This window comes from Psychroserpens damuponensis, assembly GCF_000826655.1.
Classification (GTDB): Bacteria; Bacteroidota; Bacteroidia; order Flavobacteriales; family Flavobacteriaceae; genus Psychroserpens; species Psychroserpens damuponensis.
This window is the reverse complement of record NZ_JXJO01000022.1, coordinates 115,343-173,013: the sequence shown is the minus strand read 5'-3', so window position 1 is coordinate 173,013 and position 57,671 is coordinate 115,343. Positions and strand designations below refer to the sequence as shown.

General features: G+C 33.0%; 49 protein-coding genes, 2 tRNA genes and 1 riboswitch (1 of these 52 cut by a window edge). Of the genes, 26 read left to right on the top strand and 25 right to left on the bottom strand.

All coding sequences use genetic code 11. The features are described 5' to 3' along the window. Together TD29_RS13510 and TD29_RS13505 are read right to left on the bottom strand one after the other, a co-directional pair. A protein-coding gene (locus TD29_RS13510) for an AsmA family protein (RefSeq protein WP_040281275.1) crosses the window boundary here: on the bottom strand, window positions 1-1,061 show its 5' portion. 1,585 nt of this gene lie to the left of the window's left edge; 1,061 of the gene's 2,646 nt are visible here — the first part of the coding sequence; the start codon lies at window positions 1,059-1,061; its stop codon lies beyond the left edge, outside the window. Window positions 1,062-1,236: 175 nt separating this feature from the next. Next, entirely contained in the window at window positions 1,237-1,941 is a 705-nt protein-coding gene (locus tag TD29_RS13505) for a queuosine precursor transporter (RefSeq protein WP_040281274.1), read from the bottom strand. A 71-nt stretch (window positions 1,942-2,012) separates the two neighbouring features. Here TD29_RS13505 and folK point away from each other — a divergent pair, with 71 nt between their 5' ends. Next, window positions 2,013-3,149, top strand: coding sequence for a 2-amino-4-hydroxy-6-hydroxymethyldihydropteridine diphosphokinase (gene folK, locus TD29_RS13500; RefSeq protein ID WP_040281273.1), 1,137 nt, complete (start codon window positions 2,013-2,015; stop codon window positions 3,147-3,149). Between the two features lie 110 nt (window positions 3,150-3,259). Here the strand turns inward: folK and TD29_RS13495 are convergent, their stop codons facing one another. Further along, complete coding sequence (locus TD29_RS13495) at window positions 3,260-3,790, bottom strand: RNA methyltransferase (RefSeq protein ID WP_040281272.1); 531 nt, start codon at window positions 3,788-3,790, stop codon at window positions 3,260-3,262. Between the two features lie 214 nt (window positions 3,791-4,004). Here TD29_RS13495 and mutS point away from each other — a divergent pair, with 214 nt between their 5' ends. The 5 genes from mutS to TD29_RS13470 all read left to right on the top strand — a co-directional run bounded on the left by mutS (window position 4,005) and on the right by TD29_RS13470 (window position 9,906). After that, complete coding sequence (gene mutS / locus TD29_RS13490; protein WP_040281271.1) at window positions 4,005-6,653, top strand: DNA mismatch repair protein MutS; 2,649 nt, start codon at window positions 4,005-4,007, stop codon at window positions 6,651-6,653. 102 nt (window positions 6,654-6,755) lie between these two features. Beyond that, window positions 6,756-6,827: transfer RNA gene (locus TD29_RS13485), tRNA-Gly, on the top strand. Between the two features lie 47 nt (window positions 6,828-6,874). After that, window positions 6,875-6,958, top strand: a tRNA-Leu gene (locus TD29_RS13480). A gap of 330 nt (window positions 6,959-7,288) precedes the next feature. Further along, window positions 7,289-8,611, top strand: coding sequence for a M20/M25/M40 family metallo-hydrolase (locus TD29_RS13475; RefSeq protein ID WP_241485279.1), 1,323 nt, complete (start codon window positions 7,289-7,291; stop codon window positions 8,609-8,611). 14 nt (window positions 8,612-8,625) lie between these two features. Then, entirely contained in the window at window positions 8,626-9,906 is a 1,281-nt protein-coding gene (locus tag TD29_RS13470) for a T9SS type A sorting domain-containing protein (protein ID WP_040281269.1), read from the top strand. Between the two features lie 101 nt (window positions 9,907-10,007). Here the strand turns inward: TD29_RS13470 and TD29_RS18280 are convergent, their stop codons facing one another. Both TD29_RS18280 and TD29_RS13460 read right to left on the bottom strand, forming a co-directional pair. Next, window positions 10,008-10,442 (bottom strand): hypothetical protein, encoded by a 435-nt coding sequence (locus tag TD29_RS18280; protein WP_040281268.1) that lies wholly within the window; start codon window positions 10,440-10,442, stop codon window positions 10,008-10,010. A gap of 102 nt (window positions 10,443-10,544) precedes the next feature. Further along, window positions 10,545-11,771, bottom strand: coding sequence for a 3-deoxy-D-manno-octulosonic acid transferase (locus tag TD29_RS13460; RefSeq protein WP_052467116.1), 1,227 nt, complete (start codon window positions 11,769-11,771; stop codon window positions 10,545-10,547). Window positions 11,772-11,859: 88 nt separating this feature from the next. Here TD29_RS13460 and TD29_RS13455 point away from each other — a divergent pair, with 88 nt between their 5' ends. From TD29_RS13455 to TD29_RS13445, 3 genes are all read left to right on the top strand, one after another. Continuing rightward, window positions 11,860-13,014: a DegT/DnrJ/EryC1/StrS family aminotransferase gene (locus tag TD29_RS13455; protein WP_040281316.1), complete on the top strand. Its 1,155-nt coding sequence runs from the start codon at window positions 11,860-11,862 to the stop codon at window positions 13,012-13,014. Window position 13,015: 1 nt separating this feature from the next. Then, a complete protein-coding gene (gene galE, locus TD29_RS13450) occupies window positions 13,016-14,038 on the top strand; it encodes a UDP-glucose 4-epimerase GalE (RefSeq protein ID WP_040281267.1) in 1,023 nt (340 codons plus the stop codon). Between the two features lie 232 nt (window positions 14,039-14,270). Beyond that, window positions 14,271-14,462 (top strand): hypothetical protein, encoded by a 192-nt coding sequence (locus TD29_RS13445; RefSeq protein WP_040281266.1) that lies wholly within the window; start codon window positions 14,271-14,273, stop codon window positions 14,460-14,462. A 37-nt stretch (window positions 14,463-14,499) separates the two neighbouring features. Here the strand turns inward: TD29_RS13445 and lspA are convergent, their stop codons facing one another. The 4 genes from lspA to TD29_RS13425 all read right to left on the bottom strand — a co-directional run bounded on the left by lspA (window position 14,500) and on the right by TD29_RS13425 (window position 18,525). Then, the gene (gene lspA, locus TD29_RS13440) at window positions 14,500-14,997 is read right to left on the bottom strand and encodes a signal peptidase II (RefSeq protein ID WP_040281265.1); all 498 of its coding nucleotides are present in this window, start codon (window positions 14,995-14,997) and stop codon (window positions 14,500-14,502) included. Window positions 14,998-15,002: 5 nt separating this feature from the next. Then, complete coding sequence (gene fabD / locus TD29_RS13435) at window positions 15,003-15,896, bottom strand: ACP S-malonyltransferase (RefSeq protein ID WP_040281264.1); 894 nt, start codon at window positions 15,894-15,896, stop codon at window positions 15,003-15,005. Between the two features lie 92 nt (window positions 15,897-15,988). Next, window positions 15,989-17,542: an NAD(P)/FAD-dependent oxidoreductase gene (locus TD29_RS13430; RefSeq protein ID WP_040281263.1), complete on the bottom strand. Its 1,554-nt coding sequence runs from the start codon at window positions 17,540-17,542 to the stop codon at window positions 15,989-15,991. A gap of 47 nt (window positions 17,543-17,589) precedes the next feature. Further along, window positions 17,590-18,525: a dihydrofolate reductase gene (locus TD29_RS13425; RefSeq protein WP_040281262.1), complete on the bottom strand. Its 936-nt coding sequence runs from the start codon at window positions 18,523-18,525 to the stop codon at window positions 17,590-17,592. Between the two features lie 298 nt (window positions 18,526-18,823). Here TD29_RS13425 and TD29_RS13420 point away from each other — a divergent pair, with 298 nt between their 5' ends. After that, window positions 18,824-19,123, top strand: coding sequence for an isoamylase early set domain-containing protein (locus TD29_RS13420; RefSeq protein ID WP_040281261.1), 300 nt, complete (start codon window positions 18,824-18,826; stop codon window positions 19,121-19,123). Between the two features lie 96 nt (window positions 19,124-19,219). Here TD29_RS13420 and TD29_RS13415 read toward each other — a convergent pair whose 3' ends face one another. The 6 genes from TD29_RS13415 to TD29_RS13390 all read right to left on the bottom strand — a co-directional run bounded on the left by TD29_RS13415 (window position 19,220) and on the right by TD29_RS13390 (window position 24,941). After that, on the bottom strand, window positions 19,220-20,044 hold the full coding sequence (locus TD29_RS13415; RefSeq protein WP_040281260.1) for a thymidylate synthase: 825 nt from the start codon (window positions 20,042-20,044) through the stop codon (window positions 19,220-19,222). Between the two features lie 138 nt (window positions 20,045-20,182). Further along, window positions 20,183-20,692, bottom strand: coding sequence for a DUF7738 domain-containing protein (locus TD29_RS13410; protein WP_040281259.1), 510 nt, complete (start codon window positions 20,690-20,692; stop codon window positions 20,183-20,185). A gap of 15 nt (window positions 20,693-20,707) precedes the next feature. Then, a complete protein-coding gene (locus tag TD29_RS13405) occupies window positions 20,708-22,465 on the bottom strand; it encodes a nucleoside transporter C-terminal domain-containing protein (RefSeq protein ID WP_040281258.1) in 1,758 nt (585 codons plus the stop codon). Between the two features lie 12 nt (window positions 22,466-22,477). After that, on the bottom strand, window positions 22,478-23,092 hold the full coding sequence (locus TD29_RS13400; protein ID WP_040281257.1) for a bifunctional nuclease family protein: 615 nt from the start codon (window positions 23,090-23,092) through the stop codon (window positions 22,478-22,480). A 118-nt stretch (window positions 23,093-23,210) separates the two neighbouring features. Further along, a complete protein-coding gene (locus TD29_RS13395; protein WP_040281256.1) occupies window positions 23,211-24,173 on the bottom strand; it encodes an electron transfer flavoprotein subunit alpha/FixB family protein in 963 nt (320 codons plus the stop codon). A gap of 21 nt (window positions 24,174-24,194) precedes the next feature. After that, window positions 24,195-24,941, bottom strand: coding sequence for an electron transfer flavoprotein subunit beta/FixA family protein (locus tag TD29_RS13390; RefSeq protein WP_040281255.1), 747 nt, complete (start codon window positions 24,939-24,941; stop codon window positions 24,195-24,197). A 327-nt stretch (window positions 24,942-25,268) separates the two neighbouring features. Between TD29_RS13390 and TD29_RS13385 the strand changes: the two genes are divergently transcribed. Beyond that, the gene (locus TD29_RS13385) at window positions 25,269-26,246 is read left to right on the top strand and encodes a pyruvate dehydrogenase complex E1 component subunit beta (protein WP_040281315.1); all 978 of its coding nucleotides are present in this window, start codon (window positions 25,269-25,271) and stop codon (window positions 26,244-26,246) included. Between the two features lie 141 nt (window positions 26,247-26,387). Next, window positions 26,388-28,898 carry a DUF5686 and carboxypeptidase-like regulatory domain-containing protein gene (locus TD29_RS13380; RefSeq protein ID WP_040281254.1) on the top strand — a complete coding sequence of 837 codons (2,511 nt, stop codon included), beginning with the start codon at window positions 26,388-26,390 and terminating at the stop codon, window positions 28,896-28,898. A 28-nt stretch (window positions 28,899-28,926) separates the two neighbouring features. On the opposite strand, the gene TD29_RS13375 is transcribed toward TD29_RS13380, so the two are convergent. Continuing rightward, a complete protein-coding gene (locus tag TD29_RS13375; protein WP_040281253.1) occupies window positions 28,927-29,274 on the bottom strand; it encodes a hypothetical protein in 348 nt (115 codons plus the stop codon). Between the two features lie 551 nt (window positions 29,275-29,825). Between TD29_RS13375 and TD29_RS13370 the strand changes: the two genes are divergently transcribed. The 4 genes from TD29_RS13370 to TD29_RS13355 all read left to right on the top strand — a co-directional run bounded on the left by TD29_RS13370 (window position 29,826) and on the right by TD29_RS13355 (window position 34,599). Continuing rightward, window positions 29,826-30,353, top strand: a complete 528-nt coding sequence (locus TD29_RS13370) for an inorganic diphosphatase (RefSeq protein WP_040281252.1) — start codon at window positions 29,826-29,828, stop codon at window positions 30,351-30,353. A gap of 131 nt (window positions 30,354-30,484) precedes the next feature. Continuing rightward, a complete protein-coding gene (locus tag TD29_RS13365) occupies window positions 30,485-32,902 on the top strand; it encodes a sodium-translocating pyrophosphatase (protein WP_040281251.1) in 2,418 nt (805 codons plus the stop codon). 128 nt (window positions 32,903-33,030) lie between these two features. Then, a complete protein-coding gene (locus TD29_RS13360) occupies window positions 33,031-33,552 on the top strand; it encodes a hypothetical protein (protein ID WP_040281250.1) in 522 nt (173 codons plus the stop codon). Between the two features lie 51 nt (window positions 33,553-33,603). After that, window positions 33,604-34,599, top strand: coding sequence for an App1 family protein (locus TD29_RS13355; RefSeq protein ID WP_241485278.1), 996 nt, complete (start codon window positions 33,604-33,606; stop codon window positions 34,597-34,599). Window positions 34,600-34,627: 28 nt separating this feature from the next. Here TD29_RS13355 and TD29_RS13350 read toward each other — a convergent pair whose 3' ends face one another. The 4 genes from TD29_RS13350 to TD29_RS13335 form a co-directional block, all read right to left on the bottom strand. Further along, entirely contained in the window at window positions 34,628-35,242 is a 615-nt protein-coding gene (locus TD29_RS13350) for a deoxynucleoside kinase (RefSeq protein WP_040281248.1), read from the bottom strand. 2 nt (window positions 35,243-35,244) lie between these two features. Next, entirely contained in the window at window positions 35,245-36,027 is a 783-nt protein-coding gene (locus tag TD29_RS13345; RefSeq protein ID WP_040281247.1) for a hypothetical protein, read from the bottom strand. 84 nt (window positions 36,028-36,111) lie between these two features. Then, complete coding sequence (locus TD29_RS13340) at window positions 36,112-36,789, bottom strand: response regulator transcription factor (protein ID WP_040281246.1); 678 nt, start codon at window positions 36,787-36,789, stop codon at window positions 36,112-36,114. After that, a complete protein-coding gene (locus TD29_RS13335; RefSeq protein WP_040281245.1) occupies window positions 36,782-38,344 on the bottom strand; it encodes a sensor histidine kinase in 1,563 nt (520 codons plus the stop codon). The genes TD29_RS13340 and TD29_RS13335 overlap by 8 nt, the downstream gene beginning before the upstream one ends. A gap of 125 nt (window positions 38,345-38,469) precedes the next feature. Between TD29_RS13335 and TD29_RS13330 the strand changes: the two genes are divergently transcribed. From TD29_RS13330 to TD29_RS13310, 5 genes are all read left to right on the top strand, one after another. Continuing rightward, entirely contained in the window at window positions 38,470-38,841 is a 372-nt protein-coding gene (locus TD29_RS13330) for a hypothetical protein (protein ID WP_040281244.1), read from the top strand. Between the two features lie 28 nt (window positions 38,842-38,869). Further along, window positions 38,870-39,718 (top strand): GLPGLI family protein, encoded by an 849-nt coding sequence (locus TD29_RS13325; RefSeq protein WP_040281243.1) that lies wholly within the window; start codon window positions 38,870-38,872, stop codon window positions 39,716-39,718. Window positions 39,719-39,832: 114 nt separating this feature from the next. Further along, window positions 39,833-40,738: a GLPGLI family protein gene (locus TD29_RS13320; protein ID WP_040281242.1), complete on the top strand. Its 906-nt coding sequence runs from the start codon at window positions 39,833-39,835 to the stop codon at window positions 40,736-40,738. Window positions 40,739-40,817: 79 nt separating this feature from the next. Next, window positions 40,818-43,562: a TonB-dependent receptor gene (locus TD29_RS13315; protein ID WP_040281241.1), complete on the top strand. Its 2,745-nt coding sequence runs from the start codon at window positions 40,818-40,820 to the stop codon at window positions 43,560-43,562. Between the two features lie 250 nt (window positions 43,563-43,812). Beyond that, the gene (locus tag TD29_RS13310; RefSeq protein WP_040281240.1) at window positions 43,813-44,664 is read left to right on the top strand and encodes a GLPGLI family protein; all 852 of its coding nucleotides are present in this window, start codon (window positions 43,813-43,815) and stop codon (window positions 44,662-44,664) included. 78 nt (window positions 44,665-44,742) lie between these two features. Here TD29_RS13310 and TD29_RS13305 read toward each other — a convergent pair whose 3' ends face one another. From TD29_RS13305 to metK, 5 genes are all read right to left on the bottom strand, one after another. After that, window positions 44,743-46,554: a carboxypeptidase-like regulatory domain-containing protein gene (locus tag TD29_RS13305; RefSeq protein ID WP_040281239.1), complete on the bottom strand. Its 1,812-nt coding sequence runs from the start codon at window positions 46,552-46,554 to the stop codon at window positions 44,743-44,745. Window positions 46,555-46,636: 82 nt separating this feature from the next. Further along, on the bottom strand, window positions 46,637-47,431 hold the full coding sequence (locus TD29_RS13300) for a hypothetical protein (RefSeq protein ID WP_040281238.1): 795 nt from the start codon (window positions 47,429-47,431) through the stop codon (window positions 46,637-46,639). A gap of 94 nt (window positions 47,432-47,525) precedes the next feature. Next, window positions 47,526-48,128, bottom strand: coding sequence for a DUF6705 family protein (locus TD29_RS13295; protein ID WP_040281237.1), 603 nt, complete (start codon window positions 48,126-48,128; stop codon window positions 47,526-47,528). Window positions 48,129-48,147: 19 nt separating this feature from the next. Then, complete coding sequence (locus TD29_RS13290) at window positions 48,148-49,785, bottom strand: hypothetical protein (protein WP_040281236.1); 1,638 nt, start codon at window positions 49,783-49,785, stop codon at window positions 48,148-48,150. Between the two features lie 271 nt (window positions 49,786-50,056). After that, window positions 50,057-51,310: a methionine adenosyltransferase gene (metK, locus tag TD29_RS13285; protein WP_040281235.1), complete on the bottom strand. Its 1,254-nt coding sequence runs from the start codon at window positions 51,308-51,310 to the stop codon at window positions 50,057-50,059. 305 nt (window positions 51,311-51,615) lie between these two features. Between metK and TD29_RS13280 the strand changes: the two genes are divergently transcribed. The 5 genes from TD29_RS13280 to TD29_RS13260 all read left to right on the top strand — a co-directional run bounded on the left by TD29_RS13280 (window position 51,616) and on the right by TD29_RS13260 (window position 57,603). After that, a complete protein-coding gene (locus TD29_RS13280) occupies window positions 51,616-53,079 on the top strand; it encodes a T9SS type A sorting domain-containing protein (RefSeq protein WP_152611520.1) in 1,464 nt (487 codons plus the stop codon). Between the two features lie 266 nt (window positions 53,080-53,345). After that, a riboswitch (SAM riboswitch) is annotated at window positions 53,346-53,469 on the top strand. Window positions 53,470-53,587: 118 nt separating this feature from the next. Continuing rightward, window positions 53,588-54,880 carry an O-acetylhomoserine aminocarboxypropyltransferase/cysteine synthase family protein gene (locus TD29_RS13275; RefSeq protein ID WP_040281233.1) on the top strand — a complete coding sequence of 431 codons (1,293 nt, stop codon included), beginning with the start codon at window positions 53,588-53,590 and terminating at the stop codon, window positions 54,878-54,880. Between the two features lie 67 nt (window positions 54,881-54,947). After that, entirely contained in the window at window positions 54,948-55,970 is a 1,023-nt protein-coding gene (locus TD29_RS13270; protein WP_040281232.1) for an alpha/beta fold hydrolase, read from the top strand. A gap of 29 nt (window positions 55,971-55,999) precedes the next feature. Then, window positions 56,000-57,166 (top strand): trans-sulfuration enzyme family protein, encoded by a 1,167-nt coding sequence (locus TD29_RS13265; RefSeq protein WP_040281231.1) that lies wholly within the window; start codon window positions 56,000-56,002, stop codon window positions 57,164-57,166. Window positions 57,167-57,192: 26 nt separating this feature from the next. After that, entirely contained in the window at window positions 57,193-57,603 is a 411-nt protein-coding gene (locus tag TD29_RS13260) for an RrF2 family transcriptional regulator (protein ID WP_040281230.1), read from the top strand. Window positions 57,604-57,671: the final 68 nt, after the last annotated feature.

Genomic DNA, 57,671 nt, shown 5'->3' with positions numbered 1-57,671 from the left:
GTATCATCAACGTTTCCAGTTGTATTTTTAATAGCAGTATCTATATTAATATTACTAACGCTTTTTGGTAAATCTGGATATTTAAATGAAGCATTTGTAGATGAAATATTAATATCTAATGTTGGGATTGTTTCTTCGGAAATTTTACCTTTAACAATACCGTTAACTTTAAAATCACCTGTAGTTTCTACGTTTTCTATGTTTTTAGAATATACTTCGGGTATTACAGCTAGAAAATCTTTAAATGACGATCCAGGATTTTCAAACGTAATATCTATATCTTGACCATCTTCTAAAATTTGAACATAACCATCAAAAACAAGAGGTAATTGGTTAATAAGCCCTTTGTTTTCCATAAATGTGTATTTCTGCTCATTAAGATTCATCCCAATAAGGGCCTCTAATTTTATTTTATTTTGATTGAGATACTGCACACTATCCATGCTCATACTTACATTAGCATCAGTTGTGGTGTCGAGTTGCGATGTATCATCAGAAAATGTTCCATTCCCAGAGTGATTGAGCTCTGTGACATAGATTTTAGTTTTTGATATCTCATCTATATAAGTTAATGCACTTTTGCTAATGCTATAATCTTTAATGTCAAAAGCAAATCCAGACGAAGAGTCTGTTGCGGTAGTTTGTGCATGTTCTTGCTCTTTAGTAATGTCGTAATTGTTGTTTCCTAAGGCATCGGTTTTTAAAGTGACTAATGCTTCGTCTACCGAAATAGAATTCACAACAATAGGATCGTCACTAGCTGTTTTAAATACCTCTTTTATTGACATGTCAAATGCAATATTTTTGGCAGACACAAAGGTTTCGCCTTCAAAAGGTTTGAAATTTGTAATTACTAAATCTTCAACTGTAACATGTGCTTGCGGGAAACTGCGTATAAAACTTAAACTTACATCACTAAACTCGACATTAGCATTTAGGTTTTCATTCATAAGGTTTTTTACCATGTCCTTTATTTTGCCTTGAAAAGCAAAAGGAATGGCGACCAATAAGGCGAGAATTATTAAAAATGTTATTCCAATTATTTTAAATGCTTTTTTCATGTGTTAGTTTAATTATTTTAAAGGTCTGCAGTTACAGTAAAATGTTGTTGTTTTGGTTACATTTCCGAAGAAAACCAAAGTATTAGTTCTATATATACGGCGAGATTATAGTTTAAGACGAATTAAAACAAAAGTTTAATAAAACTTTAACCCATTTCAAATGATTATTAATGTGTTAGATTAAGTCAATCTCTTCGTTGACATTTAAATTAAAACGCTTTCTAAATAAGTATACACCTAAATATAAAAACGGTGTATCAAAAAAGGCGACCAGTACTTTAAATAAAAAGCCGCTTATTAATAGGCCTTTAAAGCTGTCCCAAGGGAGAATTTTAAAAGCACACAATAAAAAAACAACAGAAAAGGTGTCTATAAATTGTGAAAACCAGGTTGAGAAATTATTTCTAAGCCACAAGTGTTTTCCTTTAGTGAGTTTTTTCCAAAAATGAAATACTTGTATGTCTATAAACTGAGCAAATAAATACGCAGTCATGCTCGCAAAAACAGCAATCGCAGAGTTGCCAAACACATTTGAGAATAAGGTGTCATTCACAGGAGAGTTTGGTATGGCAGGAACACTATGTGCAGCCCAAATAATTAATAATGAAAATACCGACGCAAAAATACCTGCAATCACCACTTGGTTAGCACGTTTTTTACCATAAATTTCGCTTATCAAATCGGTAATTAAAAATGTAATAGGATAGGGGAGAATTCCAACCGAAATTTCAAATAACTTAAAACCAAAAATTTCGATATCAAAAGGATACCAATAAAAAAACTTTTGAAAAATTAAATTAGAAACCACCAAAGACGTGATAAACAGTGCGGCCAGAAATAAATAGATTTTTTGTGCAGCAAGTTTGTCTTTTATGGTCATAAATTGTGAATAAATACTTGGTGCAAATATACGCTAATCCCATTTTGTTTTCATTAATTTGATGATTCAATATGAATTCTACCCATCACGTTTACATCGCTCTTGGAAGCAATAAAGGCGACAGATTAAAATATCTGCAAGACGCTATAGATGCTATTTTTACGCAAATAGGCACTGTAAATACGATTGCAAAAGTCTATAATACACCAGCTTTTGGTTTTGAAGGTGATGATTTTTTAAACACCTGTATTGGCATTGAGACTGTTTTTAATGTAGAAACTGTTTTAGAAAAACTCCAAACTATTGAAATAAAATTAGGTAGAGAGCGTAATAAAACTGAAGGTTATGAGTCGAGAACTATAGATTTAGATATCTTGTTTTATGATGAGGTAATGATCTCTTCGGAAACTTTAACTGTACCACACCCTCAACTACAAAAACGAAAATTTGTACTTAAACCATTACGGGATATTGGATCAAAACTGAAACATCCGCAATTGGAGAAAACCGTTGCAGAGCTTTTTAAAACATGCGAAGATCAAAGCGATGTACAAGCTATAAACATTTGGTTGAAAAATCCAGCAAAACAATTTGATTTTTCAAAATACAATTACATTGCCATAGAAGGAAATATTGGTGCAGGTAAAACAAGTTTGTCTCATCAAATCTCAAATGATTTTAATGCAAAACTTATTTTAGAGCGTTTTGCAGATAATGCCTTTTTGCCAAAATTTTACGACGAGCCAAAACGCTATGCCTTTACTTTAGAAATGTCCTTTCTAGCAGACCGTTATCAGCAAATAAGTGATGATTTATCACAATTAGATTTATTTAAAGATTTCATAGTGAGTGATTATGATATTTATAAATCACTAATATTCTCAAAAATCACATTGCCAGAAGATGAGTATAAACTCTATCGTAAACTCTTCTATTTAATGTATAAAGACATTGCAAAGCCAGAATTGTATGTTTATCTATATCAAAATACAAAACGACTTCAAGAAAATATTAAAAAACGCGGACGCGATTACGAGCAAAATATCGACGACGAATATCTCGAAAAAATCAACTCAGGCTATTTAGATTTCTTAAAAAACCAGAGTGAACTCAATGTGAAAATTATTGATATTTCAGATCGGGATTTTGTGAATAATCGTGCAGATTATTTGTGGGTTTTGGGTGAGATTTGTGGTGAGGAAAATTAAAGGACAAAAGTTACTGGTTATGTCATTCAGAGCGCAGCGAAGAATCTCTTGTTTTACTACATTAAAAAGATTCTTCAGTCGTGCCTCCATCTGAATGACATCGATAATTTTTATAAAGTTATTTTTGAAAACAAATCCCAAACCACAACACCACAACTCACAGATATATTCAAAGAATGCTTAGTCCCAAACTGAGGGATTTCAATAACCACATCACTTGCGTCAACCACATTTTGAGCAACACCTTTTACTTCATTGCCAAAAACTAACGCATATTTTTGTTGAGTTATTGGTTGAAATGTGTTGAGCATGGTTGCACGTTCTGCTTGCTCAATAGAAATGACTTTTACGTTTTTTGATTTTAGTTTATTGATAACATCTATTGTGTTTTCAGCATATTCCCAATCTACGGTTTGGGTGCTTCCTAAAGCTGTTTTTCTAATGTCGTTGTGTGGAGGAGTTGCAGTAATTCCACAGAGATAAATTTTCTCTACCAAAAAGGCATCACTTGTTCTAAATACAGAGCCTATATTATTTAAGCTTCTAATATTATCAAGTATAATAATGATAGGTGTTTTTGTAGCTTGTTTAAATTCATCCACATTTAATCTATCGAGCTCGCTGTTTTTTAGTTTTCTCATCTTTAGTTTCCGCGAAGGCGGTAATCTTTTTTAATTTGTAGTTTCCGTGAAAACGGGAATCTTATAATCGTAGCATTATTTGTTGAAATCTACTAACAATTGTAGATAACTTCTAGGTGTCACATTTTAGAAAACATCAAAATATAAGTAATTTAGCAATCTTACGGTTTTGAGAATTTCCGAAGTAAACATACAAATTTTAAAGCGACTTCCATTGGCAAAAAAAGTAAAAAAAGTAACACCGTTAATGAAACAATATAATGCCATCAAGGTAAAATATCCTGATGCATTGTTATTATTTAGAGTGGGAGATTTTTACGAGACATTTGGTCAAGATGCCGTAAAAGCGTCTAAAATATTAGACATTATTTTAACCAAAAGAGGAGCCGGAAGTGAGAGTGAAATTGAGTTGGCTGGGTTTCCGCATCACTCGTTAAATACGTATTTGCCAAAGTTGGTAAAAGCAGGTGAGCGTGTTGCAATTTGTGATCAATTAGAAGATCCAAAGCAAACCAAAACCATTGTGAAACGTGGTGTGACAGAGTTAGTAACACCAGGAGTTGCGCTCAACGATGATATTTTGCATTCTAAGTCAAATAATTTTTTGGCAGCTGTTTATTTTCCGTCAACAAGTTCTGCATCGCAATCAAATGGTGCCGTTTTTAACAGTGTTGGAGTGTCATTTTTAGACGTGTCAACAGGAGAATTTTTTATCTCTCAAGGCAATAGCGAATATGTCGATAAACTCCTTCAAAACTTTAGACCAAGTGAGGTTTTAGTTTCAAAACCTAATCGTAAAAAATTTAATGAAGCTTTTGGTAACGATTTTCATGCCTTTTATTTAGAAGATTGGGTGTTTCAAGATGATTATGCTAATGAAACACTATTAAAGCAGTTCAATACAAAATCGCTTAAAGGTTTTGGAATTGATGATTTATATGAAGGTATTGTCGCCTCTGGAGCCATTTTACATTATTTAGGAGAAACACAGCATCATAAATTACAACATATTACGTCTATTCAACGCTTAACAAAAGGAGAGCATGTGTGGATGGATCGTTTTACAATAAAAAATCTAGAGCTGTATCAATCTACAAATCAAAATGCAGTAACGCTTGTTGATGTGATTGATAAAACAATTTCACCAATGGGTGGACGATTACTAAAACGTTGGCTAGCATTGCCATTGGTAAATCTGTCACAAATAAATCAACGTCATGACGTGGTTGATTATGTCAAAAGCGATACTGTGATGTTGGGCAAATTTCAGCAGCAATTAAAGCAAATAGGAGATATTGAACGCTTGATTTCAAAGGTAGCGACAGTTAAAATTTCGCCAAGAGAAGTCATTCAACTTAAAAATGCTTTAGAAGCTATTGTGCCAATAAAAGCATTAGCACTCCATACAAAAAATAAAGCGTTACAGCATTTAGGTGATCAATTAGACGCTTGTGAAGAATTGCGTACAAGAATTAAAGCCACTTTAAACGAAGAGGCTCCTGTAAATATTTTAAAAGGGAATACCATTTCATCAGATTTTTCTTCGGAATTAAAAGAGCTTCGCGATTTGTCAGCTTCCGGAAAAGACTATCTCGATAAAATGTTAGAGCGTGAAAGTGAACGCACAGGTATTACATCACTAAAAATAGCTTCTAATAACGTTTTTGGTTATTATATTGAAGTACGTCACACACATAAAGATAAAGTTCCAGAAGATTGGATTAGAAAACAGACTCTTGTTAGTGCAGAACGCTATATTACTGAAGAACTTAAAGAATACGAAACTAAAATTCTAGGAGCAGAAGAGCGTATCTTAATAATTGAGCAACAGCTCTTTGGTGAATTAGTAAATTGGATTATTAATTTTATACAGCCTGTTCAAAAAAATTCAGCATTAATAGCTCAATTAGATTGTTTAACTGGTTTTGCACAATTAGCAATTGAGAATAATTATACAAGACCAGTCTTGACCGAAGGTTATGAACTCGATATCAAAAATGGTCGTCATCCCGTTATAGAAAAGCAGCTGCCTCATGGCGAACCTTATATAGCTAATGATGTATATTTAGATAGAGTAGAGCAACAAATTATCATGATTACAGGTCCAAATATGTCTGGTAAATCGGCAATTTTGCGTCAAACAGCATTAATTGTATTATTAGCACAAATGGGAAGTTTTGTTCCTGCGGAAATAGCAACTATAGGACTAACCGATAAAATTTTTACAAGAGTAGGCGCTAGTGACAATATCTCTATGGGAGAATCGACCTTTATGGTAGAAATGAATGAAACCGCTTCTATTTTGAACAATATTTCAGATCGCAGTTTAGTGCTTTTAGATGAAATTGGGCGAGGCACTAGTACTTACGATGGGATTTCAATAGCTTGGGCCATTAGTGAGTATTTACACGAACATCCTAGTAAAGCAAAAACATTATTTGCAACGCATTATCATGAGCTTAATGAAATGTCTGAAACCTTTGAGCGTATTAAAAATTTCAATGTTTCGGTAAAAGAATTAAAGGATAATGTATTATTTCTTCGGAAATTGGTTGCAGGAGGAAGTAATCATTCTTTTGGAATTCACGTTGCAAAAATGGCAGGAATGCCTCAACAAGTGATTCATAGAGCAAATAAAATTTTAGGGCAATTAGAAAAATCACATTCTACCGAAGAGTTAACAGATAAAGTGAAAAACTTAAATGATGAGATGCAGTTAAGTTTCTTTAATTTAGACGATCCGTTGTTAGAACAGATCAAAGAAGAGATCGTTAACATTGATATTAATACGTTAACACCAGTAGAGGCGCTTATGAAACTCAATGAAATTAAACGTATGTTGCTGAAAAAGAAGCGTGCATAAAAAAAGTTGAATTTTTTTATTAAAAGGCTTTGCTTTTCTAGGAAATGTTTTAAATTTGCACTCGCAATTACTACAAACGTTCATTTAAATAATTGCTATAATGCGAAAGTAGCTCAGGGGTAGAGCATCACCTTGCCAAGGTGGAGGTCGCGGGTTCAAATCCCGTCTTTCGCTCTATACCTAGTAAAAATATACCAATTTTTTAGTCATCCGACTAAAATGCTGAAGTGGTGGAATTGGTAGACACGTTGGACTTAAAATCCAATGTCCCTTGGGACGTACGGGTTCAAGTCCCGTCTTCAGTACAGATGAAAAGTCGAAACGAAAGTTTCGACTTTTTTGTTTTAAAAATATACTGAAAGCTCGCTTTCAAGGATACTTTAAAAAAAAACCGATTCATTTTTATAGATTGACTTTTCTCTAGATGTTGATATGTGACTCGAGGTAGTCAATTCCTCTTCCACTTGTTTATTTCTTCAAATCTCAAAATAAATTTAATTAGTTAATTGTCTTTGCACACAAAGTCGATTCTAACGTAAATAATTGGTCGTCATAAGGTTCATGGTTAAAAATAACTATTAAAAATAAAAATATTGAATTTATATTTGTTAGATTGACAATTACAATAAGTTATTATGATGATTTTAAAATTTAATTCTAAACGGTTAGTACTTTTAGTGTTTTTCTGTTTTTCGCTTCTAGGTTTTTCACAGAACAATACAAAAGAAAAAAAGATTGTAAGAGCTGTAGATAACCATACTGAAAACTCAATTACATTATTAAAAAAAGCTATCAGTATTAATAGTGGCACCATGAATTTTGAAGGTGTTAGAGCGGTAGGTAGTTTGTTTCAAAAAGAACTCGATAAATTGGGTTTTAAAACAAAACTTACCAATGGCGAGGCGTATGGTCGAGCAGGACATCTCATTGCAACTAAAACAGGGAAAAAAGGGCCTAAATTCCTTCTAATTGGTCATTTAGATACTGTTTTTGAATTAGAAAGTCCGTTGCAAGACTACACTATGCTTAATGATTCTATAATGAAAGGTCCTGGTGTCGCCGATATGAAAGGTGGAGATGTCATTATTATTCTAGCAATGCAAGCGCTCAAAGATGCAGGTGTTTTAGATGATATGTCTGTAGAAATTGTAATGACTGGTGATGAAGAAAAAAGTGGAGATCCATTAGAGTTGTCTAAAAAAGATTTGATAGATGCAGCAAAACGCGCAGATATTGCCTTAGGATTTGAAAATGGAGATAATAATCCAAAAACAATAGTCGTATCTCGAAGAGGTTCTGCAGATTGGGAACTAAAAGTTACAGGGAATCCAGCACATTCCTCTCAAATTTTCACCAATAATATTGGTGCCGGAGCAATATATGAAACCTCAAGAATTTTAAATGAATTTTATCTTCAGCTCGCTAAAGAGAAAGACCTTACGTTTAACCCAGGATTTATTATAGGTGGCACAACATTACAGCCAGATGATAACAAAACAGGAGGTCATGCCTTCGGAAAAACAAATGTAGTATCTCAAGAAACTATTGTTCGTGGTGATTTGAGAGCAGTATCTTTAGATCAATTAGTTAAAGCTAAAGAAACAATGAAAAAAATTGTTTCACAAAACTATCCTCAAACTAAGGCTAAACTTATATTTAAAAATGGCGCATATCCACCATTAACATTAACCGAAGGGAATTCTCAACTTTTAGCGTATTTTAATACGGTTAGTCAAGACTTAGATTTTGGATCCGTTTCTGCAGTAAATCCTAGAAATGCAGGAGCGGCAGATATTTCATTTACTTCAAAGTATGTAGATATGGCAATTGATGGTCTTGGGCTTACAGGTGGAGGTGGAGACCATACCATAAACGAAACTGGAAATTTAAATACCATAGCTACTCAAGCAAAAATAACAGCAGTATTAATGTACAGATTAGTGCATTCTAAACTATAATAAATTAGTAACTAATGAGAATATATATACTATTAATGGTGCTTAGTATTCAGTTTGCTAACGCTCAAAATTTTACTGAGTATCATACGGGAAGCACAATAGATGTGACCACCAATCACCAACCTGGAGCGTGTTTGATGGGTGGAGCTACTGAGCATGATAACGCCATGATTTGGTTTTTAAATAAAGCGGACGAAGGCGATATTGTAGTGCTAAGAGCCTCTGGCGGTAATGGCTATAATGATTATTTTTATTCCCAATTAGGAGTTACAGTGAATTCTGTAACCACATTTGTAATACACAATGAAACTGGAGCAATAGATCCTTATGTACTGCAAAGAGTAGCTAATGCCGAAGCAGTTTGGTTCGCTGGAGGTGATCAATACAATTATGTGAGCTATTTTAAAGACAATGCTATGGAAGAAGTGCTCAATACTTTTGTAAATGTAAAACAAGGTGTTATTGGTGGTACAAGTGCAGGATTAGCAATTTTAGGAGGTTCTTATTTTTCTGCGGAAAATGGCACGCTAACAAATGCTCAGGCTCTAAGTAATCCGTATCACGATAGAGCTACTATTGGTTATAACGATTTTTTAAATCTCCCTTATTTAAATAATTTAATTACCGATTCGCATTACGATGATCCAGATAGAAGAGCTCGCCATAGCGTTATGTTAGCTCGAATAGCAACCGATAATGCTACACATTCCTTCGGAATAGGATGTAATGAATATACCGCAGTTTGTATAGAACCAAATGGGAAAGGTTATGTTTATGGAGATTATCCAGCATATGAGGAGTTTGCCTATTTTTTACAAGCCAATTGTGTTACAGATTTTGAGCCCGAAACATGTGTTTCAGGACTACCTTTAACATGGGATAGAAACAACGAAGCCATAAAAGTTTATAAAGTGCCTGGTACGAATACAGGTGTCAATTATTTTGATCTATCAAATTGGGAAACTGGAAGTGGTGGCCAATGGGAAAATTGGTCTGTTGATAATGGTGTTTTTAATACAGACAATGGAACTAACCCTATGTGTGGTGCTTTATCGGTAGAAGATTTTGAACTAACAGCTATTAAAGTGTTTCCTAATCCTTTTCAAAATACCATTCAAATTATGTCAGATAAAGACCTAAAAGAAGTCCAAATCATTGATGTTTTAGGAAATATTAGTGTTGTAAATTTAAATACTGATAATACAATTGATACATCAACCTTAACTTCAGGAATGTATTTTTTGAAACTAAAAACAGATACAGTAGTTCAAACTTTAAAAATTGTAAAAAGGTAATTATTTAAAGGTTGATGAGTCTATCAAATTAAAATGTATTTCAATATAAAAAAGGTCTGATTTTCATCAGACCTTTTTTGTACTAAAGATTAGTTTTAATCTTAGTTATCTTTCAATTTGTCTGCAGCATTATTTAATGCATTAGCACCTTTTTCTTTAGCATCATCAGCAGTTTTGTTAGCAGCATCTTTAGCGTCATTAGCTAAATCTTTAGCGCCTTCTTTAACAGAGTTTGCACCATCTTTAATTGCATTTCCTGCAGAGTCAACAGCATTACCTGTAGCTTCTTTTGCATCTTTAGCGCCTTCTTTTACAGAATCAATACCATCTTCAATAGCATCTCCAGTTGCATCAGCAGCATCTTCTATAGCTTCACCAGTTGCTTCAGCAGCATCTTCAATAGCATCTCCTGTCTCTTCAGCAGCGTTTTCTATTGCGTCAGCAGCATTTTCAGCTCCTTCTTTAGTTTCTCTACATGATGTTACAGACACAACAAGTGCCAATGCTAATGCGATGTTTAAAATCAATTTTTTCATTGTAATAGTTTTAGTGTTAATTATTGTTCAAAATTAATATTTAAATTGAATAAATCGTTAAAATTTTAACATTTCTAAAAATCAGGATCTTCAATCAATGCACTATATACGTATATAGTTCATAATTTGGACTACAGCACCTTTACTTTCTTTAATGAAATTAAGATTTTTTTGACCCAATAGTTCACGATGTTGCGTTGAATGTATTAACCTGCTAAAAGCATCATGCAATTGTTTCTCATCTTTTATCGTTACAACTCCTGCACTTTTAATCATCGCAAATGCTTCTGGGAATTTCTTGTAATTTTTTCCAATAATCACAGGTACACCAAATGTTGCTGGTTCTAAAATATTATGAAGACCTGTAGTTCCCATGGCTCCACCAACATAGGCTATAGTTGCATAACTGTAAATTTTTGATAACAAGCCAATGGTGTCAATAACAAAAACAGAATAGTCTTCAAGTTTTTTGTCGTCTTTTTCTGAAAATAAAACGGTAGAAACCTTTAGCTTAGATGTAATGGAGTTTATATGACTAGAATTAATTTCATGCGGAGCTATTATGAATTTTAATGTTTCCGAAGCATTATCATTGATATATGGTATAAGTAGTGCTTCATCTTCTTCCCATGAACTTCCAATGACGATGCAAGTGCTATTTTCTTTAAATGCTGAAATAAATTCTAAAGTGTTATTTTGATTTAATTGATTCGAAACACGATCATATCTCGTGTCTCCAGAAACTGTAACAGTATTATAATTAATGCTTTCTAGAAGCGTTTTAGAATGTTGGTCCTGAACAAAAATATGTTCAAATGCAAATAATGCGTTGCGTAGCCTATTTCCGTAGAATTTAAAATAAGATTGATTTTTTCTGAAATGTGCCGAAATTAATATCGCTCTTCTCTTTTGGCGTTTCAACTCAAGCAGTAAGTTGGGCCAAATATCATACTTTACAAATACAGTAAACTCTGGACGTGTAAGTTGTATAAAACGTTGGGCATTCGCTTTGGTGTCTAGAGGTAAATAAATAACCACATCTGCTATTGTCGTATTTTTTCTAATTTCATATCCAGAAGGTGAGAAAAAACTGAGTATAATTTTATGTTGAGGATAGTTTTGTCTCAATTGTTCAAAAACAGGAAGACCTTGCTCATATTCACCTAAAGATGAACAGTGAAACCAAATTGTTTTATCGGTTGTATTTATGTTATGTTTAAGTATATCAAAGGTTTGCTGTCGACCTTTTACACCTAATTTAATTTTGGAATTAAATAGGGCGAGTAACTTTAGTAAAAAGGAAACAATATAGATGCCTAGGTTGTACAATGCTTAAATTCTAATATTCATGCTAAAATACTGTTCTTTGAAATAATTTCGTTGCTTAATGCTAATGAATTTTGTAATTTCGTTAGATATGAAAAAAATACAAATGGTTGACCTTAAAGGTCAATATAGCAAAATAAAAGACCAAGTAGATAGCTCTGTATTGGAGGTTTTAGATTCTACAGCATACATCAATGGACCTAAAGTTCATGAGTTTCAAAAAAATTTAGAATCCTATTTAGGTGTTAAACACGTCATCCCTTGTGCTAATGGTACAGATGCGTTACAAATTGCCATGATGGGTTTAGGATTAAAACCTGGTGACGAAGTGATCACTGCAGATTTTACATTCGCAGCTACAGTTGAGGTGATTGCGCTTTTGCAATTAACTCCAGTACTTGTTGATGTTGATCCTGTTACCTTTAATATTGATACCGATGCTATAAAAAAAGCTATTACGCCTAAAACTAAAGCTATTGTACCAGTTCATTTATTTGGTATGTGTGCTAATATGGAAGCTATCATGCAAATTGCCAGTGAGCACAATTTGTTCGTTATAGAAGATAATGCACAAGCTATTGGTTCGACTTATACCTATAGTAATGGTGAAAAAGCCAAAGCAGGAACGATTGGTCATGTGGCTTCTACCTCATTTTTTCCATCTAAAAATTTAGGTTGTTATGGTGATGGAGGTGCAATTTTTACTAATGATGATGATCTAGCTCATACCATTAGAGGTATTGTAAATCATGGTATGTATAAACGTTATCATCATGATGTTGTTGGAGTGAATTCTAGGTTAGACTCAATCCAAGCAGCCATTTTAAATATTAAGCTTAACAAGTTGGATGCTTATAATAAAGCGAGACAACAGGCTGCAAAAGCTTACAATAAAGCATTTGAAAACCACGAACAAATAATAATCCCTACAGGTAAAGATGTATGTAAAGGTATTTGTGATTCTTGTGATTGTCATGTATTTCATCAATACACATTGCGTATTATAAATAGTGATCGTGATGCCTTGGTTAAACATTTAAATGACAATGGCATTCCTTGTGGAGTTTATTATCCAATACCGTTGCATCGTCAAAAAGCATATATGGATGAGCGTTACAATGAAGATGATTTTAAAGTAACCAATCAATTGGTGAAAGAAGTCATATCACTACCAATGCATACCGAACTTGATGACGAACAAATTGAGTTTATAACAACTACGGTTATAAATTTCATTACAGCTTAATATGAAAAAAATTCTTGTAACTGGAGGGTTGGGATTTATTGGTTCGCATACAGTAGTAGAGCTTCAAAATGAAGGTTTTGAAGTTGTTATCATTGATGATTTATCAAATTCTTCGGAAAGCGTCTTAGAAGGAATCACATCTATTACACATAAAAAGCCCATTTTTGAGAAATTAGATTTAAAGAATAAAGCTGCGGTAGCACATTTTTTTAAATCTCATAGTGATATTTCTGGTGTGATTCATTTTGCTGCGAGCAAAGCTGTTGGAGAAAGTGTAGAGAACCCATTACTGTATTACGAAAATAATTTGAACACGCTTATTTATATGCTCAAATACGTTTTAGGTTTACAGGAATCTAACTTTATTTTTAGTTCTTCGTGTACTGTTTATGGTCAGGCTGATACAATGCCAATTACCGAAAACGCTCCAGTAAAACCAGCTGAATCCCCTTACGGAAATACAAAACAAATAGGAGAGGAAATCATAAGAGATACTTGTAAAGCAAATCAAAAATTGAAGGCGATTGCATTACGATATTTTAATCCCATAGGTGCGCATCCAAGTGCTAAAATTGGAGAATTACCCATTGGAGTGCCGCAAAATTTAGTACCTTATATTACTCAAACAGGTGCTGGATTGCGAGAAAGCTTGTCTGTTTTTGGAGATGATTACCCAACAAACGATGGCACTTGTATTCGTGATTATATTCATGTTGTAGATTTAGCGAAAGCACATGTAATTGCTTTGCAGCGATTACTTAATAATAAAAACGATACTAATTTTGAGACTTTTAATGTAGGTACAGGAGTTGGAAGTTCTGTTTTAGAAGTAATTCATGCTTTTGAGAATGTGTCTAGCCAATCATTAAACTATAAATTTGCTCCTAGACGAGAAGGTGATATCACTTCTGCTTATGCAGATACCGAAAAAGCAAACTCAGTTTTAGGTTGGGAAGCCAAATCTTCATTACATGATGCCATGGATTCAGCATGGAAATGGGAACAGAAAATTAGGAATTTATAATTCGTAACTAATGAATCAGTCTTGATCATACCTGTGAATATTTAAGGAAAACCCACAAAATTGCATTATAAATCTATTAAAGAAACCTTGCTTTAATTGCTAATTTGATAATTATAGCTCTATTCTTTGAAGATATGTGATTTAACAAATTGATTAACAATGATTTAATGCTTCTAACTTGGAGTTGGTCATTCTACTTTGTTTCTTTGGAGTTAATGATAAATGAAAACCAATGAAATTGATTAGTGTTAAAAGAGAAACTAAACCCGAAGCCAGGTTTACCAAAAAAATGGGTGTTTTGACTACAAACGTTACATACATCAAGAAGCAATTCTTGAGTATTCCTTACAAAACAATTCACAAATACCGAGAAACGTATTATGGTGAAATTAAAGATTGTGAGACTATAAGTTTAGCAAAATAATTTAAAAAAGTGGCTTCAAATTTGAAGCCACTTTTTTTTATACTGTTTGATTCTTATTCTTAGAAAATAGTGTTGTAAAAAGTAATACAATCATTCCAAAGCTTACAGACATATCTGCAACATTAAAAATCCCTGTTCTAAAAACACCTCCTAAATCAATGTGAAAGAAATCTGTAACAGACCCAAAAGCAATGCGGTCAAATACATTAGCGATTCCACCACCTGCGATACAACAAAGTGAGATGAGACTCAATTTATCTAGTGATTTATTTGTGATAATATAATATATAAGGTATCCTAATACTAAGGAAGGAAGGATGAGTAGTAGTAATAATTTTAATGTAGAATTCATGTCACTTCCCATTCCTAAAAATGCACCTTCGTTTTCTACATATTGCATAACAAATGTTTCTCCTATCAATTGTTTTACTTCGCCATATGCAAAATTAGCACGTACTAGTACTTTAGAGATTTGGTCTATAGCAATGTTAAATACGATAATTAGAATAATGCTAGTCGTTCTCGATAACTTCATAAAAACTAAGCGTTAGGTTCTAAAGTAGCAGAAGCTGTTTCTGATGCTCTGTTGATTTTTTTAACTAATCCTTGTAAAACTTTTCCAGGGCCAACCTCGGTAAAAAGAGACGCACCATCGGCAATCATTTGTTGTACAGATTGGGTCCAACGTACAGGAGCCGTTAGTTGTGAAATTAAATTAGCTTTAATTTCATTTTCATCTGTAATTGCAGTTGCCGTTACATTTTGATATATTGGACAATTAGGTTTGCTAAATGTTGTATTTTCAATTGCTGCAGCTAGTTCTTCTCTGGCAGGCTCCATTAAAGGAGAATGAAAAGCACCACCAACAGGTAAAACTAATGCTCTACGAGCACCTTCTTCTTTTAATGTTTCACAGGCTTTATTAATAGCATCAACATCTCCAGAAATCACCAATTGACCTGGACAATTATAATTTGCTGCAACTACAACACCTTCTGTAGTGGCACATACTTTTTCTACGATATCATCATCTAAACCTAGTACAGCAGCCATAGTACTTGGTTGTAATTCGCAGGCTTTTTGCATGGCTTGGGCGCGTTGAGAGACAAGTTTTAAACCGTCTTCAAAAGTTAATGCTCCAGCTGCAACTAAGGCTGAAAATTCTCCAAGTGAATGTCCAGCAACCATATCTGGTTTAAAGCTATCACCTAAAGTTTTTGCTAAAATTACAGAGTGTAAAAAAATAGCAGGTTGGGTTACTTTTGTTTCTTTTAAGTCCTCGGCAGAACCTTCAAACATAATGTCTGTGATATTGAAACCTAAAATTTTATTAGCATTTTCAAATAATTCTTGTGCTAATGGAGAGTTTTCGTATAAATCAAGTCCCATTCCTGAGAATTGTGCACCTTGGCCAGGAAAAATATATGCATTCATTGTCATCAAATTTAAGTTGCAAAAATAGGAATAATTATTTTACTGAAAATCCCTTATTAACGATAATTAGGCCATTTAATACAGACAAAAAATTAAGAGCAAGCAGCTTCGGCACATCGCTCTCCATCCATAGCAGCAGAAATAATTCCGCCAGCATAACCACCACCTTCACCACAAGGAAAAAGATTGGGAATTTCGGGATGTTTTAATTTTTCATTTCTTGGAATATTCACAGGAGATGAGGTTCTAGATTCTACACCAATTATATTAGCTTCAGCAGTATAATAACCATGCATTTTTTCTCCAAAAGCTTTAAAACCTTTCCGAAGAGAACCTCCAATTAATTTTGGTAATAAAGAGTGTAGTGGAGCAGATTTTAAACCAGGTTGATATGAAGTTGAGTTTAAGTCATTTGATAGTTTTCCTTCTACAAAATCGGTGAGTCGTTGTGCAGGTGCAGTTTGTGTTCGTCCACCAGAAGTAAAAGCTAAACGTTCTAAGTCTTTTTGATATTCTAGACCTTTTAAGGCACCATGTTGCTCGTATTTGTAGAGGTCTCTATCTGAGTTTATTTCTACAACTATACCAGAATTTGCGTACTCATTATTACGTTTTGATGGTGACATCCCATTCACAACAACTTCGCCATTTGCAGTTGCTGCAGGTACAATAAATCCGCCAGGACACATGCAAAATGAATATACACCTCTGTCGTTGACTTGGTTTACTAAACTATAGGATGCCGCAGGTAATAATTCATCCCTTTGCTCGCCTTTGCAATGGTATTGGATGCCGTCAATAATGTGTTGTGGATGCTCTACACGAACTCCCATGGCAAACGATTTTGCTTGTAATTTTATGTTTTTGTCGTTGAGCAAATAGTAAATGTCTCTAGCAGAATGTCCTGTTGCTAAAATCACTTTTTTGACATCTAATTCGTTTCCGTTATTGAGACTTAACGATTGTATTTGATTATTTTTAATATTGAAATTGGTTACTCGTGTTTCAAAATGCACCTCACCACCAAATTTTAAAATGGTTTCTCGAATATTTTTAACCACTTTTGGAAGCTTATTGGTTCCGATATGTGGATGTGCATCAACAAGAATTTGATCTGTGGCACCATGAAAAACTAAGTTTTCAAATATCTTTCTCACATCACCACGCTTGAGACTTCTAGTATATAATTTTCCGTCGCTATACGTACCAGCACCACCTTCTCCAAAGCAATAATTAGAATCTTCATTAACATGATGATCTTGATTAATGGCTTTTAAATCTCGTCGTCTATCTTGCACATTTTTACCGCGTTCTAAAACGATGGGTTTAAATCCAAGTTCTAGACATCGTAAAGCAGCATACATTCCTGCAGGACCAAAACCTATAATGTGAATTGGTTTTGCTTCAAAAACATCTTTATAATCAAATGTGTAAGCTGAATTTTCTGGCATTGGCTCGTTCACGTAAACTTCAACTTTGTAGTTAAACATGATTTTAGATTTACGAGCATCAATTGATTTTCTAAGAATTTTAATTCCAGAAATTTCAGAAGCTTTTACATCCAAATCATAAGCTGCTTTATAGAGCAATCCGTTTGGTTTTCCTTCTTCATGCAGGTTGATGCGTAGTTGTAAGGCTTTAATCATGAAGTAAAATTAGTCATTTAAAGTTGGTAAAATTTGTATGAATTTTATTAGAAAGATTTTCTCTCATAAGTCAAAAATGTAAAAGCAAATTCATGTTTCTCATCTTTTTTACGTTCTATTCTATCTATTTCTTTCCACTTTGACCTATCAATATTTGGAAAAAATGTGTCTGCATGTGGGAAATTATGGTGCACACGTGTGATTTCAATTTTGTCAGCTATACCCATAGACTGTTTGTAAATTTCGCCACCTCCAATTATGAATGGTTGTTTATCACGTTTTGCAGCGTCAAGAGCATCTTCCATATTGTGAACAACAATCACACCATCAGGAACTTTGTAATCATGTTGACGCGTAATTACAATGTGAGTTCGATTAGGTAATGGTTTTGGGAAACTTTCAAACGTTTTACGTCCCATAATAATATGATGACCATTTGTTAGAGATTTAAAACGTTTAAGGTCATCACTTAAATGCCAAATTAAATCGTTGTCTTTACCAATAGCATTGTTTTCTCCAGCAGCAACAATTATAGTACGTTCAACTTTTTTTTTTACAGCTGGTACTGCCTCTAATATACGTTCATTGAACACTTCAGATTTGGCCATTTCTGTCTCTTCCTTTATTAATTCTTGCTTAATTTTATTAATGCGTTCTTGTTGTTTGGCCACGAGAGATTCTCGTTGTTGGTCTTCCCAATCTTTACCCATAAATTTATGAGTTATAAATACACTCACAAAGTGATATACAAAAAATGCTAACCATAAAACAATCGCAATTACAAACCAATCAAGTCCTGCAATTTTAAACGTTTCGCCAATACCTAAAACCGTATTAGCTAAAATTAAAATTACAGCTCCAATTAAAAATATAACAAAATGAACATAAACACCTTTTTTTTGTTTAATGCGTTTTTCAGCATATTTTATTAATGCTAATTGTTCTTTATCTATCTGAGGAATTGTTTTCTTTTTACCGAACATAAATCAAAATACTTATAAATGTAAAGTTACAGTTTTTAACGTAAACGTTGTAATTATTTTTTACTTCGGAAATGAGCAAAGCACGAAAACGTTTTAGTGTTTAATATTTTGTAAATCAAGTAGTAAGGCTTGTTTTGGCGTATTGTAGATATCATAATTTTTAAAGCTTATTTTTTCATAGTTGAAATTATAAGAAGTCCTTCGTTAAGAAATTGATAAATCTTCATATTGCCAAAAGGTATTCGTTTGAGTATCAATCTTTCTTTTATACATTTGTGTAAATTAATTAACAATTAATATGGCAATTAAAAAACAATTTTTAAAAAGCAAGCCTATTTGTAAGGTAACATTTTCGGTACCAGCAGAGGATGCAAAAAAAGTAACAGTAGTAGGATCATTTAACGAATGGAATGATAAAAAAGCTGTGCAACTTAAAAAATTAAAGAACGGTACTTTCAAAGGTACTGTAGATTTGGAGAAAGATAACTCTTATGAGTTTAGATATTTAGTTGACGGAACTTACGTTAACGATGAACAAGCAGATGCCTACGCATGGAGCGATTTTGCTGGTGCTGAAAACGGTGTTTTAAATCTGTAAATAACAGTTAAAAATATAGTTGTAAAAAAAGAGCCTTCATCATGATGAGAGCTCTTTTTTTGTTTTTAAATGTACTGTGTTTTAAAATACAACTATTTATACTGCTACAGCGCCTTTAATATGTGGATGCGGATTATAATTTTCTAGGGTAAAATCTTCAAACTTAAAATCAAAAATATTTTTTACATCTGGATTTAATGTCATTGTAGGCAGTGGTCTTAGTTCTCTAGATAATTGTAATTCTAATTGCTCAAAGTGATTGCTGTATATATGTGCATCACCAAAAGTGTGTATAAATTCTCCAGGTTGATAACCACAAACTTGAGCCATCATCATAGTGAACAATGCATAAGATGCAATATTAAAAGGTACTCCTAAAAAGATATCTGCACTACGTTGGTATAATTGACAAGACAATTTTCCGTCGGCAACATAAAACTGAAAAAAAGCATGACAAGGTGGTAAAGCAGCTTTTCCATTAGCTACGTTTTCATCAAATGATTTTGAGGTGTCTGGCATAACCGAAGGATTCCAAGCAGATACCATCATACGGCGACTATTTGGGTTATTTTTGAGGGTTTTTATAACATCTTTAATTTGATCGATATCGTCATTGTTCCAGTTACGCCATTGATGACCATAAACAGGACCTAAATCGCCATTTTTGTCTGCCCAAGAGTTCCAAATTTTAACTCCATTTTCGGTGAGATAATTAATATTTGTATCGCCTTTTAAAAACCAAAGTAATTCATAGATAATAGATTTTAAATGCAATTTTTTTGTGGTTACCATTGGGAAACCTTCGCTTAAATCAAAACGCATTTGATGACCAAAAACACTTTTTGTTCCTGTTCCTGTACGATCACCTTTTTCATTACCTTGTTCTAAAACGTGCTTTACTAAGTCGTGGTATTGTTTCATGTTTACTTTCCGTGAAAACGGAAATCTCTTTAAATTAAACGTAATATTTTCAGAAAATAAAAATAAAAATAAGGGTTGAATCTTTACGATTTCAACCCTTTATAATATTAAAAGTTATTAACTATGTTAGAACTCAACTTAGTGAAACTCAAAACCAATTTGAGTAACTACATCGTCTTTAAAACCTATAATCATTGGAGTGGATTCTACTTTTGGATTTGACATATATAGATTTGGCATTATAGCTATTACATCTACCATTTTAATGTTGTCAATTATGGAATTTCCAGATGTTTTGTCGATTAACAAGTCATCGATTTTAAACGTACCTGTGTACGAATTTTCAGGAAACGTTTTGTCTCCATCCCAATTAAAATTTACACCAATAAAAAGTAACTTGTCTTTAACGGTATGAAATGCAATACCAAGATCATTATAATGGTAATTTGTTTTACCGCTACTATAAGATTTGTATACTGTAGGAGTTCCTAGTATCGTTTTAATATCTTCTACTGATGTTTCAGTAGTAAGTGTTGTGCCATTGAGTATCACATTTTTATCTGTTGTGAATTCTATATTAACATCTTTTTGTGCTGAAATAACATTAAAACATGCAATAGCCATTATAATGATAAGTGTGTTTTTCATTGTGTTGAGTGTTTATTATCCTATAATCATACCAGCAATTGTCGCTGAAATTAACGATGCTAACGTACCACCAATTAAGGCTTTCATTCCAAATTTTGAGAGTTGCTTGCGTTGTCCAGGAGCTAAAGATCCAATACCACCAATTTGTATTCCAATTGATGCAAAGTTTGCAAACCCACATAACATATAGGTGGCCATGATAATAGATTTTTCGTATTTTAAATGCGTTGCATTCGCAGCATTTTTCAAGTCTGCTAATTGAATATATCCAATAAATTCACTAGCTGCTAATTTGATACCTAAAAGTTGTCCCATAAGCGCCATGTCTTCCGTAGCAACACCAATAAGCCACATTAGAGGTGCAAACACATAGCCTAATATAAATTCTAAAGATAGAGAATCATAAGGCGTATTTGCAGCAATAATCTCATTTAATGATGTGAAATGCCATTTGATATTTAAAAATTCTATAGTGAAACCATCAAAACCTGCTATACCTCCAAGAATACCATTAAACATAGCAATAAATGCTACAAACACTAATAACATAGCGCCTACATTTACAGCTAATCGTAAGCCTTCTGTTGTTCCGTTGGCAATGGCTTCTAATATATTAGAACCAATTTTTTCTTGTGATACATGTACGTCGGTATTTACCTTTTCGGTTTGAGGAAACAATATTTTTGAAATCACGATAGCACCAGGAGCTGCCATTACAGAAGCTGCTAATAAATGTTTTGCATAGAATAACTGTAAAGCTTCATCTTCACCACCAAGAAAACCAATGTATGCAGCAAGTACAGCACCTGCAACGGTTGCCATACCACCAATCATGACAAGGAGTATTTCAGACTTATTCATTCTATCTAAATACGCCTTAATTAATAATGGTGCCTCAGTTTGACCTAAAAAGATGTTACCAGCAACACTTAAACTTTCTGCTCCAGAGATTCCTAAAACTTTAGAAAGCAGCCAGCCCATACCTTTTACTACTTTTTGAATTAATCCTAAATAGAATAAAACTGAAGTTAGTGCTGAGAAGAATATAATTGTAGGCAGTATTTGAAATGCGAAAATAAATCCGAAGGAAGTGATATCGAGCATACCACCAAATAGAAACTCACTTCCTGCTTTTGTATAGCTTAGAATTTCTATAAAACCTTGTCCGATAAATTCAAAAATTGTTTTTACAAAATCAACTTTTAAAACTCCAATAGCGATAATGAGTTGCAGTGCCAAACCAATACCTACGGTTTTCCAATTAATACCTTTACGATTACTACTAAATAAAAACGCAATGCAAATTAGAGAAATCATACCAAGAACTCCGCGCCATAAACTATGTATTGAAAATCCTTGACTAGGTATGATACTTCCTGTAACGTCTTCTTTTGTTTCAACAACTGCGGTAACATTTGATGCAGATTTAAAACTAAAACTTTGCAATTTATTGGCAAATACTAGTGTAGAATCTGTTAATTCGGAAATTTTATAACGTTCAATTTTTTCTGTAGGTACGTCATAATAGAGAACTAATAAGTTATTCTGAAACATATAATTTCCAGAAAATTCGCCTAAAGTATCAATTGCTTTTATGGCATAGTTAAATTCGCCATCTTTTAATTGAAATGCATCAGAATCCTGAATGGTATATAACGAAATACCAGAGTCATTTTTTACAGCCTCAAATTGCCAATCTTTTTCTAAAGTTTGACCAAAAGTCAATGTGAGTCCAAAAAAAATAGCTGCAATAGCTAGTAGAAAATTCTTCATAAGAAACTTGTATTATCGTTTGTCAATTTCGTCTCTAATTTTGGCTGCTTTTTCATAATCTTCGTTATTAACAGCTTCTTCTAAGAGTGTGTGTAATTCTTGGAGAGATTTATCCATATAATTGTCTTGGATGCTAGCTTCTATCTCTTCAACGACCATGTCATCTACGAGTATAGAATCTTGATCTTGGTCTTCACCGTCCTTTTTAGGATTAACTTTAAGATAAATACCGGCTTTATCTAAAATGTTTTTATAGGTAAATATTGGTGCTTTAAAACGCAATGCTAAAGCGATTGCATCACTAGTTCTAGCATCAATAATTTCTTCAATTTTATCACGTTCACAAATTAGGCTAGAATAAAAAACACCGTCAACGAGTTTATGTATAATAACCTGTTTGACAACAATATCAAAACGATCTGCAAAATTTTTAAATAAATCGTGGGTAAGTGGTCTAGGTGGTCTAATTTCTTTTTCTAGAGCAATCGCAATGGACTGCGCTTCAAAAGCGCCAATCACGATTGGTAGTTTTCTATCACCATCTACTTCATTTAGAATTAGAGCATACGCACCATTTTGGGTTTGGCTGTATGAAATTCCTTTAATGTTTAATCTAACTAGACTCATAACTATAGTAAAACGTAAAGAACTGTTTTAATTTAGACTTTAACAACTGCAAAATGCAGATTTAAGTTTAGAGTACCAAATCAAAACAGTCCTTTTTATAACCGCTGATTTTTAAAAATTACGCGTTTTGTGCTTTAAAAGCTTTTAATTTTTCTATTAAAGTAGGTACAACTTCAAAAGCATCACCAACCACTCCATAATCTGCTGCTTTGAAGAAAGGTGCTTCAGGATCTGTATTGATGACTACTTTTATTTTAGAAGCGTTAATACCTGCTAGATGTTGAATAGCTCCAGAAATACCAATAGCTATGTATAAATTTGATGCTACAGGCTTTCCTGTTTGACCAACGTGTTCGCTATGTGGTCTCCATCCTAAATCTGATACTGGTTTTGAACAAGCGGTTGCGGCTCCAAGAACTTCGGCTAGTTCTTCTACCATTCCCCAATTTTCTGGACCTTTAAGTCCACGACCACCAGAAACAACAACTTCGGCATCGGCAATTGAAACTTTATCTGTTGCTTTATCTACAGATTGTACTGTAACTGAGATGCTTGGTATTGAAGGCGAAAAGTCTTCCGAAGACACAGTTCCGTTAGATTCTACAAGTCCAAATGAATTTTGAGATACACCAACAACTTTCGTGTCGGTATCTATGGTAGTCATATTAAATGCTTTATTAGTAAAAGCGGTACGTTTTACTGTAAAAGGAGATGTGCTTGAAGGTGCTTCTACAACATTAGAGGCATAACCAGCGTCTAAGCCAATGGCAACTATTGGTGCTAGATATTTACTATCTGCACTAGAACTTAATACCACTACTTTAGCTCCTTCTTGCTGTGCTGCTTGCGTGATTGCACTAGCATAGGCATTAGCATTAAATTTATCTAAATCACTATTATTAACATTTAAAACTTTATCTACACCATAATTACCTAACTCAGATGAGTCACCAGCATTTACTGTGATAGCTGTTACTGTTGTTCCCATTTGGTCGGCAACTGCTTTGGCATAAGAGGCAACTTCAAAAGCTGTTTTTTTGAATTTTCCTTGTTCTGATTCTGTATATACTAAAACTGACATGTTTTTTCTTTTAAGGGTTAATTAAATCGCTTTTGCTTCGTTGTGAAGTAAATTGATTAATTCATCTAGATTATCTGGAGCAACAAGAGTTACAGCACCTTTTGGAGCTGGTTTCTCAAATTTAACCGAATTAGTTTCGGCAGCTGCATTGATAGGTTCAACAACAGATAATGGTTTTTTACGAGCCATCATAATACCTCTCATATTAGGAATACGTAGATCACTCTCTTCAACTAATCCTTTTTGCCCACCAATTACTAGAGGTAAACTTGTGGCTACTGTTTCTTTACCACCATCAATTTCTCGCATTGCGGTAGCATTTGTGCCATCAACTTCTAGGTTAATACAGTTAGTTACAAAATTAGCGTTGGTTAGGGCAGCGATCATTCCTGGAACCATACCACCATTATAGTCAATAGATTCACGACCTGCAATAACGATGTCAAATGCACCATCTTTAACCACATTAGCGATTTCTTTGGCAACTTGATAGCCGTCTTTAGCTTGCGTATTTACACGTATGGCTTGATCAGCTCCTATGGCTAATGCTTTACGAAGTGTAGGTTCGGTTTCTGGTCCACCAACATTAACAACAGTAACTTGAGCGCCTTGCTTTTCTTTAAACCACATGGCACGAGTTAAACCAAATTCATCGTTAGGATTAATTACAAATTGAACACCAGTGGTGTCAAATTTTGTGTCACCATCGGTAAAATTAATTTTTGAAGTCGTATCAGGTACGTGGCTAATACATACTAATATTTTCATATCTAATAATTTATTATGAGTATTTTTTTTAAAGGACGAAGATAATTATAAAATTTCAAATTTTACTATGCATGCATAATATATTTTATGAAAACTAGAGAAATCATCTAAATAGTTAGGGAAATCTTATAAATTTTGCGCTAAATTACGAATAATTCAAAGTTTATTAGCGTTAAAATTGTTTTGGTTTGGCACATTTCCGAAGAAATAAGAAGAAAATGAAGTTGTGTATAGTTGGGTTGGGCTTATAATATGTTTTCAGCTACAATTTATGTTATTTTATTATCAATAATTACTATTTTTGTTATTCGTAAAAAAAATGAATACATGAAAACAATTCAATTTAGAGAAGCAATTTGCGAAGCCATGAGCGAAGAAATGCGTCGAGATGAAAGCATTTATTTAATGGGTGAGGAAGTTGCAGAATATAATGGAGCTTACAAAGCTTCAAAAGGTATGTTAGACGAATTTGGAGCTAAGCGTGTTATTGATACACCTATTGCTGAGCTTGGTTTTGCTGGTATAGCGATTGGTTCAACGATGACGGGAAATCGTCCTATTGTTGAGTATATGACCTTTAATTTCTCTCTAGTTGGGATTGACCAAATTATAAATAATGCGGCTAAAATTAGACAAATGTCTGGTGGCCAATTTAAATGTCCTATTGTTTTTCGTGGTCCTACAGCTTCTGCTGGGCAATTAGGAGCAACGCACTCTCAAGCTTTTGAGAATTGGTTTGCAAATACGCCTGGTTTAAAAGTGGTTGTGCCTTCTACACCTTATGATGCCAAAGGTTTATTGAAATCTGCAATTAGAGATGACGATCCTGTAATTTTTATGGAAAGTGAGCAGATGTATGGTGATAAAGGTGAAGTGCCAGAAGGTGAATATACAATCCCTTTAGGAGTTGCTGAACTTAAAAGAGAAGGTACAGATGTGACTATTGTTTCCTTCGGAAAAATTATAAAAGAAGCTTATAAAGCGGCAGACGAGCTTGAGAAAGACGGTGTCTCTTGTGAGATTATAGATTTAAGAACGGTTAGACCTTTAGATAGAGAGGCTATAATTACCTCTGTAAAGAAAACCAATCGCCTTGTAATTTTAGAAGAAGCTTGGCCATTTGGAAACGTGTCTACAGAAATCACATATTTAGTTCAAGCGGAAGCATTTGATTATTTAGACGCACCAATAGTTAAAATTAATACAGCAGATACGCCTGCACCTTATTCTCCAGTTTTATTAGCTGAGTGGTTACCAGACTACACCGAAGTTATTAAAGCGGTAAATAAAGTGATGTACAAATAATTAAAACGCATATTTTACGTTAAAAAACTTCATTAGCACGATTGTTGATGAAGTTTTTTTAGTTTTGAACACTCAAACCAGTATAAGACTGGCAATTGCAATTTTAAACCCAACCAAAACTAAATTGCAAAACCTATGTACATGAAAAAGAAGCTCCTCATTTTACTATTTTTCTTCGGAATAGCCTTGTCTTTTGCTCAAACGAAAGTAAGTGGTTATGTTTTTGATGAATTCAATGCACCTGTAGCCTATGCTAATATTTTATTTAAAGGGTCTACGGAAGGGACTATTTCAAACGAAGACGGACGTTTTTATTTAGAATCTAATAATACTTGGGATACCTTAGTCGTTTCCTTTTTAGGCTATGAAGTTCAGGAAGTCAAACTTGATAATAAAGTTAACTACGACCTTAAGTTTATACTAAAGGAAGAGGCAGGAGCATTAGATGCCGTACTTATTGTCACAGGGAAGCAATCTAAAAAAGCTTCAGAAAATCCTGCGATTAGAATCCTTCAAAAAATTTGGGAACGTAAACGAAAAAACGGTTTAGAACAATTTAAACAGTACGAATACGATAAATACGAAAAAGTAGAATTTGACCTTAATACTATTGACAGTGCACTTATAAAGAGTAAACTGTTTAAAGGGATGGAATTCGTTTTTGAAGAAGTTGATACCTCTAATATTACCGGTAAAACTTATTTGCCAATTTTTATTAATGAAGCCGTAAGTAAAGTATATGGCGACAACCTAATCAATAAAGAAAAGAGCGATCTAAAGGGAAATAAAAATTCAGGTTTTAGTAATAATCAAATTATTATCGATTTTATTGATGACCTCTACGCAGATTTTAATATCTACGATAACTACCTTAAGTTTTTTGATAAGAGCTTTGTGAGTCCGTTGTCGCGCACAGGAGTTCAAACCTATAATTATGTCTTGTCTGATAGTGCTTTTATCGATAATAAATGGTGCTATAATATTGTTTATTACCCAAGACGTAAAAACGAATTGACCTTTAAAGGAGATTTTTGGGTTAATGACTCTACGTATGCTATAAAAGATATTAATCTTCAAGCATCAAAAAGTGCGAACATTAACTGGGTAAAAGAGATTTATATAGAGCAAGAATTTGAAGTTTTAAATGATACACTATTTTTAATTAAGCGGGATTATATGTTATCTGATTTTGCCTTAAATAAAAAAGAAAAGTCACGTGGTGTTTACGGAAAACGAACAACCTTATATGATAATTATAAATTTGACATAGCTAAAAATGAGAAGTTTTACGATGAAGAAGTCTATAATTATAATGAAGACGCTTACAATCGTGACGATGATTTTTGGGAGCAAAACCGAATGGAATCCCTAAGTAAAGATGAAAAAGGCGTTTACAAAATGTTGGATACTCTAAAAACCGTTAAAAAGTTTAAACGACTTTATAATGTTGGAAGTATTCTGGCTTCAGGTTATATTGAAGTGCCTAGTTTAAATTTAGATATTGGACCTGTTTTTTCGGTGTTTGGATATAATGAAGTCGAAGGCATGCGAATACGAGGTGGTGGACGAACCTATTTTGGTCCCAATGACCTTTGGAGAGTAGAAGGGTTTTTAGCCTACGGATTTAGAGATGATAAATTTAAATACGGTATTTCTGGTAAGTGGCTTGTAGATAAAAAGAACCGCTTTATAATTTCAGGAGGAAACCGACGAGATATTGAGCAAATTGGTGCAAATCTAACCGCATCTACCGATGTATTAGGTCGTAGTTTGGCATCATCTGCCGTTGTGGGTACGAGTACTAATGATAAACTAACCAATGTGAATTTAACCACGTTGGCTCTAGAAGTCGAACCTAGTAAAAACTTTGTAATTAGAACTAGCGGAACTTACAGAACACTTTCATCTGCATCACCAACCTTTAGTTTAGATTATATTGATCCAGAATCGCCTTCTGGTATTTCTTCGGAAATCAAACAATACGAAACAGCCTTGTCTTTATCTTATTATCCAAAGCGAAAAATGACAGGATTTGGTGTAGAACGTCGTACAGCTAATGATGGATTTGCAAGTCTATTTGCACAAGTAACACGTGCAGATAAAAACATATTTAATAGTGATTTTGATTATACAAAAGTTCAGTTTTCTTACATTCAACCATGGCAAGTAGGTGGCTTTGGCCGTTTAACAACAACAATTGAAGTAGGAAAAACATTTGGAGAAGTGCCGTTAGGATTGTTAAATGTAGTGCCAGGAAATCAATCGTATTTTTCAATTTATAACACATTCCCACAGCTAGATTTCTATGAGTTTGTAACAGATACGTATACCTCTTTACATTTAGAACATAATTTTAATGGTCGTATTTTTTCAAGAATTCCATTTCTTAAAAAATATAATTTAAGAGCTATTGTTGGTGTACGAGGAGTTTGGGGTGATTTATCTGCGGAAAACATCGCACTTAACACTACTGGGAATCCAATAGAAACACCTTTAATTGCACCAAATGATGATATCTACTACGAGTATAGTGTTGGAGTTGGTAATATTTTTAAAATCTTACGAATAGATTTCAACTTTAGAGGCAATTATTTAGATACTCCAGATGCTAGACCTTTTGGTGTAACAGGTAGCTTTGGGTTTAATTTTTAGCCTACTTTATTAAGGATAACACATTATATTATTTAACTGTTCGTTTTAAAGTTTTATCACGTTTAAATTGGGTAGTTATCAATAATTGTGCATTCGGTTTTAAGCCATTAGAGCCATTTATCACGCAGTTACCATGCATTGTTGCAGTCAAAGAAGTTTCGTATAGTTTTGAGATTTTAAATTGAAAATCTTCAACAGTTTCGTATGTGAAGTAATATATGTTGGATAAGTATTCGTCTCGTGAGTAATCGTATTCGCTTTTTTGAGTGATAACCATTGCTTCTGCTAGTTTGGTTTGGCTCGTGTTTAAAATAACTGTTATCTCAATTCTGGCGTCGACCTTCACAAGTGCTTCTAGTTCTTTTTTATTAGCCATACAGATTGTTGTAACAGGTCGCTAATTGGTTAACAATTGGTAGATGAGTTTACTTGAATTTTCATTTTGTGTGAGAATGGTGTAAAAAGCATGGATATTTATTTTTGTGGTTTCTATAGTGACATTAGTAACGCTATTTACCATTATAACGATTGAGGCTACTTTAAACTGTGCTTTAAATATTATTTTTCTTTGTATGATAAATCCAACAATCAGATATAGATAGTTATATAGGATTATTCCGTTTTAATATTGACAAAATTAAATTTATCCAAGCTTTTCGTTTGTAGCTTGTTTATAAGCTTCTAAATATACTCAATTTATAACGCTATTTGCCAGCAGTTTATAGTTTAGCAACGTGTTTTTTGTATGTCATTGGTAACTTCGTTTTGTCTTATTATATTAAAAACTCAAATTCAAAATATTATTGTCAAAACTCAAACAATACACTATCTTTACAGCCCGAAATTTAGTATGGTAAACGCCTAACGAATCTCGCAGTTAGATAAAGTAAAATTAGAAATCCAATTTCCGTAGAAAAAATAAAACACATGTCTGAAACCGAAAAATTAACTTTTGATGTATTAATAGAAATCCCAAAAGGGAGTCGTAATAAATATGAATACGATTTTACCTTACACAAAATACGTTTTGATCGTATGTTGTTTTCATCAATGATGTATCCTGGAGATTATGGGTTTATACCTGAAACTTTAGCTTTAGATAGTGATCCTTTAGATGTATTGGTTTTAGGGCACCAGCCAACATACCCAATGGTTGTAATGGAAGTAAGACCAATTGGTGTGTTTCATATGACAGATGAAAAAGGTCCTGATGAAAAAATTATTTGTGTACCAGTTTCTGATCCTATTTGGAGTAATAATCATGATATAAATGATTTAAATCCGCATCGTTTAAAAGAGATTGAACATTTCTTTAAAGTCTATAAAGATTTAGAAAAGAAAAAAGTTGATACAGGTGGTTGGGGAGACGCTGCCGAAGCTATAAAAATCTATCATGAATGTGTAGAGCGTTATGATAATAGTGAGCATAAAAAGAAGCGCACTTTTACAATTTAATAATCACAGGTTTTTTAACACAAAACTATTAAAAAAGCAATATTAAGTAATTAATATTGCTTTTTTGGTAAAATATGATTCATTTTACTACTTTTACCTAGCTAATAACTAATCAAAATAAAATTTAAAATATGGAATCACTAATGATTTACATGCCAATTGCATTGGCACTTTTAGGATTAATTTACATGGTTGTAAAACAATCATGGGTTATGAAACAAGATGCTGGAGATGGTAAAATGAAAGAAATTTCAGATCACATTTATGAAGGAGCCTTGGCTTTTTTAAATGCCGAATACAGATTACTAGCCATTTTTGTGGTGATAGTAAGTGTTCTTTTGGCTGTTGTCTCTATTGTGGTACCAACTACACATTGGCTAATCGTTATTGCTTTTATTTTTGGAGCCGTATTTTCGGCTTATGCAGGAAATATTGGGATGAAAATTGCTACAAAAACAAATGTTAGAACAACACAAGCTGCGCGTACCAGTTTACCAAATGCACTTAAAATTTCCTTTGGAGGTGGTACAGTAATGGGACTTGGAGTTGCTGGTTTGGCTGTGTTAGGTTTAACCGCATTTTTTATATTTTTCTTTTGGTTCTTTATGGGAAGCGAATGGACCAATACAATGGATATGACTATTGTACTCGAAACATTAGCAGGTTTCTCTTTAGGAGCAGAATCTATCGCATTATTTGCAAGAGTAGGTGGTGGTATATATACAAAAGCTGCCGATGTTGGTGCCGATTTAGTTGGTAAAGTAGAAGCCGGTATTCCAGAAGATGATCCTCGTAATCCTGCAACTATTGCAGATAACGTGGGAGATAATGTAGGTGATGTTGCAGGAATGGGAGCCGATTTATTTGGTTCTTACGTAGCAACAGTATTGGCTGCTATGGTGCTTGGTAACTATGTGATTAAAGATATGGGTGGAGCTATCTCTGATGCTTTTGGTGGTATTGGTCCCATCTTACTGCCAATGGCAATTGCTGGAGCAGGAATTATTATTTCTATTATTGGTACCATGTTGGTGAAAATTAAAAGTAATGATGCTAAAGAAACTCAAGTTATGGGTGCTTTAAATGTAGGTAACTGGACTTCTATTGTGTTAGTTGCTCTGTCATGTTTTGCATTAGTAACTTGGATGTTACCTGAAACCATGACAATGAATTTCTTTGGCGAAGGTTTAGTTGAGATTTCTGCAATGCGTGTATTCTACGCTACTTTAGTTGGGTTATTTGTAGGTGCTGTGATTTCATCAGTTACTGAATATTATACAGGGTTAGGAAAATCTCCAATCTTAAAAATTGTACAGCAATCGTCTACAGGAGCAGGAACCAATATTATTGCTGGTTTAGCTACAGGTATGATTTCTACATTCCCATCAGTGTTATTATTTGCTGGTGCTATTTGGGCATCTTACGCTTTTGCAGGATTTTATGGTGTGGCATTAGCCGCTTCGGCAATGATGGCTACAACAGCTATGCAGTTAGCAATTGATGCTTTTGGACCAATCTCTGATAATGCAGGTGGTATTGCTGAAATGAGCGAACAAGAACCAATCGTTAGAGAACGTACAGATATTTTAGATTCAGTAGGAAATACAACAGCAGCTACCGGAAAAGGATTTGCTATCGCATCGGCTGCATTAACGTCATTAGCATTATTTGCTGCTTATGTAACCTTTACAGGAATTGATGGCATTAATATTTTTAAAGCACCAGTTCTAGCTATGTTATTTGTTGGAGGAATGGTGCCAGTAGTATTCTCTGCATTAGCCATGAATGCTGTAGGAAAAGCAGCTATGGAAATGGTAGAAGAAGTAAGACGTCAGTTTAGAGATATTCCAGGAATTATGGAAGGTACTGGTAAGCCAGAATATGATAAATGTGTTGATATTTCAACAAAAGCGTCATTAAAAGAAATGATGTTACCAGGTTTATTAACTATTGGTTTTCCTTTAGTTATTGCATTTGTACCCATGTTATTTGGTATGGATCATTTAGCCATTGCAGAGATGTTAGGTGGTTATATGGCTGGTGTTACAGTATCTGGTGTGTTATGGGCAATTTTCCAAAACAATGCTGGAGGTGCATGGGATAATGCCAAAAAATCTTTTGAAGCTGGTGTAGAAATTAATGGAGAAATGACCTATAAAGGTAGTGATGCACATAAAGCTGCGGTAACTGGTGATACGGTTGGAGATCCATTTAAAGATACCTCTGGACCATCTATGAACATCTTAATTAAATTAACCTGTTTAATTGGTTTGGTAATTGCACCAATTTTAGGCGGACATACTTCGGAAACAGGATTGGCAACAACAGAAGTTGAAGTTGAAACCGTTATAGGTACCTCTACAGATATAGCTCAAGCTACAGTGACTTACACGATGATAGAAAACGGAGAAACTGTAACTAAAAAAGAAACGTTCTCTGGGACTCAAAAAGAAGTTGAAACACAGTTAGAAGCGTTTGAGGCATCTACTACTAATGGCGAAGGTCAAGACATTAAGACGATTCAAAAAATGGAAGTCATTAAAGAATAACCCTAATTTATATTTATTTATTTATTTATTTATTTAATGAGCCACGTTTATCGTGGCTCTTTTATGCTTAATATTCAGGTGTTTTTGCGGGTTTATAGGTGTTTAAAATTATTTAATTTTAAGGCCAAATGGATACAGCTAAGCACATTTCCGAATTACTAAAAAGACTTCACGATTTTGAGGTTGTACAATGTCAAATGCTTCATGAAAAAGTTGCTGTAGATGGTTCTGGTCACCCTATTGGCAACATATTTGATGATACGCTTGTTTTTAATCGTGTAAATCTTTGTAAACAATCCCTTAGAAATAAACGTTTGGGCTGTGCACATTCTAGAGTTAATCTCAAATTTGAACAGTTTTTAGACGATTTAAAAACAGCATTACCAAACTGTATGAGTCAAATTTCAGGCTATAAAACCGAGTTTCAAACTGTAGTTGCTAAAATTTATGAGTTAGATCACAAAGTTGGATATCTAGAACACGATATCGCTTTATGTGAACTTAATATAGATACCTGCGGAAAAGATAAACTACAACAATCATTACGTGTATTAAAAACCAATCATGGTAAACTTATGACGTTGCTCTCTAAAATTAAATCTGATATTGAAGAGCTTATCTATGTGGAAATGAATTACAGCCATATTTAAGATTTTATTTTTTAAGATTTTAGTATCTTCATCATCTAATTTATCAAGTTGGTGTTCAAAAAAGACCCTTTACAAATTATTACCTTTCAAAGTTATGGTACAAATACTCATTTTTACATGCGTGGACGTGCGTTGGAAGATGAAACAATCAATCTCGAGCAAAAGGGTTTGTTTGGATTGTTACTTAATTCTTGGAGACGCTTTGAAACCGATGAGATTAAACATACCGAACTTAAAATAACTCTACCAAACGGAACAATTTTAAATACGAGTACTGATGATCATGGCTATTTTAAAATTGACGAACGGTTAGATGATTTAGGAGCTTTAGTCAATGATGAAGGTTGGCTTAATTTTGAAATGGCATATAATGATGTCAATATTAAGAGAAGTATTCAAAATTCAAATAGGTTTCCTGGAGAATTATTAATTCCTTCAGAACGTGCACAATTTGGTGTTATTAGCGATATTGATGATACTATACTGCATACAGGAGTTGTGTCTACACTAAAATGGAAAGTTTTAATTAATAGTCTTTTTAAAAGTGCTGCTAGTAGAATTCCGTTAGAAGGCGCTGCAGAATTTTATAATATGCTGCATAGAGGCGTTACTGGTAATCATGCTAATCCTATTTTTTATGTAAGCCATAGCCCTTGGAATTTATATCGTTATCTCGAATTCTTTTTAAAGCAGCACGCGTTTCCTAAAGGGCCTATTTTGCTGCGTAGTTTTAAAGATATTTTTAAAAAGAAAACAGGAGATCGACCACAAAAGCATAAAGAAATTGTAAATATTTTAAAGACTTATCCTCAGTTACAATTCATTTTAATAGGTGACAGTGGTGAACACGATGCTGATATTTATATCGATGTGGCGCATGAGTTTCCTGAGCAAATTGCCGCTATATATTTACGAAGCGTTACACATAAAAAGAAAATGGAACGTGTTAAAGCTTTATTTGAAGATTATAACCAAATACCAGTTTTATTAGTGGATAGTAGTGTTCAGGCCATTGAGCATGCTAAACAAAACGGGTTCATTAAATAAAACAGAACTATTTAATAGCTGAGCGTAATTAAAACAAGCCGTTAATATGAGCATCAATCTTATTAATGATGCCTCCAAGATCTTCTGGATTAGCAACAAAATCAAGAGGATCTACATCAATAATTAATAAATTACCTTTATTGTAACCATGAATCCAAGCTTCATAACGTTCATTTAATCTGCTTAAATAATCGATACTTATGGTGTTTTCATAATCGCGACCACGTTTGTGAATTTGTGCTACTAAGTTTTGAATGGAGCTACGTAAATAAATTAACAAATCTGGACCTTCTACAAACCCTTCCATCAAATCAAATAATGAACGGTAGTTTTCAAAATCACGATTGGTCATTAAACCCATAGCATGAAGATTGGGAGCAAAAATGTGAGCATCTTCATAAATGGTTCTATCTTGTATAATGTCTTTACCACTTTCACGAATTTGTGATACTTGACGAAATCTACTATTTAAAAAATAAACTTGTAGATTAAAACTCCAACGTTCCATTTGATTGTAAAAATCATCTAAATAAGGATTGTCAACCACATCTTCTAATTGTGGTTCCCATTTGTAGTGTTTAGCTAGTAATTTAGTAAGTGTAGTTTTACCTGCACCAATATTTCCTGCGACTGCAACGTGCATATTTAATTGATTTTTAGTTGGTATGTTTGAAGTTTTTCAGAATCGTAAATATACAAGGTTTCATTGGTTAGTAAAAACTGATTTATTAACAATTTGGGCATTTCTATAGTGCTAATATTTTCGTCTTTTTTCGATTTGTAGAAGAATTCAGTTGCTGTTTTTAAAATAATATTTTCATTATCTACAGCAAATGATGTGTAGCCTTTGTTTGGGAGTTTAGCGATTAAACTTCCGAAGTAAGTATATTGATACAGGAAATTTTCAGTAAGCATCCAGCAATAATTATAATCACTGGTTAACTGTATCACACGAGATTGAATGGGTAGCGTTGTGGCTCTTACTTTATCCGTTTTATAGTCGTAAAGTTCTAATTGTTGTAAGTCTTGATTAAAAATCCATAGTGTGTTGTCATAACCTGTGGCGATATGAGAAACGTTTTTATAAGGTTGTTTGGTGTTGAAATCGATTTTGAAGATTTCGGCTAAACGGTTATCTAGTATGATTACTGTATTAAAATCTTGATAAAATACATTTATTTTTAATGGATTAAAAGTGTTGACTGTTGTAGGAAATCCTAACTGCACATTACTATAGTTGATTGTGGGTTGGTCTATAGATTTTTTATACAAAATATTGCCTTTGATGTAATATATAGTCTCAAAATTATCTACAGCAATAATTTGATCTGCTTCTAACATAGAGGCTTTTAAAGGTGTTAACTCAATTTGAGATTGAGCAGTAACCATTGAAGTGAAAATTAAAAAAATGTATCTAATTAAAGTCATAGTTATTTTAAGAACTGAAAAATACAAAAATTGAACCAGTAATTAGATAACTACATTTGTCTATATAGATTGTTTGTTTTTGATTTAAAATACGAGTTTATAACCAAAGCCACGAACATTTATAATTTGAATGCTTTCATCTTTTTTAAGCTTCTTGCGTAGTTTTGTTATAAACACATCCATGCTTCGTGCTGTGAAAAAATCATCGGTTCCCCAAAGTTTATTGAGTATTAGTGAACGGTCAAGTACTTTATTTTTGTTTTGAACTAAGTGAAATAATAAATGAGACTCTCTATGTGTAAGTTGCTGTTTATGCTCATTAAAATGTAGTATTTGTTTTGGGAAATCAAATGAATACTGTCCAATTTTTAATATTTCCGAAGTTTTTTGAATCGAAGTGCGTTGCAATAAATTATGAATTCTAACAATTAACTCCTCCATACTAAATGGTTTTTTGAGATAGTCATTACCACCAATATTAAAGCCTTCAACAACGTCTTTGGTTTGCGATTTTGCTGTTAAAAAAATGATAGGAATAGCATCATCAATCGCTCTAATTTCTTTAGCAAGTGTAAATCCATCTTTTTTAGGCATCATCACATCAAGCACTAAAATTTCTGGTGATGCGTTGTGATATACATCCATAGCAATATGTCCATTTTTGCATAATAGCACATTAAAATCTCTAGTTTCTAAACTTTCTTTAATGATTTGTCCTAATGCTGGCTCGTCTTCGGCAAGTAAAATTGTGATTTTAGACATTTGGCAATTGGATTTTAAACGTTGTTAATTCTGATTTTAGGTCTAATTGAATAGATCCCTTATGTTTTTTAATGATTTCATTGGTATAATACAATCCAATTCCAAAACCTTTAACGTCGTGTGTATTGCCTTTTGGGACCCGATAAAATTTCTCGAAGACACGCACTTTATCTGCTTTTGTTAGCGATGATCCATTATCGGCAATTGAAATATCAATAGTTTGAATGTTCTTTTTTAAGTTAACATAAATAGTGTCACCTCCATATTTAAAGGCATTGTCGATCATATTATTGATGGCATTTTCAAAATGGAACACATCTACATGCGCAAAAACTGCGTCTTCAATAGTCGTGATTATAGTTTTAGAGTTGTCGTTAAATTTATGTTTCTCAACTAGTGTTGTTATCACTTCGGAAATATTATAAGTATCAAAATTGAGCTCTAAATTATCACTATTTAAAGTTGCCGTTTCTAGCAATTTCTCAACCATTGTATTTAGCTTAGATAATTGTGAGCGAGACATATTTAAATAGGTTTTTCTTTTAGTCTCGTCATCAATCATATTAAAACTTTGAAGACTCTCTAGCGCCACACCAATAGTGGCAATAGGTGTTTTGAATTCATGTGTTATATTACTAATGAGGTCATTCTTAACTTCTGCTAGTTGTTTTTGACGTTTTATAATTTGTAAAAGGTAAAACAAACAACTTATAACAGCTAGAACCAATAATGTAGAAATGGTGATGCCCCAAACAATGCGTTTAAGCACATCACTAGAGACATTATTAAATAATAAACTCAGTTCACTTTTTTTAGGTAATAATGCAGACTTAGAAGTTGTACTCAAAAACGATGTTAGTTGTATAGAATCTATAAATTCTATATCCTTTTCTGTCGCATTATAATAATCAATATCTGTAGAAGGGTCTTTATATTTAATCGTATAATTGATGCCAATATCTTTTCTTAGAAGTTCTTTTTGTACCAAAGTGTCAATACCTCTAAGTGATAAAGAATCTGTAGTCATTGATATAATAATTTTTGAAGTAAAGGTTTTTAAATCGGCTTCAGAAAATTCTAAATGCTCATTTTTAGATTGTTTTGACAAAGAGTCAATTTGTATATGTTTAATAATATTGGAGTCAGATTCCTGAAATTTAACAATCCCTTCAAGTTGCATTTGATTAATTATAGAATCTGCTTTTGGTCCTTTTACTATAGAAACACCGTCTAATAAATTAGGATTAATAGAATCAATACTTCCAAATCCATCAGTATCAGACTCGCTAATAGACGATATAATACTGTCAAATCTACCGTTTTTAATAAAATCTTTTTGACTCATGCCTTTAAGGCTAAAACCAATCGTACTATTTTCTGCTAAGTTAGCATAATAATCATCTACTGCTTTATCTAAACTTGTTTGCACATCGTTGATGAGCTGTTGTTTGTTAGATAAATAATTCTTGTAATTCCAATAGGCTTGTATTCCAATTGTAGAAAGAATTACAATGACGATAATATATAATATGTATCTGTATTTTGAATCATTCATATTTCAAAAGTAAATGTTAAAACCTTTAAAAACTAATCGGTTAACACACGTTAACAATGGTTAACTAAGATCTTTTTAAGTCGTAATTACATTTGTAGTGTATTAATCATAAAAAAACAATTATCATGAAAACAGTATTTACATTTTTAGGACTTTTAATAGCAACAGTTAATTTTAGTCAAGCTCAAAATTTAGAAGCACAAGTCACAACTCAAAATGCCAAGATAACAAACTTGAGTGTTTCTGTAACAGTAGATTCTGCTAAAGAAGTAGAAGAAACTTTTAAGATGAAAGACATCAAAAACATTTTAAATGAAGTTGAAAATAATGAACAGGTCTCATTTGAAATTATTTGCACAGGAGATAACAAGTCTAACGGAACCAAAAGCACATTAACATATCGCGTAAAAGGAAATTCTAATGATCCAAAAGGCTTTTTAAAAAGCATTAAAAAAATTAGAAAATCAGCCATCAAATATTATGACAATAAAGAGTAACCTTTAATCATAAATTAAAACTAGTAAGATGAAAATAATCGTAAAATCAATTATTATATTGACTCTATTTTTCTGCGGAAAAGTAAATGCTCAAGAGTTTATTGGTGAAGCAACCTATAAGTCTAAACAACAAATAGACGTGAAGTTAGATAGCACACAAATAAATACAGGAATGCAGCAGCAAATGATGGAAATGTTGAAAAAGCAATTTGAAAAAACACATATTCTCACATTTAATAAAGAGGAAACTATATATAAGGAAGAAGAATCTCTTGGAGCTCCAAATCCGCAAGGCATGGAAATGATCATGATAGGTAAAGGAGGCTCAGATATTTTATATAAAAACCTCAAAGAGAAAAAGAAAACCTTTCAAAAAGAAACATTTGGTAAACTCTTTTTAATTGAAGATAATTTAAAAGAATATGAATGGACTTTAGAGTCTGAAACTAAAAATATAGGAGAATATACATGCTTTAAAGCTACAACGACCAAAGAAATAGAAATTATAGAAAATAGTATTAGTTTTAATGAAGACGAAGATTTAAGTGAAGATGAAAACGCTAAACCAAAAATGAAAACCATTACCATTACCGCTTGGTATACACCTCAAATTTCTGTAAGTGCTGGTCCTGCAAATTATCACGGACTTCCTGGTTTAATTCTTGAAACTAATGATGGTAGTCAAACTATTATTTGTAGTAAGATTGTTATAAACCCTAAAAAATCTAACGAAATTATTGAGCCATCAAAAGGGAAAAAGGTGACTCAAAAAGAATTTAAAGCTATTATGGAAAAGAAATTAAATGAAATGCAAGAGCGTTTTAGACCTAGTGACAGAGACGATGGAGAAAGTATTGAGATAAGAATTGGAGGTTAGTTTTTTTAAGAAAATTTTAACCTTTAACAATTTAACTATTTGCCTGTTTACAAGTCTAATCTAGAATAGAAAGGAATAATTTTAACCTTTATTAAAGACTAAGACTTCAAAATAATGAAAAATTTTACTATCAAATTAAGCAGTATTGCGTTTATGATATTAGTATCACTAAACCTTAATGCTCAGGCAGATTTTCAAGGGCAAGCCATTTATCAAACTAAAACAACTCTAGATATGAGTGGCTTTGGTGGAGGTGATATGAGCGAGCAACGAAAAAAGCAAATAGCAGATCGTATGAAAAGTATGTTAGAAAAAACCTATGTGCTTAATTTTAATACTAGTGAATCTACATACAAAGAAGAAGAAAAATTAGAAGCTCCAGGTGCTGGAGGTGGAGGTCGTTTTGGTGGTATGATGAGCAGTTTTACTGGTGGCTCTCAATATAAAAACATAAAAGAATCATTGATTTTACAAGAACAAGAATTCTTCGGAAAGCAGTTTCTGGTAAAAGATTCTCTACCACAATTAGAATGGAAACTAGGAAGTGAAACCAAACAAATTGGGCAATATACTTGTTTTAAAGCAACAACTACAAAACCGGTTGATGAAATGGATTTTATGAGTATGCGTCGTAGAGGAGGTAGAGGTAATGATGAAAAAAAGGAAGGCCAAGACACTGCAGATACCACAAAAAATGATTCAAGTAATATTTTTGATAGTGTAGAAGTTCCAAAATTTGTAATTGTTACTGCTTGGTATACGCCTCAAATACCAGTGAGCACAGGTCCAGGTGAATATCAAGGGCTTCCAGGATTAATTCTAGAAGTTACTGCAGATAAGACTGTGATTTTATGTACTAAAATAGTTATGAACCCTCAAGATAAAGAAACTATTGATAGACCTGAAAAAGGGGATGTCGTTACGCGTTCAGAATACAACCAAATCATGAAAGATAAGATTGAAGAAATGAGAGAGATGTATGGTGGTCGAGGTGGCCGAGGAGGCGGACGAAGAAATTAACTAACCAATTAAATAATATTACCACACTTCTATATCTGTAAACCAACAATCAGGTTAATAAGAAGATAAATCTAATCAAATGAAAAATATTTTTATTGTTTTAATGCTATTATTAGCAGGAATTTCTAGTGCCCAAATTACCGTAAAAGGTGTCGTTAAAGATAGTATTGGAGCACCTCTAGAATTAGCAAATATTATTGCGATCAACAAAGAGACCAAAGCCATGGCATCTTATGCTATAACTAATGATAAAGGAGTTTTTAAGCTCGATTTAGATAAAAATACAGCCTACTCAGTGCAAGTAAGCTATATTGGTATGAAAACTGTTTCAGAAACAATAACAACCAAAGAAGAAGATTTCACTAAAAATTATACACTTCAAAATGATAATGCACTTGCAGCTGTAGAAATTACTTATGAAATGCCAGTGACTGTAAAAGGAGATACCTTAGTCTATAATGCCGATTCGTTTAAAGACGGAAGTGAACGAAAATTAGAAGATGTCCTTAAAAAATTACCAGGTGTTGAAATTAATGATGACGGACAAATAGAGGTTGAAGGTAAAGTGGTTAATAAATTAATGGTGAATGGGAAAGATTTCTTTGATGGTGATTCTAAACTAGCAACTAAAAATATCCCATCTAATGCTGTAGATAAAATACAAGTGCTACGTAATTATTCCGAAGTAGGTCAAATGAGTAGCGTTACTAACAACCAAGATAACGTTGCAATTAATATCAAACTTAAAGAAGGAAAAGAGAATTTCTGGTTTGGAGATGTCACAGCAGGAACAGGTATTGCAGATAATGACGGTCTCTATCTCGTGCAACCCAAATTGTTTTATTACAGCCCAAAATACAGTATCAACCTTATTGGAGATATGAATAATATTGGAGAAGTGGCTTTAACAAATCGCGATATTAGAAATTTTGGAGGTGGTTTTAGAGCACCATCTAGAAGTAGCGGAACCAATATTAATTTAGGAAATAATGGTCTTAGCGGATTAACCAATGTAAGTAATGCACAAAAAGTTGAAACCAAATTAGGAGCAGCTAACTTTAGTTATGCACCTAATAAAAATTTAGATCTTAGTGGTTTCTTTATTTATAATAGTAGTCGATTAAATACTAGAGAAGAGAGCTTTGTTCGTTATACTGATGCAGAATTAGGAATACCAGATGAGCAAACGGTACAAACAGGAAAAGAATCTTCTAACCAAGCTCTAGCCAAATTGAGTGCTACTTATAAACCCAATGCTAATAATCAATTAGATTATGATTTGTTAGGTCGTGTCTCAAATGATACAGAAGTTCAAGATTTATTCTCATCTGTTGTAGGTAATACAAATCAAATTGATGAGGTAAAGCCATATAGTATCAATCAAAATTTAAGTTATTATTATACCTTAGATGATAAAAATATTTTTGCTTTAGAAGCACAACATCTCTTAAAAGATGAAGATCCTTTTTATAATGCTTTACTAGTAAATGACCCAACAAATAATAATGATGCAGATCAAGATGCCTTTGATAATACTGCAGAAGTTTTAGGCTTTGATGTAAATCAATTTGGTTATAACCTAAATCAAAATAGACGTATTAAATCTAATCAATTAGACGCTAAAGTTGATTACTACCACATTTTAAATAATAAAAGTAATATCAACTTAACGTTTGGTACGATTTTAAGTAATCAACAGTTTAACTCAAATATATTTCAGTTTTTAGATGATGGTTCTTATTTTGATCCTGTAGCTACATTAACAGATGACGAAGGCAATGTATTATCAAATCAAAATGATACCGATTATAACTTTAGCGATGTCTATTTAGGATTTCACTATAGATTAAAAACGGGAAAATTTACGATCACTCCTGGTTTCTCAGTACATTCCTACGGAAATAAGAACACACAATTTGATGTAACTTATAAAGACAATTTCTTTAGAGTTTTACCAGATTTTGAAACACGTATACAATTTAAAAAGAGTGAAAGCTTAACATTTACCTACAACATGAGTAACTCATTTACTGATGTAACGAGTTTGGCCGAAGGTTTAGTTTTAAACAATTACAGTAGTATTGGTTATGGCAATAACGAACTTCAAAACTCGTTATCACATAATTTAAACTTAAATTATTTTAGTTTTAATTTATTTAATTATACCAACGTTTTTGCTCGTGCGTCCTATTCAAAAAATATTGATCAAATTAGGAGCGAGACACTTTTTGATAACGTTATTAGAACAAGTACGTACTTTAATTCTAATTTTGCAGATGAAAGAGCTAGTCTATTTGGCCGTGTACAACGTACTTTTAAAAAAATTCGTGCAGGTTTAAATGTGAGCTTTTCATATAATAAGAACAATCAGTTTATTCAAGATATTAGATCTGTTAATGAAAGCTTCTCTCAAACATACCGACCAGAAATACGCACTAATTTCAAATCGGCTCCAAACGTGAGTTTAAAATATCGATATACGGTGACCGAAACAAATCAAGGAGAAAGCTCTACAACTTTTAAAGTTAATGCACCATCAATAGAGTTTGATGCCTATATTTTAAAGGCCTTCACCTTTAGAACAGATTATACTTATACAAATCAAGATGATGGCGTGAGACCAGCAGAATCATTTCAAACATGGGATGCAAGTTTAGCATATAGAAAAGATAAAGACGCAAAATGGGAGTTTGAAGTTAAGGCATCTAACCTTTTAGATATCGATTCTAATATTAGCAATGGCTCTAGTAACATTTCGGTATATAGTTCAGAAACTTTTATACTGCCACGCTTTGTCACCTTTAGAGTCATTTATTCGTTATAATATATTTTGGGCGTTACTATTTGTAATCCTGCAATTGCAGGATTACAAATAGTCAGGCTATTCGCTATATCTTTTTGAAAAAACAAAAAGGATGTCGCTGCTATCCTTAACGCATAAAAAAAAAGCCTTCTTTTTCGAGAAGGCTTTTTTTTTTGGTACATTATCAAATGTTAAGAGGATAGTTTTGTACTAAAAACATGTTTTTGTTTAATTTTTTATTACTTTTGTTAAACAAAAAAAAACAATTATTATGAAAATAATTAATACTTTATTAACCATGTTATTATTTATGGGAATAATAATTGGCTCAACCAATGTTACGCATAAAGTACAAGATAAAAAAGAGTTTCAAGGTCAAGCAACTTACATTTCAAAGTCTAGTTTAGATCTTGGGAGTTGGGGAGCACGAATGAGTGAAGAGCAAAAAAAAGCAGTAAAGGCACGGCTAAAAAACCGATTAGAAAAGACATACACACTCACCTTCAATAAATCAGAATCTTATTTCACTGAAGGAGATAAGCTAGATGCTATATCTGGAGCTACAGATTCTTGGGGCAAAAACTTTGCAGCTGGAGATCAATATAAAAATGTAAAAACCAATACCCAAATACAGGATCAAGAGTTCTACGGAAAACGTTTTCTTGTAAAAGATAGTTTACAACCAATTGCATGGAAATTAGGAAGCGAAACCAAACAAATAGGAAATTACATGTGTTTTAAAGCCACAGCATCTATTCCTACAGATGAGCTAACTTGGTATTCATTTTCTTGGGGAAAATTGAGAAATAATGCACCAGCAGTAGTAGGCGAAGAAACTACAGAGCTAAAGATTGACATGACCGAAGTAGAGGCATGGTACGCTCCACAAATTCCAGTAAGCCATGGACCATCAGAATATTGGGGACTTCCAGGTTTAATATTAGAAATAAGTGCAGGTGATACGACCATGCTATGTTCTAAATTAATCATCAATCCAGAGGACATTATTGCAATAGAAGCACCTAAAAAAGGACAGGAAATTTCAAAAAAAGCTTACCAAGAAACAATTGTTGAGAAAATGAAAGAATTTAGATCGCAACGAATGGGTGGACGAGGTAGGTAATCGATTTGTCCAATTTCCGAAGAAAACAAAAAAAATCCTCTTCAATGAATGAGGAGGATTTCTAGTTTAATTTCTAGTTTAATAATCTCTCAAAGCATGAACTGTACCTGTAATAGTGTGTTCTATCAAATCTGCATCAGTATACGTACCATTAAATGTTAAATCAATATACGCTCCAACCTCTCCAATTTCAGAAACATTTACAGTAATTAAAGTGTTGCTTCCTGCAGAATTTGGAGCTGTACCATTGGTTCCATCTTGAAATGATAAATAATTAGTGTTAGCAGGCGGATAAACGCCTACAGTTATAGGAGAATTATCTTCGTTAAAAATGCCAATACTAAAGTTATTACCACTTTCATCTCCATTATTATAATATGAGAAGTTTAAATTAGATAGACCATCCTGTCCGCCTTGAATTCCAAAGTACTCAGTAACTGTATCTCCACCATCAACTTGATATGTTACAAATTCATCTACGGCATTACAAGCAGCAATAGTGCCAACATTTGTAATAGGACTGGTGTACGTAAAACTAATCGAGTCTGTATCTTGAGCATTAATATAATCTACACCATGTAACTTAAAAATATCAGAACTTGTGTTACATCTTACCGTAGATAATTCAAAATCACCATTTTCAACAAAATCAGTATCTAATAATGTGAAAGCTTTAAAGAGTCTCACATATCCTTCAGTTACTGGATTGTCGTTACAATCTGTAAAATTACCTGTAACCGTTTCTGTGATCCATTCTCCGCTTAAGTCACTTGTTACAATATTTATACTAGAGTCTGATGAGAATGGTCCTATAGTGCCATTGTAAAGCGCATTTGTACACGTGTTCTCATATGAACTGTATACATTTAATACTAAACTCTCGTTAGTAGGGATTAAGCCACAAACTGTGCCAATTTGATTAGTAACACCTCCTGTAGTGCCAAATTGTGTACTTGTAATTTCAGCATATAAGCCAGATAGTAAATTATCATTTTCGTCTTTAATCGTCACACATAAATTCACGGCTTCGGCAGGAATATCACAATTCCAAAATGAAAAGTGAGATACGGTTCCAACATAAGCGTTACCTACTAAAGTGGCTGCGCCATCTTCAACCCAATATCCATAAGCTTCATCAAAATACCAAAGTGGTATAGAACTTGGTGCAGTTGCCATTAAACTTGGGTCTAAAGGCATTGTGATTTCTGCAGTAGAGCCTTCGGCTAAGTTTAAATCTTCACCATTATCGCCTCTTAACTCAACAGCTAACATCCCATAAGTTTGTAACATACGTTCTTCATTTTGTGAGTTTGCAGCATAGAGCATGCCTGGCATTTGGTCTTGCATATCTTCATTTGCTGGATCTAAATGATGCATAATCACATTTACATTTCCGGAGTAAGAAGAACCGTCAGGTTTTATATAATTTCCATCAAGCGCAACAGACGCTCCATTTTGTAATGTAATCGTTTCTTCGGTTCCGTTAGAGGTTGTTCCTGCAATCGTTTCTGCTAGCATCATAATACGAACCTTGTTAGTGCCTTCACTAGGCACCACAGCTCTAGACGCATGAATAAAGCCTGCTTTTTGAGCTTTTACATATCCGAAGCGCTGATTAATAGTTGCGTTATTAATGATAAATACACCATTGGCATCTGTAGTTGTAGTTAAACTACCTATGCTTATGGTTGCATTTTCAATTGGGTTGTTATTAGTATCTACAACTGTCCCCAAAAATGTTCTAGAGATTTCACTTCCAAAATTTTGAGAAAAGGCTATATGGTTTGGATCGTCATCTTGATTTTGAGGTGTGTTTAGATTGTCGTCATTGTTGCAAGAAAAGAAACAAAGCAATACTGATGCTAGTAAAAAGATTTTTGTGATTTTCATTTTTCATTTATTTTTTAGAGTTCTATTCTAAAGATGTGAAAATCACTAAATGGTTGCGTTAAAAGATTGTAAAATATTGATTTTAAGATTTATTCATGACAAAAGTCCCAGTTCCTCGAGACAGTAAACGTGGTATAAAACCTTTAAAATACAATGCCTTTGATTTGAATTTCCAAGTTCCTTTTATAATTTGTTTATTTCTAGAAAATTGACCTTCATAAACTAAAGTTGGGTGTTTTTTATTAGTATGAGTACTATGTATTCCATTTTTATCAATTGTAGCCGAAATAGGCATGTTTTTAGTAAAATAAATACGGTCATTATCAAATTTCCCTTTTATGGTTCCTGTTCCTGGTGTGCCTCCAGTTGATAAATCGTCTTTTACGGTTCCTGTAAAAGTGTTGCCTTTTAAGGTGTCAATATTAATCGTGAATTCAACATCAATCATCCTATCATCTTTAAATTCATCTGGAATTGAGTATTGATAAGTGCCTTTCCAAATGCCTTTAACAGCAATGTCGCCTTCTTGAGTCATAGGGTTTAAAAGTGCCTCATCTAATGTTATGGGGACCTCAGAAAACGCTATAATTTTATCGCCATAAACAAGGTCTACTAGCATTTCTAATATAGTGTCATCTAACTCTTTTGGTACATTGCCTTTTGGGTACTCTTTGGTAACAGCGTGTACATAATCTTCAACTGTTAATTGACCTAGGGCTTCTAAAAATATTTTTTGAGGCCAAGGATCCATGGTTATAACTCGCGGACTTTTGCTATCAATAACTCTAATCATATCACTGGTAAGCCAATCCCAATCTTCGGTTCTATGAAAGTATAGATTTTTATATTCTGAAGTTTCTAGGGTTTTGAATTTCATGGCTTAGATTTTTAAACAATATAAGGACTCTCTTTAAAACAAAAAACCTCTGAATTAAAATTCAGAGGTTATTGATTAATATCAAAAACTAGACTTAGTTCTGCTTCTCCATTAAATACGTACCGTAAGGGACACTAGGTGAAGATGAAGCACTTTCATAAGGGAGCATTACATTTCCAACAACGTATATAGTCGCAGTAATTTTTTCTGGATTGGTTTCGTTGACTAAATATCGTAGAACTATTCCTGAGGATAAATATTCTCGATTAGGGTCTGAAAAGTATAAATCAATTCGCCTTTCATTAGGTAAACAATCAGTACAATTATGGTCTGGACCTTTAACAATATATCTACCTCCAATATTTCTTTGCAAGTTGAGTTGTGCATTATTTAGCAAAGGGATAGTATTAACAATTGTTAGTCCATTTGTAGTGTATGAGTATTCCCCAATCATATAATCTTCATAATAATCACCGTTAAAGGTTTGTATTTGTTTTTGTAAAACTAAAGTAAATGATGTTGTACCATCAGTAAATATCCATGTGCCAACAAAATTGTTCAACTCGCTATTGAGATCTTTAACATAAGAACCATCTAATATGTTGTGTTCGTAAGTGTCTAAGGCAACTATTGGGCCTTGTGCTTTACATGATAAAGCTAAAAGTAATATTGATATTGTAAAAAATAAGTTTTTCATAATTACATTATTTTGTAGGTTAACATTGTGAATCAATAATAGTATCTTCGAGTCCTAATTTTAGCTTTTTCCATGTTTCTTGTACTTGAGGAGTTCCTTGATTTGTTTGCTCCATTTTGTACAAAGATACGCCTAAATCATTCTCTTGAATGAATTCTAAGAGTACTCTTTGATATTGCAGCTCTGTGCCTAGATGATCGTTAGCTTCATCTATATATTTGTCTAATAGTTCTTTTTTAAGCTTTTTCCACTTTCTCTTATTATTTTTTATAGTCATTAGACTCTGAAATTTGGTGATATCATCAATTTTAAGAGCATAGGTTTTTGCATTGCCATTTTGTTCAGCAATAAATACAGAAACAAATAACGAATCACCATTTGGATTAAGACTATTAAGAAAGGGACTAGAAGTATATAGATTTCGTATTTGGAGAACGGAGTATATATCATCTACAGAAAACATAGGTATCCATTTTCTTAAGCTACTATTAGATGGGTGAGTGTGAACGGTACCATATTGATTTTGGTACGAATGAAAATCTACACCATGAGTTTGATTATTGGCAGGCATATATTTTGCATAAGGACCAGTTTGTACAAAGATCCCATCATTTCTTAAACTAAAGCCAGTTTCTACGTCATTATTTAAGGATTGATCTGCATTTACAATTGCAAGTCGTGGATTTGTATTTAAACCATCAGTATTACCAGGATGATTATCATCTATAAAAGGATTAGGTTGGTTATAACCTGGAGGTGAAGTCAGTTTATTAAGTTCCTCACAATTTTTTTCATGAGTAGTGTTTTCATCCTGATCTCGTGGAGGTATTACAACAGTTTCATCATCATCGCAAGGGTTGTCTATACTTGGTACACAATCGTCATCATCTGAATTATTATTTGAACCTGATCCGCTTCCTCCTCCTCCATTTCCTGACGATCCAGGTCCAACTGCTACACCATTATCGTCTTCTTCTTGTGTCAATTCTGGTGGACATGGTCCATAAGTACCAGTTACAACCCAAGAATAGCTATTAGCGTTACATGTGCCAGGTGCATCAGGGAAACCGTCTTCACATTCCCAATGTCCACCTACACCAATTAGGCATTCACCAGAACCTCTTGATAAAAATGAATTGTTCATGTAGTCATCATTAAAAATATCATTTTCATGAAGTTTCATAAACCCACTAAATGGTTGTGTTTTATCCTGTAACCAAGTTTCAGATGGTGTGTATTCAAATATTTTAGTATTATCTATATCTCCAGTTAAACTTGTTACAACAAGTAAATTGTAAAAAGATCCAGTTTCATTAGTGGTAGTAGTTTTAATAGTAAACGTATAAAAGATCTTATCCTCACGCTCAATCATTAAAATCTCATCAGTAGCAATCGTAGCAGAGTCTGATTCTACCAATCTACCTTGTGCATTTTTGGATTTTAGCTTATTGACGTCAAACAGACGACTTAATTCTTTATAATCTTTACTATTGCCAACTTTATTATTAAAGTCTGATAAAGAAATTCGTTTCACTCTCGATTCTCCAGTTTCTTCAACAGGGTCTTTAAAGTCATCTTTTTGACAACTTGTAAAGCAAGTTAGAGTTCCTAGAAGCAGAATAGCAATTCTAAGATGGTGTTTCATTTTTTGTTTCATGAATTTTAGGTTTTATAATTTAGTTAAAACAAAAGTGGTTTTTAATTATGGGGAAATCAATACGTAGTTCTACGTAGATTGACGAGAAAAAATGTTAAAGTTTTGAACTTTGTATATAGTGGTATGGTCTGTTCGAGCGCAGTCGAGAACTATTTATGTAGGTTTCGACTGCGCTCAACCAGACATTTAAATACTAATTTAAGTAATCTATAAAACAAAAAACCTCTGAATTTTAATTCAGAGGTTTTCGTAATCTTATTATAAATATGCTTTACAAATCAAAAGCACTTTTCACTTTATCCACATAATCCAACTTCTCCCATGTAAATAATTCAACATCAAGCGTTAAATCATCACCATTTGGTTGAGAAAATGTTTTGCTTACTGTTTCCGGTTGTCTTCCCATATGACCATATGCAGCAGTTTCGCTATACATTGGCTGACGTAATTTTAAACGACTTTCAATAGCAGCTGGACGCATATCAAAAATACCTTTGATTTTTGATGCAATCTCACCATCTGTAATATTAAATGGGCAAGTACCATATGTGTCTACGTAAATAGATGTAGGTTCTACAACACCAATTGCATAACTCACTTGTACTAATATTTCATCACAAATACCTGCAGCAACCATATTTTTTGCAATATGTCTTGTTGCATAAGCAGCACTTCTATCTACTTTACTAGGATCTTTTCCTGAGAAAGCGCCTCCACCATGACCACCTTTTCCACCATAGGTGTCCACAATAATTTTTCGTCCTGTTAATCCTGTGTCTCCATGAGGTCCTCCAATGACGAATTTCCCTGTTGGATTGATGTGATAAGTGATTTGATCGTTAAACAATACTTGAATATGCTCAGGTAATTTAGCGACCACTCTTGGGATTAAAATATCTACAATATCTTTTCTAATTTTAGCAAGCATGGTGTCGTCATCACCAAAATCATCATGCTGTGTTGACACTACAATAGCATCAATTCGCTGAGGTGTGTTATCATCACTATATTCAATAGTTACCTGACTTTTTGAGTCTGGACGTAAATAGGTAATCTCTTTATTTTCGCGTCTTAATGCTGCAAGTTCTTTTAATATTCTGTGAGATAAATCTAATGCTAAAGGCATGTAGTTTTCGGTTTCGCTAGTTGCGTAACCAAACATCATTCCTTGATCTCCTGCACCTTGCTCTTCTTTTGTAGCACGATCTACACCACGATTGATATCGTCAGATTGTTCATGTATTGCAGAAAATACACCACATGAATTTCCGTCAAACATGTACTCGCTTTTTGTGTAGCCAATCTTGTTTATCGTATCACGAGCAATCTTTTGTACGTCTAAATACGTGTTAGATCTTACTTCTCCTGCTAAAACCACTTGACCTGTAGTCACTAGGGTTTCGCAAGCCACTTTCGATTCGCTATCAAACGCTAAAAAATGATCAATTAATGCGTCACTAATTTGATCTGCTACTTTGTCTGGATGGCCTTCAGAAACACTTTCCGAAGTAAATAAATATGACATAAATCTCTTAAATTTTATAATTCTGAAAAATAATTTGAGATTGCTTGGTCGCTAGAGAAGTGTATAACTAACTGCTTTAGCATTTTTTTAATGAGGTTGCAATCAGAACAAATTTTTCCTCTGTATTTGAAAGTGCAAATGTAAACAGTTAATAGAAACTAACAAAGTCTTTTAACGAAAACCCTAGAAGAACATTAAATTTCTACTATTTAAGTCAAACTTTTAAATTTATCTTTAGTGTTATTCTAAGTAAAAACAGCTAACTTGCAGTCTAATAGTTGTTTACCAATTAAGCCTGCGCAATTTTGAAAAAAACACTTTACACCTTAGTTTTTAACCTGACCCTAGTAATTATGCCTATGTTTGGTTTTGGTCAATGTCCTGATGTACCAATAATTTTAAACTCTCAAGGAGATGTAGATGCTTTTATTATAAATTATCCTAATTGTACACAAGTAACTGCTGGTATGACAATAGAAGGTGGAGATATTATTGATTTAACACCTTTATCAGTAATTACAGTTTTGAGTAGTCCATTATTAATCAAAAATAATCTTTTACTAACAAACCTTGCAGGTCTAGATAATGTTTTAGAATTTAATTTTGGAGGTATAGGTGGTTTAGGTATAATGGATAATAACTCATTAACGGATATTAGTGCATTTTCTAATATGTCGAGTCTAGACATGTTTTCAGGAGCTTTTGAAATTAGAAATAACCCCTTGTTAGTTAGTCTTAATGGTTTACAGGGAATCAATGCTAACTTAGACAGTTATATAATTAGAAACAACAACTCTCTAGTAGATTTAAATGGTATTGGAGACAATATATTTTGTAGAGATAATTTTATAGTACGGGAAAATGATAATTTGCAAAGTTTTGGAGCCATAGATTTTAATTTTTTAGAGAGTATTACAATTATAGATAATCCTTTGTTAATTGATATCTCTGCATTGGATAATTATACAACCACAATACCTTTTATTCGCGTAATGAATAATTTTAATCTATCAGTTTGCAATGTTGAGGCACTTTGTCATAGAGTGAATCAAGTTTATCAATGTTGTAACGGATTAAGTTCTGAGGTAATCATTGAAAATAATGATACTGGTTGTAATAGTATAGAAGAAGTAGCAATCTCTTGTGGCATTCTAGCAAGTAATAGGGAATGTGCTGAAGCTTTAAATTTAAATTTTGACGAATCTTTAGAAGGGAATAATGAATTTTCTTCGGAATCTTCACAGACACCTTCTTGTAATGATATTGATAGAGCAGATGTATGGTTTACATTTAATTCTGAAGAATTTACAATTGTAGATGTTAATGTCTCTAATGGTTACAATCTACAACTATGGAGTGGATCCTGTGATAATTTGAGTACAATAAATAGTGCATGTGGCTCAGGTTCTTTATTAGATATTTCGGTTACTGCAAATACGGATTACTATATACAGGTATGGAGTGAAAATACAACTGAGAATACAGGGTTGTTTGATATTCTTTTAGAACCTAAAACGTTATCAACTCAAGAAAATATGCTCAATGAGTTCACTTTATTTCCTAATCCAACGAGTGATATTTTATTATTAAAATCTGTTAGTCCTATAACCCAAGTAAAAGTATTTGATCTTTTAGGAAAGAGAGTAATAAGTTCTGAACCAAATATGTCGAGTGAAAAAGTAGATATGTCTAAATTGAATACAGGAATATATATTGTTTTTGTCGAGATTAGTGATCGTACAACTGTTCATAGAATTATGAAAGAATAATTTTATAAAACGTTTTAGTAAATAGAATTTAAACGTCAAATTTGAAAGAACAACTATTACTCGAGCAATACTATTCTTATCTAAAAAGAGAATACAATTGTGTTTTTAATATTTCCGAAGTAAATACAGTTAAAGCTAATAATAGCCGAATATTTTTCTGTTTAACAGATATTAAGTTAATATTTTAGAAAAATATTCCGTTTCGTTTGGTCGTCCAATTTAAATTTTGCAATATTTGTACTCACAAAGTTCAAACACTTACTGAAATGTTATCAAGAAAGGTGGAGAGATAGACTCGTTGAAGCCTTAGCAACCCATAGATTTACTATGAAGGTGCTAAATTCTACTTGAAGGTGCAAGTCATTTTTTGCAAATTTGGATAGATAACTAAAAACTAATTGCTCATCTGTAATTAGCGATTTCTTCATAACATTTTTCTATTAGGTATGCCTTTCGAGGCTTATTTGGCTTTTGGTTTAATCTTTAATTAACTCAAAAACTTAGAAAAATGAGTACACAAAAATTTGCAACAAAAGCGTTGCACGCAGGACACGACACAACAAAAACTGGAGGCACTAGAGCAGTACCTATTTATCAATCTACAGCCTATGTATTTGACGATTCAGATGATGCTGCAGGACGATTTAATTTATCTGTTCCAGGATTTATTTACACGCGTTTAAATAATCCTACCAATGACATATTAGAGCAACGTATTGCTGCATTAGAAGGTGGTATTGCTGCTGTAGCAACAGCATCTGGTACTGCAGCAATTTCTACAACACTATTAACGTTGTTAAGAGCAGGAGATCACATCGTGGCTTCTAATAGTTTGTATGGAGGAACCTACAATTTATTGAGCGTAACCTTGCCAAGACATGGCATTACAACGACGTTTGTAGATCCATCAGATCCAGAAAATTTTAATAAAGCAGCTCAAGAAAATACAAGAGCCATTTTTGTAGAATCTCTAGGGAATCCAAAATTAGATGTTCTAGATATTGAAGCTATTTCTAAACAAGCAAAAGCACACAAAGTACCTTTTATTGTTGATAATACTGTAGCAACACCTTATCTATTAAATCCAATTGAATATGGTGCAAATATCGTCATTCATTCGTTGACAAAGTATATCAATGGAAATGGAACCTCATTAGGAGGCATCATAGTTGATGCAGGTACGTTTGATTGGACCAATGGAAAATTCCCAGAATTCACCGAGCCTTCTGCTGGATATCATGGTTTGGTATATAGTGAGGTTATTGGACCTGCAGCTTTTATAGCAAAAATTAGAATTGAAGGTCTACGTGATTATGGAGGCGCTTTGAGTCCGTTTAATGCCTTTCAAATTATTCAAGGCTTAGAAACCTTAGAGTTACGTATTAAAAAACATAGTGAAAACGCACTTGAGTTGGCAACATGGTTGCAACAACAGCCAGAAGTGAATTGGGTTAATTATCCAGGATTAGAAACTAGCAAGTATAAAGAATTAGCCAATACATATTTACCTAACGGACAAAGTGGTATCGTTACTTTTGGAGTAGAAGGAGGTTATGAGTCTGCAAAAAAAATAGCAGATACAACACAACTATTTTCACTACTTGCTAACATTGGTGATACAAAATCTTTAATCATTCATCCTGCAAGTACTACGCATCAGCAATTAAGTGATGAGGCTCAAGAAACAACAGGAGTAACTAAAGATTTAATCCGTTTATCTGTTGGTATTGAAAATATCGAAGATTTAAAATCAGATTTGAAAGCCGCTTTTGAAGTGGTGAAAAATACTGTTTTAGCCTAATGTATTATTAGTTGATATCCATCAAAATTGTTTTGTTTAAGTGGTATCCAATTATTAAAATTTAAACATGTCGTCATTAAAATATATATCAATTTCAAATTTTGAGCTTGCTTCAGGCAAGACTCAAAATTTTGAATTATCCTATCAGCTGTTTGGAAAACCATTACATGAAGCACCTATTGTTTTGGTAAATCATGCGTTAACTGGGAATTCTAATGTCTGCGGAAATGAGGGTTGGTGGAATGATTTGATAGGTGAAAACAAATGTGTTGATACCAATAGGTTTTCAGTTTTGGCTTTTAATATTCCCGGAAATGGATTTGATGCTAATGAAGCGCATCTCATTGATAATTATAAAGATTTTACGGCCAGAACCATTGCCGAAATTTTTGCATTGGGATTGGAAGCTTTGGATATTAATTCGCTCTTTGCCGTTATTGGAGGATCTGTAGGTGGCGGAATTGCTTGGGAACTTGCAGCTTTAAAACCACAATTAATTGACCACTTAATTCCTGTGGCTACAGATTGGAAATCTACAGATTGGCTTATTGCTAATTGTCATATTCAAGATGCCATATTAAATCATTCTACTGCACCATTGGCAGATGCTAGAATGCATGCCATGACCTTGTATCGAACACCAGAGTCTCTTACTAATAAGTTTCAAAGAACCCAAGTGTCTAAAGCACGCTTTAATGTAGAGAGTTGGTTAGATTATCATGGTAAAGCCTTAAATAAACGATTTCATGTTTCGGCTTATAAATTGATGAACCAAATTTTAAAAACTATAGATATCACAAAAAATAGAACCTCATTTAATGAGGTTGTTGGAGCTATACGGTCTAATATTCATATTGTAACTATTCCAAGTGATTTGTTTTTTAAATCTGAAGAAAATTGGGACACTTATGTTGATCTTAAACTCATAAGTAGCAATGTGAGTATTTCGGAAATTAAATCAATTCATGGTCATGATGCATTTTTGATAGAATTTGAGCAATTGAAAAAGATCTTAAAACCAATTTTCAAACCTAGTAAGCCCTTTAAAAATGGTGAGAAGGTTGGAAGTAGTTTGGCTAAGCGTTCATAAGGAATGATAATTATTTTTAATACAAAATTATGAGCAGTAAAAATTTTGAAACAGAGGCGATTAGGACTCAAACAGAACGTTCTCAGTTTTTAGAACATTCCACACCTTTGTACTTAACATCGAGCTTTGTTTTTGAAGATGCCGAAGATATGAGAGCGTCATTTTCCGAAGAAAAACAACGCAATATTTACAGTCGTTTTACAAATCCTAATACCTCTGAGTTTGTAGAGAAAATTTGTAAAATGGAAGGCGCTGAAGCTGGATACGCATTTGCAACTGGTATGTCTGCTGTATTTTCAACATTTGCGGCATTATTAAATGCTGGAGATCATATTGTTTCTGCACGTAGTATTTTTGGATCAACTCATGGATTATTCACAAAGTTTTTACCAAAATGGAATATTGAAACCAGTTATTTTGATGTTAATAATCTAGATTCAATTGAAGCTTTAATTCAGTCAAATACCAAAATTTTATATGCCGAAAGTCCAACAAACCCAGCAGTAGATATTATAGATTTAGAGCGTTTAGGTCAAATTGCTAAACAGCATAATATTTTATTGGTTATTGATAATTGTTTTGCAACACCTTATTTACAAAATCCAATTAAGTTTGGTGCAGATTTGGTCATTCATTCGGCAACAAAATTAATAGATGGTCAAGGACGAGTTTTAGGAGGAGTAACTGTTGGTAAAGCTGATTTAATTAGAGAGATTTATCTGTTTTCAAGAAATACAGGTCCTGCATTATCACCATTTAATGCTTGGGTATTATCTAAAAGTTTAGAAACCATAGCTGTACGCGTAGATAAACATTGTGACAATGCCTTAAAGGTGGCTGAGTTCTTAGAAAAACATTCAGGAATTAAAACGGTTAAATACCCTTTTTTAAAATCACATCCTCAATATGAGATTGCAAAAAAACAAATGAAATTAGGCGGTAATGTAGTGGCTTTTGAAGTTAAAGGAGGTGTTAAATCTGGACGTGAATTTTTAAATGCCATAAAATTATGTTCGTTGTCTGCAAATTTAGGAGATACTAGAACTATTGTTACACATCCAGCATCAACAACTCATGCTAAACTTTCCGAAGAAAATAGGTTAGAAGTAGGTATAACAGGAGGATTGGTTCGGATTTCTGTTGGATTAGAAAACGTAGAGGATATTATTAACGATTTAGATCAGGCTTTAAATTGATAGTATAAAAAAGTATCTTTGTGTTGATGTTATCAAAGAAAACAAAATACGGTATTAAAGCGCTCACTTATTTGGCGAGACAGGATAGTAAAAATCCGGTCTCAATTGCCACGATTTCAAAAAGCGAAAATATATCAGTGAAATTTTTAGAAAGTATTTTGTTAACCCTTAAAAAGAATGGCATTTTAGGGTCTAAAAAAGGCATTGGTGGTGGTTATTATTTAATTAAAAACCCTAAAGATGTTCCAATGACTACAGTAATGAGAATTCTTGAAGGTCCAATAGCGATGGTGCCATGCGTTAGTTTAAATTATTATGAAAAATGTGATGATTGTCCTGACGAAGGGACTTGTGCAGTTCATAAATTAATGATTCAAATTCGAGATAATTCTCTTAAGATATTTAGAAACACTACGTTAGCTGAATTAGCGAATTAACACATTCGCAATAAATTCAAATTATTTTTATCAAATTAACTATTAATATTACAGTATTATGCTTTAGG

Bases quoted from the DNA above. Each gene is read 5' to 3' on its own strand.
- TD29_RS13275 (WP_040281233.1), top strand. From the start codon at position 53,588: ATGAGTACACAAAAATTTGCAACAAAAGCGTTGCACGCAGGACACGAC.
- TD29_RS13325 (WP_040281243.1), top strand. From the start codon at position 38,870: ATGAAAATAATCGTAAAATCAATTATTATATTGACTCTATTTTTCTGC.
- fabD (WP_040281264.1), bottom strand. From the start codon at position 15,896: ATGAATGCATATATTTTTCCTGGCCAAGGTGCACAATTCTCAGGAATG.
- TD29_RS13315 (WP_040281241.1), top strand. From the start codon at position 40,818: ATGAAAAATATTTTTATTGTTTTAATGCTATTATTAGCAGGAATTTCT.
- TD29_RS13385 (WP_040281315.1), top strand. From the start codon at position 25,269: ATGAAAACAATTCAATTTAGAGAAGCAATTTGCGAAGCCATGAGCGAA.
- TD29_RS13495 (WP_040281272.1), bottom strand. From the start codon at position 3,790: ATGAGAAAACTAAAAAACAGCGAGCTCGATAGATTAAATGTGGATGAA.
- TD29_RS13370 (WP_040281252.1), top strand. From the start codon at position 29,826: ATGTCTGAAACCGAAAAATTAACTTTTGATGTATTAATAGAAATCCCA.
- TD29_RS13470 (WP_040281269.1), top strand. From the start codon at position 8,626: ATGAGAATATATATACTATTAATGGTGCTTAGTATTCAGTTTGCTAAC.
- TD29_RS13420 (WP_040281261.1), top strand. From the start codon at position 18,824: ATGGCAATTAAAAAACAATTTTTAAAAAGCAAGCCTATTTGTAAGGTA.
- galE (WP_040281267.1), top strand. From the start codon at position 13,016: ATGAAAAAAATTCTTGTAACTGGAGGGTTGGGATTTATTGGTTCGCAT.
- TD29_RS13310 (WP_040281240.1), top strand. From the start codon at position 43,813: ATGAAAATAATTAATACTTTATTAACCATGTTATTATTTATGGGAATA.
- TD29_RS13405 (WP_040281258.1), bottom strand. From the start codon at position 22,465: ATGAAGAATTTTCTACTAGCTATTGCAGCTATTTTTTTTGGACTCACA.
- TD29_RS13295 (WP_040281237.1), bottom strand. From the start codon at position 48,128: ATGAAAAACTTATTTTTTACAATATCAATATTACTTTTAGCTTTATCA.
- TD29_RS13505 (WP_040281274.1), bottom strand. From the start codon at position 1,941: ATGACCATAAAAGACAAACTTGCTGCACAAAAAATCTATTTATTTCTG.
- TD29_RS13350 (WP_040281248.1), bottom strand. From the start codon at position 35,242: ATGCACGTTGCAGTCGCAGGAAATATTGGTGCAGGTAAAACTACACTT.
- TD29_RS13425 (WP_040281262.1), bottom strand. From the start codon at position 18,525: ATGTTCGGTAAAAAGAAAACAATTCCTCAGATAGATAAAGAACAATTA.
- TD29_RS13455 (WP_040281316.1), top strand. From the start codon at position 11,860: ATGAAAAAAATACAAATGGTTGACCTTAAAGGTCAATATAGCAAAATA.
- TD29_RS13415 (WP_040281260.1), bottom strand. From the start codon at position 20,044: ATGAAACAATACCACGACTTAGTAAAGCACGTTTTAGAACAAGGTAAT.
- TD29_RS13375 (WP_040281253.1), bottom strand. From the start codon at position 29,274: ATGGCTAATAAAAAAGAACTAGAAGCACTTGTGAAGGTCGACGCCAGA.
- TD29_RS13290 (WP_040281236.1), bottom strand. From the start codon at position 49,785: ATGAAACAAAAAATGAAACACCATCTTAGAATTGCTATTCTGCTTCTA.
- TD29_RS13410 (WP_040281259.1), bottom strand. From the start codon at position 20,692: ATGAAAAACACACTTATCATTATAATGGCTATTGCATGTTTTAATGTT.
- TD29_RS13380 (WP_040281254.1), top strand. From the start codon at position 26,388: ATGAAAAAGAAGCTCCTCATTTTACTATTTTTCTTCGGAATAGCCTTG.
- TD29_RS13345 (WP_040281247.1), bottom strand. From the start codon at position 36,027: ATGACTTTAATTAGATACATTTTTTTAATTTTCACTTCAATGGTTACT.
- TD29_RS13300 (WP_040281238.1), bottom strand. From the start codon at position 47,431: ATGAAATTCAAAACCCTAGAAACTTCAGAATATAAAAATCTATACTTT.
- TD29_RS13335 (WP_040281245.1), bottom strand. From the start codon at position 38,344: ATGAATGATTCAAAATACAGATACATATTATATATTATCGTCATTGTA.
- lspA (WP_040281265.1), bottom strand. From the start codon at position 14,997: ATGAAGTTATCGAGAACGACTAGCATTATTCTAATTATCGTATTTAAC.
- TD29_RS13400 (WP_040281257.1), bottom strand. From the start codon at position 23,092: ATGAGTCTAGTTAGATTAAACATTAAAGGAATTTCATACAGCCAAACC.
- metK (WP_040281235.1), bottom strand. From the start codon at position 51,310: ATGTCATATTTATTTACTTCGGAAAGTGTTTCTGAAGGCCATCCAGAC.
- TD29_RS18280 (WP_040281268.1), bottom strand. From the start codon at position 10,442: ATGAAAAAATTGATTTTAAACATCGCATTAGCATTGGCACTTGTTGTG.
- TD29_RS13445 (WP_040281266.1), top strand. From the start codon at position 14,271: ATGAAATTGATTAGTGTTAAAAGAGAAACTAAACCCGAAGCCAGGTTT.
- folK (WP_040281273.1), top strand. From the start codon at position 2,013: ATGAATTCTACCCATCACGTTTACATCGCTCTTGGAAGCAATAAAGGC.
- TD29_RS13270 (WP_040281232.1), top strand. From the start codon at position 54,948: ATGTCGTCATTAAAATATATATCAATTTCAAATTTTGAGCTTGCTTCA.
- TD29_RS13265 (WP_040281231.1), top strand. From the start codon at position 56,000: ATGAGCAGTAAAAATTTTGAAACAGAGGCGATTAGGACTCAAACAGAA.
- TD29_RS13340 (WP_040281246.1), bottom strand. From the start codon at position 36,789: ATGTCTAAAATCACAATTTTACTTGCCGAAGACGAGCCAGCATTAGGA.
- TD29_RS13365 (WP_040281251.1), top strand. From the start codon at position 30,485: ATGGAATCACTAATGATTTACATGCCAATTGCATTGGCACTTTTAGGA.
- TD29_RS13320 (WP_040281242.1), top strand. From the start codon at position 39,833: ATGAAAAATTTTACTATCAAATTAAGCAGTATTGCGTTTATGATATTA.
- TD29_RS13430 (WP_040281263.1), bottom strand. From the start codon at position 17,542: ATGATTAAAGCCTTACAACTACGCATCAACCTGCATGAAGAAGGAAAA.
- TD29_RS13305 (WP_040281239.1), bottom strand. From the start codon at position 46,554: ATGAAAATCACAAAAATCTTTTTACTAGCATCAGTATTGCTTTGTTTC.
- TD29_RS13390 (WP_040281255.1), bottom strand. From the start codon at position 24,941: ATGAAAATATTAGTATGTATTAGCCACGTACCTGATACGACTTCAAAA.
- TD29_RS13330 (WP_040281244.1), top strand. From the start codon at position 38,470: ATGAAAACAGTATTTACATTTTTAGGACTTTTAATAGCAACAGTTAAT.
- TD29_RS13260 (WP_040281230.1), top strand. From the start codon at position 57,193: ATGTTATCAAAGAAAACAAAATACGGTATTAAAGCGCTCACTTATTTG.
- TD29_RS13395 (WP_040281256.1), bottom strand. From the start codon at position 24,173: ATGTCAGTTTTAGTATATACAGAATCAGAACAAGGAAAATTCAAAAAA.
- TD29_RS13360 (WP_040281250.1), top strand. From the start codon at position 33,031: ATGGATACAGCTAAGCACATTTCCGAATTACTAAAAAGACTTCACGAT.
- TD29_RS13475 (WP_241485279.1), top strand. From the start codon at position 7,289: ATGATGATTTTAAAATTTAATTCTAAACGGTTAGTACTTTTAGTGTTT.